Annotated in this window: 51 protein-coding genes, 1 tRNA gene and 1 pseudogene (1 of these 53 cut by a window edge); 17 read left to right on the top strand and 36 right to left on the bottom strand. The window is 71.9% G+C overall.

Annotation, left to right across the window (positions count from 1 at the left end; all coding sequences use genetic code 11):
* The 3 genes from V6U90_RS10975 to V6U90_RS10965 all read right to left on the bottom strand — a co-directional run.
* A protein-coding gene (locus tag V6U90_RS10975; RefSeq protein ID WP_334434134.1) for a DUF1015 family protein crosses the window boundary here: on the bottom strand, positions 1-76 show its start. It extends 1,136 nt beyond the left edge of the window; only the first 76 of its 1,212 coding nucleotides appear in the window; the start codon lies at positions 74-76; its stop codon lies off the left edge, out of view.
* Between the two features lie 103 nt (positions 77-179).
* On the bottom strand, positions 180-563 hold the full coding sequence (locus V6U90_RS10970; protein ID WP_334434132.1) for a hypothetical protein: 384 nt from the start codon (positions 561-563) through the stop codon (positions 180-182).
* 245 nt (positions 564-808) lie between these two features.
* A complete protein-coding gene (locus V6U90_RS10965; protein WP_334434130.1) occupies positions 809-1,435 on the bottom strand; it encodes a mycothiol-dependent nitroreductase Rv2466c family protein in 627 nt (208 codons plus the stop codon).
* A 216-nt stretch (positions 1,436-1,651) separates the two neighbouring features.
* Here V6U90_RS10965 and pepN point away from each other — a divergent pair, with 216 nt between their 5' ends.
* Together pepN and V6U90_RS10955 are read left to right on the top strand one after the other, a co-directional pair.
* Positions 1,652-4,210, top strand: coding sequence for an aminopeptidase N (gene pepN, locus V6U90_RS10960; protein ID WP_334434128.1), 2,559 nt, complete (start codon positions 1,652-1,654; stop codon positions 4,208-4,210).
* 78 nt (positions 4,211-4,288) lie between these two features.
* The gene (locus V6U90_RS10955) at positions 4,289-4,852 is read left to right on the top strand and encodes a Uma2 family endonuclease (protein WP_334434126.1); all 564 of its coding nucleotides are present in this window, start codon (positions 4,289-4,291) and stop codon (positions 4,850-4,852) included.
* A 418-nt stretch (positions 4,853-5,270) separates the two neighbouring features.
* Here the strand turns inward: V6U90_RS10955 and V6U90_RS10950 are convergent, their stop codons facing one another.
* From V6U90_RS10950 to V6U90_RS10885, 14 genes are all read right to left on the bottom strand, one after another.
* The gene (locus V6U90_RS10950) at positions 5,271-5,681 is read right to left on the bottom strand and encodes a DUF5130 family protein (RefSeq protein ID WP_334434124.1); all 411 of its coding nucleotides are present in this window, start codon (positions 5,679-5,681) and stop codon (positions 5,271-5,273) included.
* Positions 5,668-5,976 carry an aa3-type cytochrome oxidase subunit CtaJ gene (ctaJ, locus tag V6U90_RS10945; RefSeq protein WP_442933565.1) on the bottom strand — a complete coding sequence of 103 codons (309 nt, stop codon included), beginning with the start codon at positions 5,974-5,976 and terminating at the stop codon, positions 5,668-5,670. Before ctaJ ends, V6U90_RS10950 begins: the two co-directional genes overlap by 14 nt.
* Positions 5,977-6,045: 69 nt before the next feature.
* Positions 6,046-7,488, bottom strand: a complete 1,443-nt coding sequence (locus V6U90_RS10940) for an amidase (RefSeq protein WP_334434122.1) — start codon at positions 7,486-7,488, stop codon at positions 6,046-6,048.
* On the bottom strand, positions 7,485-8,507 hold the full coding sequence (locus V6U90_RS10935) for an amidohydrolase family protein (protein WP_334434120.1): 1,023 nt from the start codon (positions 8,505-8,507) through the stop codon (positions 7,485-7,487). Before V6U90_RS10935 ends, V6U90_RS10940 begins: the two co-directional genes overlap by 4 nt.
* Positions 8,507-9,031 (bottom strand): 3-hydroxyanthranilate 3,4-dioxygenase, encoded by a 525-nt coding sequence (locus V6U90_RS10930; protein ID WP_334434118.1) that lies wholly within the window; start codon positions 9,029-9,031, stop codon positions 8,507-8,509. The genes V6U90_RS10935 and V6U90_RS10930 overlap by 1 nt, the downstream gene beginning before the upstream one ends.
* Positions 9,028-9,480 (bottom strand): RidA family protein, encoded by a 453-nt coding sequence (locus tag V6U90_RS10925; RefSeq protein WP_334434116.1) that lies wholly within the window; start codon positions 9,478-9,480, stop codon positions 9,028-9,030. Before V6U90_RS10925 ends, V6U90_RS10930 begins: the two co-directional genes overlap by 4 nt.
* Positions 9,477-10,265, bottom strand: a complete 789-nt coding sequence (locus tag V6U90_RS10920) for a 2-keto-4-pentenoate hydratase (RefSeq protein ID WP_334434114.1) — start codon at positions 10,263-10,265, stop codon at positions 9,477-9,479. Before V6U90_RS10920 ends, V6U90_RS10925 begins: the two co-directional genes overlap by 4 nt.
* Entirely contained in the window at positions 10,265-11,326 is a 1,062-nt protein-coding gene (gene dmpG / locus V6U90_RS10915) for a 4-hydroxy-2-oxovalerate aldolase (protein ID WP_334434112.1), read from the bottom strand. Before dmpG ends, V6U90_RS10920 begins: the two co-directional genes overlap by 1 nt.
* On the bottom strand, positions 11,323-12,255 hold the full coding sequence (locus V6U90_RS10910) for an acetaldehyde dehydrogenase (acetylating) (protein WP_334434110.1): 933 nt from the start codon (positions 12,253-12,255) through the stop codon (positions 11,323-11,325). The genes dmpG and V6U90_RS10910 overlap by 4 nt, the downstream gene beginning before the upstream one ends.
* Entirely contained in the window at positions 12,252-13,046 is a 795-nt protein-coding gene (locus tag V6U90_RS10905; protein ID WP_334434108.1) for a 2-keto-4-pentenoate hydratase, read from the bottom strand. The genes V6U90_RS10910 and V6U90_RS10905 overlap by 4 nt, the downstream gene beginning before the upstream one ends.
* The gene (locus V6U90_RS10900) at positions 13,043-14,524 is read right to left on the bottom strand and encodes a 2-hydroxymuconic semialdehyde dehydrogenase (RefSeq protein ID WP_334434234.1); all 1,482 of its coding nucleotides are present in this window, start codon (positions 14,522-14,524) and stop codon (positions 13,043-13,045) included. Before V6U90_RS10900 ends, V6U90_RS10905 begins: the two co-directional genes overlap by 4 nt.
* 17 nt (positions 14,525-14,541) lie before the next feature.
* Positions 14,542-15,879: an FAD-dependent oxidoreductase gene (locus V6U90_RS10895; protein WP_334434106.1), complete on the bottom strand. Its 1,338-nt coding sequence runs from the start codon at positions 15,877-15,879 to the stop codon at positions 14,542-14,544.
* A 182-nt stretch (positions 15,880-16,061) separates the two neighbouring features.
* Entirely contained in the window at positions 16,062-17,339 is a 1,278-nt protein-coding gene (gene kynU / locus V6U90_RS10890) for a kynureninase (protein ID WP_334434104.1), read from the bottom strand.
* A gap of 59 nt (positions 17,340-17,398) precedes the next feature.
* Entirely contained in the window at positions 17,399-18,301 is a 903-nt protein-coding gene (locus V6U90_RS10885) for a tryptophan 2,3-dioxygenase (RefSeq protein WP_334434102.1), read from the bottom strand.
* Between the two features lie 146 nt (positions 18,302-18,447).
* On the opposite strand from V6U90_RS10885, the gene V6U90_RS10880 reads away from it, so the two are divergent.
* From V6U90_RS10880 to V6U90_RS10870, 3 genes are all read left to right on the top strand, one after another.
* Positions 18,448-18,918, top strand: a complete 471-nt coding sequence (locus V6U90_RS10880; protein WP_334434100.1) for an Lrp/AsnC family transcriptional regulator — start codon at positions 18,448-18,450, stop codon at positions 18,916-18,918.
* Positions 18,919-19,042: 124 nt separating this feature from the next.
* Entirely contained in the window at positions 19,043-19,531 is a 489-nt protein-coding gene (locus tag V6U90_RS10875) for a hypothetical protein (RefSeq protein ID WP_334434232.1), read from the top strand.
* A 12-nt stretch (positions 19,532-19,543) separates the two neighbouring features.
* On the top strand, positions 19,544-20,350 hold the full coding sequence (locus V6U90_RS10870) for a class F sortase (protein ID WP_334434098.1): 807 nt from the start codon (positions 19,544-19,546) through the stop codon (positions 20,348-20,350).
* Between the two features lie 111 nt (positions 20,351-20,461).
* Here the strand turns inward: V6U90_RS10870 and V6U90_RS10865 are convergent, their stop codons facing one another.
* Positions 20,462-21,058: an HNH endonuclease gene (locus tag V6U90_RS10865; RefSeq protein WP_334434096.1), complete on the bottom strand. Its 597-nt coding sequence runs from the start codon at positions 21,056-21,058 to the stop codon at positions 20,462-20,464.
* A 195-nt stretch (positions 21,059-21,253) separates the two neighbouring features.
* Between V6U90_RS10865 and V6U90_RS10860 the strand changes: the two genes are divergently transcribed.
* The 3 genes from V6U90_RS10860 (at position 21,254) to V6U90_RS10850 (ending at position 24,605) form a co-directional block, all read left to right on the top strand.
* A complete protein-coding gene (locus V6U90_RS10860; RefSeq protein WP_442933564.1) occupies positions 21,254-22,405 on the top strand; it encodes a mechanosensitive ion channel family protein in 1,152 nt (383 codons plus the stop codon).
* A gap of 325 nt (positions 22,406-22,730) precedes the next feature.
* A complete protein-coding gene (locus V6U90_RS10855; RefSeq protein WP_334434228.1) occupies positions 22,731-24,128 on the top strand; it encodes an MFS transporter in 1,398 nt (465 codons plus the stop codon).
* A gap of 72 nt (positions 24,129-24,200) precedes the next feature.
* Entirely contained in the window at positions 24,201-24,605 is a 405-nt protein-coding gene (locus V6U90_RS10850; protein ID WP_334434226.1) for a globin, read from the top strand.
* A 197-nt stretch (positions 24,606-24,802) separates the two neighbouring features.
* On the opposite strand, the gene V6U90_RS10845 is transcribed toward V6U90_RS10850, so the two are convergent.
* The 4 genes from V6U90_RS10845 to ettA all read right to left on the bottom strand — a co-directional run bounded on the left by V6U90_RS10845 (position 24,803) and on the right by ettA (position 28,428).
* A complete protein-coding gene (locus V6U90_RS10845) occupies positions 24,803-25,396 on the bottom strand; it encodes a YbjN domain-containing protein (protein ID WP_334434094.1) in 594 nt (197 codons plus the stop codon).
* A 131-nt stretch (positions 25,397-25,527) separates the two neighbouring features.
* Positions 25,528-26,208, bottom strand: a complete 681-nt coding sequence (locus tag V6U90_RS10840; RefSeq protein ID WP_334434224.1) for a hypothetical protein — start codon at positions 26,206-26,208, stop codon at positions 25,528-25,530.
* Positions 26,209-26,285: 77 nt separating this feature from the next.
* Positions 26,286-26,738 carry an acyl-CoA thioesterase gene (locus tag V6U90_RS10835; protein WP_334434092.1) on the bottom strand — a complete coding sequence of 151 codons (453 nt, stop codon included), beginning with the start codon at positions 26,736-26,738 and terminating at the stop codon, positions 26,286-26,288.
* Between the two features lie 13 nt (positions 26,739-26,751).
* Positions 26,752-28,428: an energy-dependent translational throttle protein EttA gene (ettA, locus tag V6U90_RS10830; protein WP_334434090.1), complete on the bottom strand. Its 1,677-nt coding sequence runs from the start codon at positions 28,426-28,428 to the stop codon at positions 26,752-26,754.
* A gap of 606 nt (positions 28,429-29,034) precedes the next feature.
* Between ettA and V6U90_RS10825 the strand changes: the two genes are divergently transcribed.
* Positions 29,035-30,453 carry an alpha,alpha-trehalose-phosphate synthase (UDP-forming) gene (locus V6U90_RS10825; protein ID WP_334434088.1) on the top strand — a complete coding sequence of 473 codons (1,419 nt, stop codon included), beginning with the start codon at positions 29,035-29,037 and terminating at the stop codon, positions 30,451-30,453.
* Positions 30,450-33,050, top strand: coding sequence for a trehalose-phosphatase (gene otsB / locus V6U90_RS10820; protein WP_334434086.1), 2,601 nt, complete (start codon positions 30,450-30,452; stop codon positions 33,048-33,050). Before V6U90_RS10825 ends, otsB begins: the two co-directional genes overlap by 4 nt.
* 113 nt (positions 33,051-33,163) lie before the next feature.
* Here otsB and V6U90_RS10815 read toward each other — a convergent pair whose 3' ends face one another.
* The 4 genes and pseudogenes from V6U90_RS10815 to cobC form a co-directional block, all read right to left on the bottom strand.
* Positions 33,164-34,930 (bottom strand): glycoside hydrolase family 10 protein, encoded by a 1,767-nt coding sequence (locus tag V6U90_RS10815; RefSeq protein ID WP_334434085.1) that lies wholly within the window; start codon positions 34,928-34,930, stop codon positions 33,164-33,166.
* A gap of 231 nt (positions 34,931-35,161) precedes the next feature.
* Positions 35,162-36,433, bottom strand: coding sequence for a uroporphyrinogen-III C-methyltransferase (gene cobA / locus V6U90_RS10810; RefSeq protein ID WP_442933563.1), 1,272 nt, complete (start codon positions 36,431-36,433; stop codon positions 35,162-35,164).
* Positions 36,430-36,669, bottom strand: a pseudogene (locus V6U90_RS10805) (nicotinate-nucleotide--dimethylbenzimidazole phosphoribosyltransferase); the annotation flags it as partial. The pseudogene V6U90_RS10805 and the gene cobA, both read right to left, overlap by 4 nt.
* 20 nt (positions 36,670-36,689) lie before the next feature.
* Positions 36,690-37,757 carry an Rv2231c family pyridoxal phosphate-dependent protein CobC gene (gene cobC / locus V6U90_RS10800; protein WP_334434083.1) on the bottom strand — a complete coding sequence of 356 codons (1,068 nt, stop codon included), beginning with the start codon at positions 37,755-37,757 and terminating at the stop codon, positions 36,690-36,692.
* A gap of 121 nt (positions 37,758-37,878) precedes the next feature.
* On the opposite strand from cobC, the gene V6U90_RS10795 reads away from it, so the two are divergent.
* Positions 37,879-40,011: a transglycosylase domain-containing protein gene (locus V6U90_RS10795; RefSeq protein ID WP_334434081.1), complete on the top strand. Its 2,133-nt coding sequence runs from the start codon at positions 37,879-37,881 to the stop codon at positions 40,009-40,011.
* Positions 40,012-40,035: 24 nt separating this feature from the next.
* Here V6U90_RS10795 and V6U90_RS10790 read toward each other — a convergent pair whose 3' ends face one another.
* Positions 40,036-40,605, bottom strand: a complete 570-nt coding sequence (locus tag V6U90_RS10790) for a GNAT family N-acetyltransferase (protein ID WP_334434079.1) — start codon at positions 40,603-40,605, stop codon at positions 40,036-40,038.
* A complete protein-coding gene (locus V6U90_RS10785; protein WP_334434077.1) occupies positions 40,602-41,999 on the bottom strand; it encodes a cobyrinate a,c-diamide synthase in 1,398 nt (465 codons plus the stop codon). The genes V6U90_RS10790 and V6U90_RS10785 overlap by 4 nt, the downstream gene beginning before the upstream one ends.
* A 187-nt stretch (positions 42,000-42,186) precedes the next feature.
* Here V6U90_RS10785 and V6U90_RS10780 point away from each other — a divergent pair, with 187 nt between their 5' ends.
* Positions 42,187-43,011 (top strand): SURF1 family cytochrome oxidase biogenesis protein, encoded by an 825-nt coding sequence (locus V6U90_RS10780; RefSeq protein ID WP_334434075.1) that lies wholly within the window; start codon positions 42,187-42,189, stop codon positions 43,009-43,011.
* Between the two features lie 22 nt (positions 43,012-43,033).
* Here the strand turns inward: V6U90_RS10780 and V6U90_RS10775 are convergent, their stop codons facing one another.
* From V6U90_RS10775 to V6U90_RS10750, 6 genes are all read right to left on the bottom strand, one after another.
* Positions 43,034-44,617 carry an ATP-dependent DNA ligase gene (locus V6U90_RS10775; protein ID WP_334434074.1) on the bottom strand — a complete coding sequence of 528 codons (1,584 nt, stop codon included), beginning with the start codon at positions 44,615-44,617 and terminating at the stop codon, positions 43,034-43,036.
* Between the two features lie 109 nt (positions 44,618-44,726).
* Positions 44,727-44,933 carry a hypothetical protein gene (locus V6U90_RS10770; protein WP_334434072.1) on the bottom strand — a complete coding sequence of 69 codons (207 nt, stop codon included), beginning with the start codon at positions 44,931-44,933 and terminating at the stop codon, positions 44,727-44,729.
* 182 nt (positions 44,934-45,115) lie between these two features.
* Positions 45,116-46,486, bottom strand: coding sequence for a dipeptidase (locus tag V6U90_RS10765; protein ID WP_334434070.1), 1,371 nt, complete (start codon positions 46,484-46,486; stop codon positions 45,116-45,118).
* A 21-nt stretch (positions 46,487-46,507) separates the two neighbouring features.
* Positions 46,508-47,209: a uridine kinase family protein gene (locus V6U90_RS10760; protein WP_442933562.1), complete on the bottom strand. Its 702-nt coding sequence runs from the start codon at positions 47,207-47,209 to the stop codon at positions 46,508-46,510.
* Positions 47,206-48,753 (bottom strand): cobyric acid synthase, encoded by a 1,548-nt coding sequence (locus V6U90_RS10755; RefSeq protein WP_334434068.1) that lies wholly within the window; start codon positions 48,751-48,753, stop codon positions 47,206-47,208. Before V6U90_RS10755 ends, V6U90_RS10760 begins: the two co-directional genes overlap by 4 nt.
* Positions 48,750-49,790 (bottom strand): cobalamin biosynthesis protein, encoded by a 1,041-nt coding sequence (locus V6U90_RS10750; RefSeq protein WP_334434066.1) that lies wholly within the window; start codon positions 49,788-49,790, stop codon positions 48,750-48,752. Before V6U90_RS10750 ends, V6U90_RS10755 begins: the two co-directional genes overlap by 4 nt.
* 343 nt (positions 49,791-50,133) lie before the next feature.
* On the opposite strand from V6U90_RS10750, the gene V6U90_RS10745 reads away from it, so the two are divergent.
* Positions 50,134-50,535 (top strand): HPF/RaiA family ribosome-associated protein, encoded by a 402-nt coding sequence (locus tag V6U90_RS10745; protein ID WP_334434064.1) that lies wholly within the window; start codon positions 50,134-50,136, stop codon positions 50,533-50,535.
* A gap of 102 nt (positions 50,536-50,637) precedes the next feature.
* On the opposite strand, the gene V6U90_RS10740 is transcribed toward V6U90_RS10745, so the two are convergent.
* The gene (locus tag V6U90_RS10740; RefSeq protein WP_334434062.1) at positions 50,638-51,555 is read right to left on the bottom strand and encodes a single-stranded DNA-binding protein; all 918 of its coding nucleotides are present in this window, start codon (positions 51,553-51,555) and stop codon (positions 50,638-50,640) included.
* A 202-nt stretch (positions 51,556-51,757) separates the two neighbouring features.
* Between V6U90_RS10740 and V6U90_RS10735 the strand changes: the two genes are divergently transcribed.
* From V6U90_RS10735 to V6U90_RS10715, 4 genes are all read left to right on the top strand, one after another.
* Positions 51,758-52,864, top strand: a complete 1,107-nt coding sequence (locus tag V6U90_RS10735; protein ID WP_442933561.1) for an alpha/beta hydrolase — start codon at positions 51,758-51,760, stop codon at positions 52,862-52,864.
* Positions 52,865-53,550: 686 nt separating this feature from the next.
* Positions 53,551-53,623 (top strand) — tRNA-Arg (locus tag V6U90_RS10725).
* A 216-nt stretch (positions 53,624-53,839) separates the two neighbouring features.
* Positions 53,840-55,132 carry a tyrosine-type recombinase/integrase gene (locus V6U90_RS10720; protein WP_334434058.1) on the top strand — a complete coding sequence of 431 codons (1,293 nt, stop codon included), beginning with the start codon at positions 53,840-53,842 and terminating at the stop codon, positions 55,130-55,132.
* A gap of 246 nt (positions 55,133-55,378) precedes the next feature.
* A complete protein-coding gene (locus V6U90_RS10715; RefSeq protein ID WP_334434056.1) occupies positions 55,379-56,029 on the top strand; it encodes a hypothetical protein in 651 nt (216 codons plus the stop codon).
* 716 nt (positions 56,030-56,745) lie between these two features.
* On the opposite strand, the gene V6U90_RS10710 is transcribed toward V6U90_RS10715, so the two are convergent.
* On the bottom strand, positions 56,746-57,201 hold the full coding sequence (locus V6U90_RS10710; RefSeq protein ID WP_334434054.1) for a hypothetical protein: 456 nt from the start codon (positions 57,199-57,201) through the stop codon (positions 56,746-56,748).
* Positions 57,202-57,292: the final 91 nt, after the last annotated feature.

Here is a 57,292-nt window from a genome sequence, read left to right as displayed (position 1 = left end):
CGAACTCGTCGTAGTTCTGCGCGCCGGTGCCGCCAGTGGTGATCCAGGCCCGGGCGATCGGATGCACGACCGTCATGCCGCTGACGCTACCGCCGCCCGGTGGCACCGCGACGGACACCCCGGACGTGTCCACTGGTTGGTGTGACCCGCCCGGATCGCCGGTCAGGCCCGGTCGCCGGTCAGGCCGGGTCGCCCGGCTGGCGGTGCCGTCCCGGGCTGGTCGGGGCCGGGACCGGGGGCGCCCCGACCGGGTGCGGCCGGGCGGCCGGTACCGGAGCCGAACGGGATCGGGCGGACACGGGTACCGAAGCCGGGCGGGATCGGGCCGGTACCGGTACGGCCGGACCGGAGAAACTGAGTCGCGACGTGGGCACCACCGGGGCGGTGCCGACCACGATCGGCGGGGCGAGCAGGTCGAACAGGTAGCCGGGCAGGTCCGGCTGAACCGTGGGCCAGGCACAGTCATCGACCGACCAGTACGCCGTACCGAGGTTTTCCGAGACCGCGTCCCGGCTCTGACGGGATGCGGACTCGTCGGCGGCGGTATGACTGTGCTTGCCCATCTGGGTGCCTCCTCCGGTTACCGGTGCGGCCGGTCGCCCACCGCAGAAACCGCGGTCCGGCACCCGGCCGCGACGACATCCAGTGCAACGATGCCGACCACTGCCCGGTCACGCCGTTCGGGGATCGGACACCGGCCCCGGTGCGCGTGGCCCCGGTGCAAGAAAGGGCCCCTTGTTAACACCAAGCTGTTAACAAGGGGCCCTTCCTCTACCGAATGCGTTAAGCGGGGGCCCTTCCTTACACCTCAGTCGAAGATGGGGCCGAGGGTGCGGGTGCGCTTGAGCTCGTAGAAGCCGGGCGTGCCGGCCACCAGCAGGACGCCGTCCCAGAGCCGGCCGGCGGCCTCGCCCCTGGGCGCCGGGGTGATCACCGGACCGAAGAAGGCCACCTTCTCCCCCGGCACGGGACCGGGGGCGTGGATCACCGGCGTACCGACATCCTGGCCGACCGGCCGCATGCCCGCCTCGTGGCTGGCCCGCAGGGCCTCGTCGTACCCGGTTGAGTCGGCCGCACTGGCGAGCGCCGGGTCCAGCCCGACGTCGGCGAGAGCGGCGGCGAACAACTCCGGGCTTAGCTCCTGCTTGCCCAGGTGGATCCGGGTACCGAGGGCGGTGTAGAGATCACGGACCGCCTGGGCACCGTGCTGCTGTCCCACCGCGATGCAGACCCGGACCGGTCCCCAACCGGTGCGCATCAGTTCCTGGTACTGCTCCGGTACGTCGCGCCCCTCGTTGAGCACGGAGAGGCTCATGACGTGGAACCGGATGTCGATCGGCCGTACCTGCTCCACCTCCAGCAGCCAGCGTGAGGTGATCCAGGCCCACGGGCAGATAGGGTCGAACCACATGTCGACAGTGACGCGTTCGGTCACAGGAAGTCCCTCCGGAAGGACCGGACGTCACAACGCCCGGCTGCTCTTTCCACTGATCTTCACCCCCGACCCCCGTCGTCGACATGTGAATGAGACGGTGACCTCGGCCGCCGACGGGCACCGGTCATGGAAGACTCGGTCGGGGGCGGACCGCCACGAGCGGTCCCCGCGCTGGCAACGCCGTTGAGTATGGCGAGAATCGGATGGAGATACAGAGTGCCGGGAGTACGCAACCTGACACAGGTCGAGGCGACGGAGCGGGCCCGCCTGCTCGACGTCGCCGGGTACGACATCGCCGTCGACCTGTCGGATGCCGGGCAGGCGGCCGGCAGCCGCACCTTCCGTTCGGTGACCGAGGTCCGGTTCAGCTGCACCGAGCCGGGTGCGACCACGTTCATCGAGGTGGCCGCCGAGTCGGTCCGGTCGGCGACGCTCAACGGCAGCCCGCTGGACGTCACCGGCTGGTCGGCCGAGAAGGGCCTGGCACTGACCGGGCTGGCTGCGGAGAACACCCTGGTGGTGGAGGCGCACTTCGCGTACTCCAGCACCGGTCAGGGGCTGCACCGGTCGGTCGACCCGGTGGACGGCGAGACCTATCTGTACAGCCAGTTCGAGACCGCCGACGCGCAGCGGGTCTACGCCTGCTTCGACCAGCCGGATCTGAAGAGCGTCTACACCTGGCACGCCACCGTCCCGGCGCACTGGCGGGTGGTGTCCAACATGCCGGTGGAGCGGGAGGAGGCGGCCGGGGAGGAGTCGAAGACCGTCCACTTCGCCACCTCGGCCCGGATGAGCACCTACATCACCGCGCTCTGCGCCGGCCCGTACCACGAGGTGCGTGACCACCACGACGGCATCGACCTGGGCTTCTTCTGCCGCCGGAGCATGGCCCAGTACCTCGACGCGGACGACCTGTCCACCGTCACCAAGCAGGGCTTCGACTTCTTCCACGAGCAGTTCGGGGTGCGCTACCCGCTGCCCAAGTACGACCAGCTCTGGGTGCCGGACTTCAACGCCGGGGCGATGGAGAACTTCGGCTGCGTCACGCACGCCGAGTCGCACTACATCTTCCGCTCCCAGGTCACCGACTACGAGTACGAGCAGCGGGCCAACACGATCCTGCACGAGCTCGCCCACATGTGGTTCGGTGACCTGGTCACCATGCGCTGGTGGAACGACCTCTGGCTGAACGAGTCGTTCGCGGAGTGGGCCAGCCACTGGTGCAACACCCACGCCACCCGGTTCACCGACGCGTGGACGACGTTCCTGGCGGTCCGGAAGAACTGGGGTTACCGGCAGGACCAGCTCTCCTCCACCCACCCGGTCTACTGCGAGATGCCGGACCTGGCGGCGGTCGAGGTCAACTTCGACGGCATCACGTACGCCAAGGGCGCCAGCGTGCTCAAGCAGCTCGTGGCGTACGTGGGCCTGGAGCCGTTCCTCGCCGGTCTGCGGGCCTACTTCGCCAAGCACATCTGGGGCAACGCCACCTTCGACGACCTGCTCTCCGAGTTGGAGACCGCATCCGGTCGGGAGCTGCGCAAGTTCGCCGCGCAGTGGCTGGAGACCGCACAGGTCAACACGCTGCGGCCGGAGGTGGCGATCACCGCCGACGGCACCTACGAGCGGGTCACTGTGCACCAGGAGGCACCCGCCGAGCACCCCACGCTGCGTACCCACCGGATCGGGGTGGGCCTCTACGACCTGGTCGACGGGGCGCTGGTCCGCCGGGAGCGGATCGAGGTCGACATCGCCGGGGACCGTACCGAGCTCACCGATCTGCGCGGGGTCCGGGTACCGGACGTGCTGCTGCTCAACGACGACGACCTGACGTACGCCAAGTTGCGTCTGGACGGGCGGTCGATGGCGTTCGTGGTGCAGCACGTCGGGGCGTTCGACTCGTCGCTGGCCCGAGCGCTCTGCTGGACGGCGGCCTGGGACATGGTCCGGGACGCGGAACTCTCCGCCCGGGACTACGTGGCGCTGGCGCTGGCCGGGCTGCCCGCCGAGACCGACATCAACCTGGTCACCCCGACGTTGCGCCAGGTGGCCAGCACGCTGTCCTTCTACGCCGACCCGACCTGGGCGCCGACCGGGTGGGCCGACCTGGCCAGCAGCGCGTGGCAGGCGCTGCACCGGATGGAGCCGGGCAGTGGCTTCCAGCTCGCCTGGGCGCGGGCGTTCGCCTCCGCGGCCCGGTCGGACACCCACCTGGCGGCGCTGCGTGGCTGGCTGGACGGGGTGGAGGTACCGGCCGGGCTGACCATCGACACCGAGCTGCGCTGGACGCTGTTGGCGGCGCTGGTCGCCAACAGGGTGGCCGGCACCGCGGAGATCGACGCGGAGCTGGCCCGGGACCGGACGGCCAGCGGCGAACGGGAGGCCGCGTTCACCCGGGCGCTGCTGCCGACCCCGGAGAACAAGGCTGCGGTGTGGGCGGAGTTGACCGGCCCGGACACGCTGCCGAACTGGCGGCACCGGGCGCTGCTCCAGGGCTTCTACCACCCGACGCAGGTGGAGCTGACCGAGTCGTACCGGGAGCGGTACTTCGCGGTGGTGGACAAGATCTGGGCCAGCCGGGACAGCGAGCCGGCGCAGGAGTTCGTCCAGTTCGCCTACCCGGCCTACCACGTGGACGCCGACACGGTGGCGGCCACCGACGCCTGGCTCGCCCAGCCGGACCGGCCGGGGCCGCTGCGCCGGCTGGTCGCCGAGGGCCGGGACAGCATCGTCCGGTCGATCAAGGCCCGTGAGCGGGACAGCCGCAGCGGCTGATCGGTACCCGGCCCGGGGCCGGCGCGGTCCGTAACCGCGCCGACCCCGGGCCGTTATCGTGTCCGGAGGTGAGGCCCCATGACCCGAACGGTCTTCGACTGGCGGCTGTCGGCTGACGAGTGGCGGGAGGACGACCTGCTCCGCCGGCCCGAGGACGGGCAGCGCTACGAGCTGGTCGACAGCAGCCTGCACGTGACACCCCCAGCCGGCTTCGGGCACCACGAGCTGGCCGACGAGATCCGGCTGGCGCTGCGCGCCGCCGCGCCGCCCGGCTGGCGGGTGATCCGGGAGATCGGACTCCGGGTTCCCGCCGGCAACCTGATCCCCGACCTGACCGTGCTCCGGCCAGATGCTCCGGCCGATGACCTGTGGGCCGATCCCGCCCAGGTGGCGCTGGTGGTGGAGGTGGAGTCACCGGGCAGCCGGCGGCATGACCGGTTCACCAAACCCGCCCTCTACGCCGAGGCCGGCATCGAGTCGTACTGGCGGATCGAACGGATCGACCTGGGGCCGGCGGCTCACCTCTACCAGCGCGCCAAGATCGGGCACTACGAGCTGGTCGGGTCGGTGGGGCCGGCCGACCGGTTCCGGGTCGAGCTGCCCTTCGCGGTGACGGTCACCCCGGCGGACTGGACGGCCTGACCCTTCTCCTCGATCAACTCGGTTTTCAGGAAATCGGGCTATCGGGCCGGGGCTGACACCCCGACTACCTGGAAAACGAGTGGATCATCGGGCGCTCGAAGACCGGGCGGAGACGGAGGCTGGGGCCGGCCGGGCAGAGCGGTGGTCGAAGGCCGATCGGGGCAGAGACAGGGCAGGTCGGCGGTGGTGAGGGTTTCGACCCGCGGTGGGGGGCCGGCATCATTCTGGTTTGATGGCCGGCCCTCGCGCGCTGGCACAGACGGTGCAGCTCGACAGGCGGCGAACCGGAGGTCTGCTGCGGCTGTCGACCAGCGGGCGATACGGACCCGCCCAGCACGGCCTGCCCGCCGCCGGCCGGCATCCGGGCGGGCCGGAGCGGGCGGGCCGGAACGGGCCGGGCGAAGCGGGGCGGGGTGGGTCAGATCGACTTGCCGGCGTGGCTGGCGAGCTGGTCCAGGCCGCTGATGATGCCGCCGGCCAGGTCACCGCCGCCGAAGGCGGCCACCATGGAGAGCGCGGCGAGCTTGGCGTACGTGTCCGGGATGCGCTTGCGCGCCTCCTTGCCGGTGATGATCTCCAACTGCCGCTGGTTGGGCGAGATGGCGATCAGCACCGAGCGGGACGGCTCGGCAAGCTGGGAGTGCAGCCGCTCGGCGTGCGCCCGGGTCGGCTCGTCCAGACCACCGACGAAGACCGAGAAGACCAGCCCGGTCCCCTGGTCGGCGATGCGGAGCGCCTCGTCGATACGGAGCAACTGACGGGTCGAGAACGGGCCGTCCAGCACCTCGGGCCGGGTACCCACCTCGACCGGCTTCTCACCAACGGTCACTTGCGCCTCCGGTTCCACCGGCCGGCACCGCGGTGCCCGCCTCCTCAAGCTTGCGGCTGGTCAGCGCGGGAGCCTGGGCACCGGCGGTGAGCGCCGCGCCGGCCGAGTCGGCCAGGTGCTCCGGGCGGCTCAGGAACCAGACCGGCGTGAAGTCGAAGGGCCGGCCCGGCCGGTAGCGCTTGGCACCACCACTGCCGCCGCGGTCCCCGGCGAACGCCAGCGCGGCGATCACCAGGACCACGACTGCCGGGATGCCGACGAAGACCACCAACGTCTCGGTAACAGACAATCCCAACGCCCCCAGGCGGTAAGAGAGACCAGAGCACCGGTCGGATGGACGAGCGAGGTCAGCCGGCCGCCCGACTCAGCTGCTGTTCACGTTACTGGAGGGCACGGCCCCCCAGATCGCGGGGTGGCGATCCCAGCCACCGGAAACCTGTTCCAGCTGGGCGGCGGCGGCCAGCAACCGGGCATCCTCCCCGTACCCGGCGGTGAGCAGGACACCGGCCGGCAGACCGTCCCCGGTGGTGCCGACCGGCAGGGAGACCGACGGTTGGCCGGTGAGGTTGAAGACCGCGCAGTACGGCGAGAAGCGCCGTTGCCGGTCGAAATCCTCCGCCGGGTCACCCGGCCCGGTGAACCAGCCGATCGGGGCCTGCGGGGTCGCCAGGGTCGGGCAGAGCAGCAGGTCGACCCCGGCGGTCCGGCGCGCCGCCCGGCGGACCAGCGCCTGCAACTCACCGAGGGCGGACATCAGCGCACCCGCGCTGACCTGCGCACCCTCCTCGCGCAGGTACCGGGTCAGCGGAAGCAGTTGGCTCTCCCGGTCGGCGGGCATCGGGGCGAGCGCCATGACGTACCAGACGGTCCGGAACAGCGGCCACGACTCGGGGCCGAACGGTGCGGGGACCTCGACCACCTCGTGGCCGGCGGCGGTGAGCAGGGCGGTGGCCCGCTCGACGGCGGCCAGGGAGTCCGGGTGCGGCGGCTCGTCGGCGAGCATGCCGGTGGTGAACCGGCCGATCCGCAGCGGCCCCGGTTCGGCGCGCCGGGCGGCGGCCAGGTAGCCCTCCTCGGGTGGCGGCGGGGGCAGGTAGGGCTCGCCCGGCACCGGGACGGACATCACATCGAGCAGGGCTGCGACATCGGTCACGGTCCGGCCGATCGGGCCGTTGGTGGGCAGGCCGAACGCGCCGAAGCCGAGCGGGCCGCCGGAGACCACTCCCCGGCTGGGCTTGTAGCCGACCAGACCGCAGATCGACGCGGGGATGCGCAGCGAGCCGCCACCGTCGGAGCCCTGGGCGACCGGGACCAGGCCGGCTGCGACGGCTGCTGCCGCACCGCCACTGGAACCACCGGCGGTGTACGACAGCTCCCAGGGGTTACGGGCCGGCGGGGCGACCAGGGTCTCCGAGTAGAGCGAGCAGCCCAGTTCCGAGGTGGTGGTCTTACCGAGGCTGACCAGCCCGGCGGCGCGCAGGTGCCGGACCACGTCGGCGTCGATCGGTGAGGTGAAGTCGGCGAAGGCGGCCGAACCGAAGGTGGTGCGGACCCCGGCGGTGAGGGTCAGGTCCTTGATCGCGGTCGGTACGCCGTGCAGCGGTCCCCGTTCGGCCTTCGGCACCGCGTCGGCGTCCCGGGCCTGACCCCGGGCCCGTTTCCCGGTCACCGTGACGAACGCACCCACGGTGTCGCCGAGCGCGTCGATCCGGGTCAGGTAGTGCTCGACCAGCTCGCCGCTGCTCAGCTCACCCCGGTCGATGGCGGCGGCCTGTTCCAGTGCGGTCAGGTCGTGCGGCTCACTCATCCGCCAATGGTAAGGAAGGGCCCCCCGAGGAAACGCAACGCATTGCCGCCCAGCAGCCGCTGCCGCTGCTCCCCGGTGAGGAAGTCCGCGCGGTGCACCACCGCGCCGACCGGCCGTTCGCCGAGCGGGTACGGGTAGTCGCTGCCGACGATCACCCGGTCGTCGCCCATGGTGTCGACCAGCAGTCGCAGGGCGGCCGGGGCGAAGACCACCGAGTCGACGTAGAACCGGTCGAGGTAGCTGCCGGGTGGGGCCACCGAGGCGCCCCGGACCAGGTCACCCCGGCGGTGCCAGGCGTTGTCGGCCCGGCCCAGCCAGAACGGGAAGCTGCCACCGCCGTGCGCGAAGCAGATCCGCAACGACTCCGGCACCCGGTCGAAGACCCCCCCGAGGATCATCGCCAGTACCGACAGGTGGGTCTCGGCGGGCATCCCGGTCAGCCAGCGGGCCATCCAACGGTCCAGTCGCGGCCCGTCGGCCATGTCCCACGGGTGGACGAAGACCGGGGCGCCCACCTCGGCGCAGTGGGTGAGGAAGGTGACGATCCCCGCGTCGTCGAGGTCCCGGTCGCCGACGTGGTTGCCGATCTCCACCCCGGCGTGCCCGGCGGCCAGGCAGCGGTCCAGTTCGGCGCAGGCCGCGTCCGGGTCCTGCAACGGCACCTGGCAGAACGGCACCAGCCGGTCGGGGGCCGCCGAGGTGACCTCCAGGGTCAGGTCGTTGAAGATCCGGGCGACCCGGACGGCCTGGTCGGCCGGACGGTCGTAGGAGAAGAAGACCGGGGTGGGTGAAACCACCTGGAGGTCCACCCCGTCGGCCGACATGTCGGCCAGTCGGGTGTCGGCGTCCCAGCACTCGGCGCCGATCGGGCGGAACTCGGTCTCCCCCACCATGATCATCGCGGCCCGCTCGGAGTCGACCCGCAGCCAGGGCCAGCCGTCGCCACCGCACGCCGCGCCCAGGTCGGGCCACCCCTTCGGTACGACGTGCGTGTGCACGTCGACGACCGGAGAACTCATCAGCCCTTGCCCGGGTGCAGGTGGCCGCAGTTGCCGCAGGTGCGGGCGGCCTCGTCGGCGTAGAAGGCCTGGAAGACCGGGGGCAGATCGGCGGCGATGTCCCGCACCTGCAACTCCACCTCGTGCACCTGGTGCCCGCACTCCGGGCAGTACCACTGGAATGTCTCCAGCGTGCCCTCCTCGCGGACCCGCTCGACCACCATGCCGATCGAGCCCGGCTCGGGGCGCTGCGGGGAGTGCGGCGTGTTGCGCGGCAGCATCCACATCTGACCCTCGCGGACGTGCACGGTACGCGGCCCGTCCGGCAGCATCAGATTGATGTGCATGTTGCCCTTGATCTGGTAGAAGAACTCCTCGTACGGGTCGACGTGGAAGTCGGTGCGCTGGTTCGGGCCGCCGACCACCATCACGATGAAGTCGTCCTGCCCGGGGAAGAGTTCCTTGTTGCCGACCGGCGGCTTGAGCAGGTGCTGGTTGTCGGCGATCCAGCCGGGAAAGCTGAACGGCTCGGCGATCTCGCTCACGGTCTGCCCCCTTCGGGTAGTACGGCCACGGCCTGGATCTCGATCAGCAGGTGCGGGTGCGGAAGCTGGTGCACGGCGACGGTGGTACGGGTCGGACCGGTGGTGTCGAAGTACTCGGCGTAGACCTCGTTGTAGCCCCCGAAGTCGTTCATGTTCACCAGGTACGTGGTGATCTGCACAAGATCCGACAGGTCGGCGCCGACCGCGCGCAGCAGGTCCCGGATGTTCTCGATCACCGCCCGGGTCTGCACCCGGGCGTCCAGGTTGGTGGTGCCGAACTCGTCCACCTCGACCCCGGCGAAGCTGTTGTCCGGCCGCCGGGACGACGTACCGGACACGAAGACGAACCCGTTCGCCACCTTGACGTGCGGAAACGCCCCACGCGGCACGGCCTTGCCGGCAACCACCCGGGCGCCGCCGGGCGGCCCGTGACCGCCGCCCCCGCTCACGCCGCCGCCTTCAGGGTGGCCGTACCGAGCTTCTCCACCACGGCCCGGACGTGGTTGCCGGGTCTGAGCGGTACGGCGGCGGTGGCCGCCCCGGCCAGGAAGACCCATCCTCCGGCGGGCCGGACGCCGTACCGGCCGGCGAGGCGGAGCCCTTCGTCGAGGGCGCGGCGCGGGTCGCCGAGGATCGCTGCGGTCGACCCGACCTGGGCGATCCGCCCGTCGATCTCCAGCAGGACGCCGAGGTTGTCCAGCCCGTCCGGCACCGGCGACCAGGGGCCGATGGCGAACGCGGCGGCGGAGGTGTTGTCCGCGATCACGTCGGGCAGCGAGAACCGGAAGTTGGCGTACCGGGAGTCGATCAGCTCGATGGCCGGGGCCACCGCGCGGACCGCGTCGGTGAAGTCCCCGACCGGCTCACCGGGCTCCGGCAACCGGTCAAGCAGGAAGGCGACCTCCGGCTCCGCCCGGGGATGGATGAACGCGGCCGGGTCGACCGTGCCGCCGTCCGGCACCCGCATCCCGTCGGTCAGCCGGCCCCAGATCACCTCGTCCACCCCGACCTGGGCCATCTTGGCCCGGCTGGTCAGCCCCATCTTGAGCCCGACCAGGCGCTCACCCCGGGCCAGCCGGCGCCCGACCAGCGCGGCCTGCACGGCGTACCCGCCGTCGACGTCGAGGCCCACCTCGTCGGCGAGCTGCCCGATGGCGGTGGCGTCGACGGCTGCCGTGTCGAGGCGGGCGGCCAGCTCCGCGACGTCCACCGGCGACACCTGCTCGACTGTCATCAGCGTTCCTCCCCGTCCCGACGCGCCAGGTCGAGCGCCACGTCCACGATCATGTCCTCCTGACCACCGACCATCCGGCGTCGTCCCAGCTCGATCAGGATCGACCGGACGTCGACCCCGTACCGCTCGGAGGCCCGCTCGGCGTGCCGCAGGAAGCTGGAGTACACCCCGGCGTAGCCCAGCGACAAGGTCTCCCGGTCCACCCGGACCGGCCGGTCCTGCAACGGCCGGACCAGCTCCTCGGCCGCGTCCATCAGCGCGAACACGTCGCAGCCGTGCTTCCAGCCGTGCAGTTCGGCGACCGCGACGAAGACCTCCAGCGGGGCGTTCCCCGCCCCGGCGCCCTGCCCGGCCAGCGACGCGTCCACCCGGACCGTCCGGCCGTCCGGCGACCCGAGCGGCCCCACCCCGACGATCCGGCCGTGCTCCACCGCCACCACGCTGTTGGCCACCCCGAGGGACAGGTTGTGGTGGGCGTGGATGCCGATCTGCGTGGTCGGTTCCAGCACCTGCCGGTACGCGTCGACCCGCTCCGCCACGTCGGACATCAGCAGCCGGCCCCCGGAGTCGGTGACGTAGACGCAGTGCGCCCCGTACGACTCCATCAGCTTCGCCTGCCCGGCCAGCCCGGCCGGGTCGGACATGTGCGACATCATCAGGAACCCGGAGACGTCCATGCCGTTCTCCCGGGCCCAGGAGATGTGCTGCGCGGAGATGTCCGCCTCGGTGCAGTGGGTGGCGATCCGGACGCTGGTCACCCCGAGGTCCCGGGCCGCCCTCAGGTCGGCGATGGTGCCGATGCCGGGCAGCAGCAACGTGGTGAGCTTCGCGGTGGTCAGCACCTCGGCGGCGGCGGCGATCCACTCCGCGTCGCTGGCCGCGCCGTGGCCGTAGTTGACGCTGGAGCCGGCCAGCCCGTCGCCGTGGGCCACCTCGATGGCCGCCACCCCGGCGGCGTCCAGCGCGGCGGCGATCGAGCGCACCTGGTCGACGGTGTACCGGTGCCCGATGGCGTGCATCCCATCGCGCAGGGTCACGTCCTGGATGTACAGCTCGGTCATCGCAGCACCCCCTGCTGGCGGACGGCCACCAGCCGCTCGGCGGTACGCAGCGCCGCCGAGGTCATGATGTCCAGGTTGCCGGCGTACGCGGGCAGGTAGTGCCCGGCGCCGGAGACCTCCAGGAAGACCGAGACCTGCACCCCGGTGAAGTGCCGGCCGAGCGTCGGCACGTAGCTGTCCACCCGGTCGAACTGGATGTCCTGCTTGAGCCGGTACCCGGGGACGTACTCCTGGACGGTGGCGACCATGTCCCGCACCGAGGCGGCGATCGCGGCGGTGTCCGCCCCGCTGTCGGGGCAGAGACAGTAGACGGTGTCCCGCATCAGCAGCGGCGGGTCGGCCGGGTTCAGCACGATGATCGCCTTGCCGCGCTGCGCGCCGCCGACCACCTCGATCGCCCGGGCCGTGGTCTCGGTGAACTCGTCGATGTTGGCCCGGGTACCCGGGCCGGCCGACTTCGAGGCGATCGAGGCGACGATCTCCCCGTACGCCACCGGGGTGACCCGGCCGACCGCGGCCACGATCGGCACGGTGGCCTGCCCGCCGCAGGTGACCATGTTGACGTTGCGCTCACCGAGGTGCTGGTCGAGGTTGACCGGCGGGACCACGTACGGGCCGACCGCCGCCGGGGTCAGGTCGACCACGGTGCGGCCGTACGGGGCCAGTACCGCGTCGTTGTGCCGGTGCGCGCCGGCCGAGGTGGCGTCGAAGACCAGCTCGACGTCGGCGAACTCGGGCATCGCCACCAGCCCGTCCACGCCCTCTGCGGTGGTCGCCACACCGAAGCGTCGGGCCCGGGCCAGCCCGTCGGAGTCCGGGTCGATGCCGGCCATCGCCACCATGCGCAGCGAGTCCGACAGCCGGAGCACCTTGATCATCAGGTCGGTACCGATGTTGCCCGACCCGATCACCGCCACGCCGGTCGTCATGCGGAGGCTCCTTCGCTGAAGCAGGTCCGGACCGAGCCGAGCCCGGAGATCCGGGCCTCGTACGCGGCACCGGGGGTGACCGGCACCATCGGACCGAGCGCCCCGGAGAGCACCACCTCCCCGGCCCGCAGCGGGTCACCGGAGCGGGCCATGGTCTGCGCCAGCCAGGCCACCGCGTGCAGCGGGTTGCCCAGGCAGGCCGCCCCGGCGCCGACCGAGACCGGCTCCCCGGCGTGCTCCAGCACCATCCCGCACAGCCGCAGGTCCACGTCGGCGAGCCGGCGCGGGGCGGTACCGAGCACGAAGAGTGCGCTGGAGGCGTTGTCGGCCACGGTGTCCACGATCGAGATGTCCCAGTCGACCACCCGTGAGTCGACCACCTCGATGGCCGGCAGCAGATGGTCGACCGCCCGGATCACGTCGACCGTGGTCACCCGTTCCTCGGGCAGGTCGGCACCGAGCACGAAGGCGATCTCCGCCTCCACCCGGGGCTGGAGCAGCCGGGTCACGTCGATCTCGTCGCCGTCCGGTACGGCCATGCTGTCCAGCAGCACCCCGAAGTCGGGCTGGTGCACGCCGAGGTTCTCCTGCACCGCCCGGGAGGTCAGGCCGATCTTGGCGCCCACCCGGCGGTGCCCGGCGGCCCGCCACTGCCGTACCTGGTGCTGCTGCACCCGGTAGGCCGCGTCGACGTCGCCGGAGGGCAGCAGCCGGCCGCGTAGCGGCGGGCAGGGTTTGCCGGCTTCCCGGGCCTGGAGCAGCTCGCCGGCTGCCAGTTCGATATCGGTCATGTGAGATCCACGCAGACGTTGGTGAGTTCGGAGTAGAAGTCCAGCGAGTGCACGCCACCCTCCCGGCCGATACCGGAGGCCTTGACACCACCGAACGGGGTGCGCAGGTCGCGCAGGAACCAGGTGTTCACCCAGACGATGCCGGCGTCCAGCCGGGCGCCGGCCCGGTGCGCCCGGCCGACGTCCCGGGTCCAGACCGCCGCCGCCAGACCGTACTCGGTGCCGTTGGCCAGCGCGTACGCCTCCTCCTCGTCGTCGAACGGGGCGAGGTGGACCACCGGGCCGAAGATCTCCTCGGTGTTCGTCCGGGCGTCCGGGCCGAGCCCGACCAGCACCGTCGGCTGGACGTACGCGCCACCGTCCCGGAGGTCGCCGAAGAGCGGCACGCCACCCCCGGCCAGTACCTCGGCGCCCTCGTCCCGGGCCAGGTCGTAGTAGCCGAGCACCTTGCGCCGGTGCTGGTGTGAGATCAGCGGCATGTTCACCGTGGCCTCGTCGGCCGGCCAGCCGAACGGCAGTTCCGCAGCGCGCCGGGCCAGCCGGTCGGTGAACTCCTCGAAGACCGGCCGCTGCACGTAGATCCGTTCGGTGCAGAGGCAGACCTGACCGCCGTTGGTGAAGCTGGACCGGACCGAGCCGGCGACCGCCGCGTCCAGGTCGGCGTCGGCGAAGACCAGGCCGGCGTTCTTGCCGCCCAGTTCGAACGAGACCGCCTTCACCCCGTCGGCGGCGGCCCGCATGATGGTGCTGCCGGTGGCCGACTCGCCGGTGAAGGTGATCGCGTCGACATCGGAGTGCCGGGTGAGGAACTCCCCCGCCGAGTCGGGCCCGAAGCCGTGCACCAGGTTGAACACCCCGTCCGGTACGCCGGCGGCGGCCATCACCTCGGCCAGCAGGGTCGCCGAGGCCGGGGTCTCCTCGCTGGGCTTGACCACCACGGCGTTGCCGCAGGCCAGGGCCGGGGCGACCTTCCAGGTGAGCAGCAGCAGCGGCAGGTTCCAGGGGACCACGATGGCGACCACGCCCACCGGCTTGCGGACCGCGTAGTTGAGCGCCCGGCCGCCGGTCGGGGTGACCGTGGTGAACGACTCGGTCGGCGCGGTGGCGACGATCTCCGCGAAGGCCCGGAAGTTGGCCGCACCGCGCGGGATGTCCAGGGTCCGGGCCTGCGAGATGGCCTTGCCGGTGTCCGCCACCTCGGCGGTCACCAGGTCGTCGAAGCGCCGTTCCAGCTCGTCGGCGACCCGGCGGAGCACCTCGGCCCGCTCCCGGTCACCCATCCGCCCCCACGGGCCGCGCAGCGCGGCACGGGCGGCGTCGACCGCCGCGTCGACCGTGCCGGCGTCCGCCTCGGCCACCTCGAAGACGGTCTCGCCGGTGACCGGGCTGGCCTTGGCGAAGGTCTTCCCGGCCGGCAGGAACTCGCCGCCGACGAAGTTGCGCAGCAGCCCCGGCTCCCCGGACGCCCGCCCGGACATCAGGACCGGATCCCAGTTCATCGGCGCCTCCCGGAGCGTACGGCGGCGGTGAGGGCCCCCAGCAGCAGCGCCGCCGCGCCGGCCGCGACCGCGCCGAGGACCTGGTGCTGCCGGCGGACCCGGCGGCGCACCTCGGCGTACGGGGTGGTGGTGAACGACACCAGCTCGTACCGGGAAACGTACCGGCCGGGCAGCGCCCGTTCCAGGGCGTGCTCGACCCGCCGGCCGAGCTGGAACAGCGGCGAGGCGACCTTGTCCCGCATCTCCACGAAGTTGGCCAGCGCCATCTCGGCGATCGCCCCGGCGTTGTCCTGCCGCCGCTGCTGGAACAGCGGGAGCGCGGCGGCCCAGTCGTCGCCGCACTCGTCGAGGCAGCGGTCCAGCTCCACCACGTCCTCGAAGGCACAGTTCGCGCCCTGCCCGTAGAACGGCACGATGGCGTGCGCCGCGTCCCCGAGCAGCGCGACCCGGCCGGGTACCTGCCACGGCGTGCAGTACACCGTGCCAAGCTGCCCGACCGGGTTCTGCTGGTAGTCGTCGACCAGCTTCGGGGCCAGCGGCGGCACGTCCGGGTAGTGGGTGGCGAAGTGCGCCTCGATGGCGGCCGGGTCGGCCAGCGCGGCGAAGCTGCCCGGCCCCTCGTTGGGCCAGAAGAGCGTGCAGGTGAAGGAACGGTCCGGGTTGGGCAACGCGATCATCATCGAGGTGCCGCGCGGCCAGATGTGCAGCGCGTCCGGGTCGAGGGCGAACTCCCCGTCGACCGCCGGGATGGTGAGTTCCTTGTACCCGTAGTCGAGAAACTCGACGTGCTCGGTCAGCAGGCCGTACCCGAGGAGCTGCTGACGCACCGCGGAGCCGGCGCCATCGGTGCCGAGCACCACGGCGGCGGTGGCGGTGACCTCACCGGCCGGGGTCTCGAAGCGCATCGCCCCGGTGGCCGGGTCGAGGCCGACCAGCCGGTGGTCGAAGGCGGCCCGCACCCCGGGCAGCCGGGTGGCCGCGTCGAGCAACGCGTTGTTCAGCGCGCCCCGGCTGATCGAGTTGATCGCCCGGTCCCCGGAGACGCTGTACTGCTGGAAGTTCGTCTCCCCCTGCACCGGGTGGATCATCCGGCCGCGCATCGGCAGGGCGTCCGCCATCACCTGTTCGGCGAGGCCGATCCGGCGCAGCGCGTCCAGGCCCCGCTCCGACAGGGCCAGGTTGATCGAGCGGCCCCGTTCCACGGTGCCGGTACGCGGGTCGGGCCGCCGCTCGTAGAGCGCCACCCGGTAGCCACGGCGGGCCAGGAAGCAGGCGGTGAGGCAACCGGCCAGCCCGGCCCCCACCACCGCGATCTCGTCGGCCTCCAGGGTCATCGGTGCCTGCCCTTCGTTCGCGACTGCGGGGCTCGCAACCCCGGCTCACTCCTCGCGCTCACCGGTGCCTGCCCTTCGTTCGCGACTGCGGGGCTCGCAACCCCGGCTCACTCCTCGCGCTCACCGGTGCCTGCCCTTCGTTCGCGACTGCGGGGCTCGCAACCCCGGCTCACTCCTCGCGCTCACCGGTGCACCTCCACCAGCGCGGCGAGCGCGTCGGCGACCCGCCAGCAGTCGTGGTACGTCGAATAGAGCGGTACCGGGGCGAACCGGATGATGTCCGGCTCCCGGGCGTCGGCGATCACCCCGTACTCGTGCCGCAGGCGTTTGGTCAGCTCGCCGGCGCTGCCCCGGCCGATCCGGACCGAGAGCTGGCAACCGCGCCGGTCCGGGTCACGCGGGGTGACCACGGTCAGCGGACGCCCGGGGGTGACCTCGTCGAGCAGCCGCTCCAGGAACCCGGTGAGCCGGACGCTGCGCTCCCGCAGCGCGGTCATGCCGACCGCGTCGAACAGTTCCAGCGAGGTACGCACCGGCCCCATCGCGAAGATCGGCGGGTTGGAGACCTGCCAGGCGTCGGCGGTGGGCAGCGGCCGGCAGACCGGGGTCATCTCGAACCGGGTGGCCGGGTCGGTGCTCCACCAGCCCTCGAAGCGGGGCAGGCTGCGGTCGCCGAGGTGCCGGCTGTGGATGAAGACACCACCGAGCGCGCCCGGCCCGGAGTTGAGGTACTTGTAGGAGCACCAGGCGGCGAAGTCGACATCCCAGTCGTGCAACGCGAGCAGCACGTTACCGGCGGCGTGCGCCAGGTCCCAGCCGACCACCGCGCCGGCGGCCCGCCCGGCGGCGGTGATCGCCGGAATGTCCATCAGCTCACCGGTGAGGTAGTTGACCCCGCCGAGCAGCACCAGCGCCACCCGGTCGCCCTCCCGGGCCAGGTAGTCGAGCACGTCGGTGGTGCGCAGGTTCTCCTCGCCGGGGCGGGGACGCAGCCGGACCACCGTGTCGTCCGGGTCGAGGCCGTGGAACCGGGCCTGGCTGCGGACCGCGTAGCTGTCCGACGGGAAGGTGGTGTCCTCGATGACGATCCGGGTCCGGGCACCGGACGGACGGTAGAAGGAGACCATCAGCAGGTGCAGGTTGACCGTGAGTGAGTTCATCACCACGGTCTCCTCCGGCCGGGCGCCGACCAGTCGCGCGGCCGGGCCGGTGAGCAGTTCGTGGTACGGCAGCCAGGGCCGGTCCGCCTCCAGGTGCCCCTCGACGCCCAGCGCACGCCAGGCGTCCAGGTCGGCGAGGAGTTCGTCCCGGGTGGCCCGGGGTTGCAGGCCGAGGGAGTTGCCGGCCAGGTAGGCGGCCCCCGGATAGCGGCCACCATCGGCGGGCGGGATGTGGAACCGGTCCCGGTGCCCGGGGTCGGCGGCGTCCAGGCGGTGCGCCTCGGCTTCGGGGGTGTTCATGGCTGCGATGTTTCTCGCTCTCCGGTCACGTGCGGGTACGGGCGGGGGCGCGCGGCCGGTCACATGCTGGTACGGGCCGACCACAGCTCCGGGAAGACCACCCGGGCCATGCTGCGCTGCAACCAGGCCAGGCCGTTGGAGCCGCCGCTGCCGACCTTGGCGCCCATGGCCCGCTGCACCGCCTTGACGTGGTGGTACCGCCAGTCACCGAACTCCTCGGCGATCAGGGTCAACGCCTCACCGAGCAGCCAGAGGTGGTTCTCCGGCCGGGGGTCGGCGTAGACCTGCACCCAGGCCGCCTCCACCTCGGCGTACGGGGTGTGCTCGGTGGTCAGGTCGGCGCGCGGCAGCTCGGCCGGGAGCGGGTGCCCCTGCCGGCCGAGCAGGGCGAGCACGTCGTCCCAGAGGCTCGGCGCGTTCAGGTCGGCGACCAGTTCGGCGTACACGTCGGCCTGCCGGCGGAACGGCCGGATCAGGGCCTCGTTGCGCAGGCCGAGCAGGATCTCCAGGTGCCGGTACATCGCCGACTGGAGGCCGGACGCCTCGCCGAGCAGGTTGCGGAACCGGTTGAAGTCGGCCGGGGTCATCCAGCGCAGACTCCGCCAGGCGCCGTTGAGCCCCTCGAGGTGCATGCCGGCCCGGCGCAGCGGGGCGAGGGCCTCGGTGACCCGGTCGGCGCGCAGGAGCGGTTGCGCCCCGCGCAGCTCGAAGCAGGTGAGCTTGAAGTACAGCTCCATGATCTGGCTGACCATCAGGAACGACATCTCGCCCGGGTCGTCGCCGAGCGGCTGCTGCAACCGGTGCAGGGTGCTCGCCCGGACGTACGCGTCGTAGGGCACCTGGCCGTCGAACTCCAGGGTCGGTTCACCGGCGTTCGCCGCCGCCCGGGTGGCGCGTTCCTGTGCCGTCACCGGGCGCACCACCGCGGTACCAGCGGGTGCGTGCAGGTCGGTGCTTTTCACCTGTCGTCTCCCTTCTCGTGCCGGGTAGCGTCATGGTGCCGTAGGTGAATCATTGAACGGAATGCCGAAACAACGGCGAAGTCGCCTTGTGACCTCACGGGCCGATGGCGGTTCGGGCCGGAGACTTGGGGAAGGAAAAGTTGAGCGTGGACGAGATGGACTGGGCGCTGCTGCGGGAGCTGCAGGCCGATGCACGGCTCTCCTTCAGCGAGCTCTCCCGCCGGGTGCACCTGTCCCCACCTGCGGTGGCGGAGCGGGTACGCCGGCTGGAGGAGTCCGGCGTGATCACCGGTTACCACGCCCACATCGACCTGGCCCGGGCCGGCCGGTCCGTGGTCGCGCTGATCCGGATGTCCTGCTACGGGCCGCGCTGCATCCTGCGGGACCCGGAGGTACCGGACTGGCCAGAGATCCTGGAGATCCACCGGATCACCGGTGACGCGTGCAGCATGCTCAAGGTGGCCGCCGGCTCGATCGACGCCTTCGAGCGGGTGATCGACCGGCTCGCGCCGTACGGCCAGCCGTCCAGCACGATGGTGCTGTCCACCCCGCTGGACTGGCACCCGGTCACCCCGCTGCCGGTCGAGCCGGACTCCCCCGAGCCCCGCCGCCGCTGACCCCTGTTTGGTCCCCGGTCAGCGGGAAAGCAGGGCGGACGGCGAGACAGGACCGCCTCGACGGTGCCGGGAGGGAGGGGGCATGCGGGCTCTGGCAGCAGGTGACCGCAGCATCCGGACGGTGATGGCCATCCTGGCCGTACTCACCGCAGTCGTCGTAACCGTGCTGACCGGGGCAACCGGGGCACGGGCCGGACAGAACACCTTCATCGAGGTCACCCCGAGCACGGCCCAGGCCGGTACCCGGGTGAACCTGCGGGCCAGTTGCGACGACCGGAACACCGAGCAGGCCGACGTCCACTCGGAGGCGTTCGACCGGGTGATGCTGCGGCCGGACAACGGGTTCCTGACCGGGGCGGTGACCATCCCGGGCGACAAGCAGGCCGGCGACTACCCGGTGGAGCTGCGCTGTGACAACGGGAACAGGGCCAGTGCCACGCTGACCGTGCTCAACATGACCCAGCCCAGCAAGGGCCCGGCCACCGGTGGTGGCGGTACGGCCGGCCGGGGCAGCGGTTCGCTGGTCCTCGTCGGCGGCCTCACCGCCGCCGCGGTCGCCGCCGGATTCGGCGTACTGGGCTTCCGTCGACGTCGGGCCGGGACCGGCGCCTGACCCGCCACCGCGATGACCCGCTCCTCGACCCGGGGTGACGCCCGGTCCGCGGGTACCGCCCGGCGGGCGGTGCGACGGGCCGGGGCGTCCCTCGCCCGGCTGGCCGGGCAGGTCGGTACCGCCGGAGTGACCAGCGCCGAGCCGGGTGCCCGCCCGGCGACGGGCGGCTGGGGCCGGTCCACCCGGCGGATGATGGTCGGCGGCTCCGGCCCCGGGCTGCCGGTCATCCTGGTCATGGCGCTGATGGTGGCGATCCTGGGCATGTTCGGCTTCGAACGGGCCACCGGCATCCCGGTGCTGCCCAGCGCGCTGACCGCCGGGTTCCGCCTGCCGCCGAAGAAGTTCCCGGTCCTGGATCCGAGCCCGCCGGTCTCGATCAGTATCCGCAAGATCCGCCTGGACGCCCCGGTGCACGGGGTGGGGATCGCGGCGGACGGCAGCATCGGGGTGCCGGACGCCAGCCGGGTCCACGAGGCGGCCTGGTACGACCAGAGCCCCACGCCGGGTCAGTACGGCCCGTCGGTGATCGTTGGTCACGTCGACGACCAAAGCGGCCCGGCGGTCTTCCACGACCTGCGGAACCTGCGCGCGGGTGACCGGATCGAGGTGACCCGGACGGACCGGTCGGTGGCGATCTTCGAGGTCGACCGGGTGGGTCAGTACGACAAGGGACAGTTGCCGGGACAGGAGGTGTTCGGCGACTTCAGCCGCCCGAACCTGCGCCTGATCACCTGTGGTGGGCGCTGGGTCGGCGGGGACACCGGGTACGCCGACAACGTGGTGGTCTTCGCGTCCCTGGTCCGCGCCCGGCATCCCTGACCGACCGGCCCGCATCCCCCCGCCCGGTCAACGGTACGGGAGACGGGCAGACGGCCCCTGCCGCCGGGGGCGGCACCGCGCCCGCTCCGGACACCCACCGGGCGGCCCCGGTCAGGCCGCCTCGGCCTCCCGGAGGTCCCGGCTCTCCCGCAGCTCCCGTGGGTCCGGGCCCTCACGCAGCTCCAGCACCTCGCGCAGGTCGAGCCAGTCGGCCCATCTCGGGTCCGGCGTGCGGTGCCCCAGCACCCGCCACGCGGCCCCCCGGGGTGCCGCCGGCGGGGCGTGCAACCGCCAGCCCAGCTCCGCCGGTGTCTTGTCGCCCTTGGTGTGGTTGCACCGGGCGCACGCGGCCACCACGTTCTCCCAGGCGTGCCGGCCACCCCGGCTACGCGGGAAGACGTGGTCGATGGTCTCGGCCGGGCCCCGGCAGTAGGCGCACCGGCCGCCGTCCCGGGCGAAGATCGCCCGCCGGGACAGGCCCACGTGGGTGCGGTAGGGCACCCGGACGAACCGGGTCAGCCGGACGACCGACGGGACAGGCAGGGCATCCCGGGCGCTGTGCAGGACCCCTTCACCGTCGGCGACGCAGACTGCCTTGGCGGAGAGGACCAGGATCGCGGCCCGACGCACCGACACGACACACAGCGGCTCGTAGGTCGCGTTGAGGACCAACGCAGCGGAGCCCGTTGTGGGTCGTATGTCAGGCATCGCGCTCACCTTCCCGTGGTCTTGCCGCTGCTCCCGCCCCGTGCGCACCGTCGACCGCGGCCCGGGCGGCGCCCGACCGCGGTCGACGCCGACTCGGGATCACCGGCGTCCGTGCGCCAATCGTCCCCGATCGGTGCCCGGATTGCACGTACTAATCGGGGGTCCCTCCCCACACACCCCGACGGGTGTGCCATGATGACCGGTTTCGGTCACGTTGATCTTGCCAATCGGGAGGGACGTACCTCCGGTTGGCGGTCCCATCGGACCGTGCGGTACGAAATACCCGTGACCGTCGTCGACCTCGCCGTGACCGCCGCCCCGCCGCCCGAGGCAACGCCGGCCCCGGGCGCCACCTGCCTGGGCGACACCTGGTGCAAGTACGTCTTCGAGGTGACCGGCTCGTCATGGTTCGCCGAGGGCAGCTACTGGATCCTGCTCAAGCCGCTGCGGATCATCCTGATCCTGCTCCTGGCGGTGGTGCTCCGGTACGTGCTGCACCGGGCGATCAGCCGGATGGTCCGGGGCACCGCCGAGGGGGCGGTCCCGACCATTCTCAAGCCACTGCGCGAGCGGATCCCCACCGCCGCCGCCCCGGATCCGAACGCCTTCGTACCGGAGCGACGTCGGCAGCGCGCCGAGGCGATCGGTTCGGTGCTGCGCAGCCTGGTGACCGCCTTCGTCTTCGGCATCGCCCTGCTGATGGTGCTCAAGGAGTTCAGCTTCGACCTGGCCCCGCTGCTGGCCAGCGCGGGTATCGCCGGCCTGGCCCTCGGGTTCGGTGCGCAGAGCCTGGTCAAGGACCTGCTCGCCGGGCTGTTCATGCTCCTGGAGGACCAGTACGGCGTCGGCGACACGGTGGACCTCGGCGAGGCGACCGGGGTGGTCGAGGCGGTCGGCCTCCGGGTCACCACGATCCGGGACGCCCGGGGCGTGCTGTGGTACATCCGCAACGGCGAGATCATCCGGGTCGGCAACAAGAGCCAGGGCTGGGCGATGGTCGTGGTCGACCTGCCGATCGGTTTCGTCAGTACCGAGGAGGTGAGCGCCGTCCTGCGGACCGCGGCAGCATCGGTCGCCCTCGATCCCGAACTGTCCGAACACATCGTGGAGCCGCCGGAGGTGCTGGGCGTGGAGCAGATGACGGTGGACGGGGCGGTGATCCGGACGGTGGTCAAGACGTCGGCGGACGGGCAGTTCGCGGTCGGTCGGGAGCTGCGCCGCCGGCTCGCCGAGGCGCTGGAGAACACCGGGATCGCGGCCCGGATCGCCGCTTCCCGGATGATGTTCCCCCGCCCGGCCGCCCCGGCGGCCGGGCCCGGTGAGACCGGGCCGGGCGGCCCCACCTGAGCCTCCGGCGGACCGACCCGGTACGACATCCGGGGACAGCCACCGAACGGTCGGACCGGGCACCATACGGATCCGGCCTGAACTGCGATAATCCGATACCGACAGGGCTATCGACCCAGAGGGCGTGCACCGCGTGGCGGGGTAGGCATCGTCCGTTCGTTCAGTCGAAGATGCGACGATCTACCCATCCGCCCTAGCCACTCGTCAGACGATCAGGCAGAATCCCGGACAAGCTCCTCCCAGAGCGTGACCATGTCTTCGCTGATCCGTAGATCTGACGATGATCCCCGCCCGCACCATCACGAGTGGCGCCGCACCGGGGATGATGGAGGCCCCGGTGTCCGACGAGCGACACGCCCAGGAAGGCCCGGCAACCTTCCGTGAGGTGTTCGCCCAGACCGAGTTCCGGGCGGTCTACGCGGCGAACACCCTCTCCTGGACCGGCGACTACATCGCCCGGGCCGCGGTCACGGTCCTGATCTATCAGGAGACCGCCTCCGTGGCCCTCTCCGCTGCGGCCTTCGCGGTCAGCTACCTGCCGTGGATCGCCGGCGGGCCACTGCTCGCGACCGTCGCGGAGCGCTACCCGTACCGCCGGGTGATGGTGGCCTGTGACCTGATCCGGATGGCCCTGATCGCCCTGGTGGCGATCCCGGACATGCCGGTGGCCGCCATTCTCGCCCTGCTCTTCACCATCACGCTGGCCAACCCGCCGAGCCAGGCCGCCAAGTCGGCACTGATGCCGGTGATCCTCAGCGGCGACCGGCTGGTGGTGGGCCTGTCGGTGAACACCAGCACGGGTCAGGCCGCCCAGGTGGTGGGCTACCTGCTGGGCGCGGTGATCGCCGCACACGACCCGACGCTCGCCCTGCTGATCAACACGGCCACCTTCGGGCTCTCCGCGCTGATCGTCCGGCTCGGTGTGCAGAACCGGCCCTCGGCGATGCGCCGTGAGTACCGCAGCCACCTGCTGCGGGAGACCGGGGACGGCTTCCGGATCGTCTTCGGCACGCCGGTGCTACGCGCCACCGCCATCCTGGTCTTCGCCTCGATGCTCTTCGCGATCGTGCCGGAGGGCCTCGCCGCCGCCTGGGCGGGCGAGCGGAGCGACGGTGGCGTGGACCAGAGCATCGCCCAGGCGGTGATCATGGCGGCGAACCCGGTCGGCTTCATCCTCGGCGGGCTCGTGATGGCGCGGGCCGTGCGCCCGGACGTGCGCATCGCGTTGATCCGGCCGTTCGCGGTCCTCGCCCCGCTGGCCCTGACACCCGCCCTGCTCGACCCGCCGCCCATGGTGGTGGCCCTCCTCGCCGCGGTCTGCGGGTTCGCCGTCGCCGGCATGATGCCGGTGACCAACGGGCTCTTCGTCCGGGCCCTGCCGGACGGCTTCCGGGCCCGGGCCTTCGGCGTGATGGCCACCGGCGTGCAGGTCATCCAGGGTCTCGCCGTACTGGTGACCGGGCTGCTCGCCGAACGGTTCCCGATCCCGCTGGTGGTCGGCGGCTGGAGCATCGCGGGCGTGCTGCTCATGATGGTCACCGCGGCGCAGTGGCCGAGCCGGGAACGGTTCGACGAGGCGATCGCCGCCGCTGCGGCGACCCGGGGTGAGCCGGTCGGCAGCCGGACGCCGGCCCCGGAACCGACTGGTCCGGCGGGCCGGGGCACCCCGACGGCCGCCGAGGCCCCGGGGAACGGGGCACGACGGCCCCACACGGTGGGCTGAACCACGCGGCACCCGGCCTGGCAGGATGGAACGGTGGATCCCTCAGCTGAGCACGGCACGGCACGGCCGGAGATGACCTTCTACGAGGCGATCGGCGGCGAGCCGACCTTCCGTAAGCTGGTCGACGAGTTCTACGTTGGCGTCGCCACCGACCCGCTGCTGCGCCCGATGTATCCGGAGGCCGACCTGGGGCCGGCCGCCGACCGGCTGGCGCTGTTCCTGATGCAGTACTGGGGCGGCCCGGGCACCTACTCCGCCCAGCGGGGCCACCCCCGGCTCCGGATGCGGCACGCGACGTTCCGGGTGGATGCCGTCGCCCGCGACGCGTGGCTGCTGCACATGCGCCGGGCGGTCGACAGCCTCGCCCTACCACCGCAGTACGCGACGGCGCTCTGGGAGTATCTGGAACGCGCCGCCTACTTCATGGTCAACACGGTGGACGAGGAGCCGGGCGCGGGCCAGGGCACCGCCAACTGACCACGCCGTCGACCCTGCCTCCTGGGCCCAGCGCCGTCATGTCCGGCGCTGATGGTTGATCCGGGTACCGCACCGGACGCCCCGACGGCGACGCGGTCGGGGCGGCCCGTGGGCCGTGGTGGTGGCAGTAGACAGGCCGGCCGGACGGGCCCGGGGGACGGCGGTCCTGTGCTCCGGTCAGCCGGGTACGGCAGCGCTCAGAGGAGCGCGCCCTCGTCGTGCAGCCAGTCGACGAACGTCGTCGCGACGGCGGCACCACAGTCGAGCATCTCGACCAGCAGGGCGTCGTGCGCCCCGGCGCCCAGGGGCACCTGCAACTCGGCGTAGATGGGCAGTTGACCCCGCTCGGTGGGATCGCCGACGTACGCCTTGCAGAACCGCCTGGTGTGGTTCCACTCGTTGACCACCCGGTAGGCCCGGTCGGCCCAGTCCGGCGGCACGGTCGCGTGTGGACGGGCCCGGATCACCAGGATCTCGTCCTCCGGACCCTCCAGAGTGAACAGCACGGCGTGCCGCTCCCACATGGCCAGCAGGCTGCCGTCACCGTCGGCGAGGTAACGCACGTCGAGCAGGTCGAGTGCGTCGCCGACCCGGCGCAGGGTCACCGGCGCGACAGTCGCGGGCATCTCCTGCATGTCCTTCATGGCACACCGGTCCATCGGTGCGCAGTCGTCCTCGGGCTCCCGAGGCGCGGGCGCTCCGACCCGGACGGTGCCCTCCTCAGAGATTCTGCTTCGCGTATCCGGCTCGCTGCCACCGACGTGACCAGGGCGCCATGACCACCACGGCATCTCTCGCGCACCTCACTCCCCAGCGGATCCGGCCGCCTACAGTGCGTTGGATCCGAGGGACGACGGTACCCGGACAGTCCACTTGAAGCATCCCCCCAACGGCAGCACCGAGCCAGACGGGCCATGAGGGATCATCCGTTCGGTGGATCTCCAATCGGACGAACCGCCAACTGCTTCACATTGAGCCACCAGGCAGCTCCATAGGGTGCAGATAGCCCGGTCCAGCGACCGCTGCGGCACACCCGTACCGCGCCCGTTCCGTCCACCATCGACGGACCGAGGAAGCCCATCCGGGCGACCGCCTGCACCAGTCGCTGCGGGATCTCCACCCGTTCCGGGTCCGGCCCGTCGGCGGTCACCACGACCGCGACGTGGTCCAGCAGAGCGTCCCGCAGCATCCGCTGGCCCACCGCCCGGCCACCGACACCGTGCGCGGCGGCGGCGCGGAGCGTACCGGCCGCCGCAGCGGCCAGCCGGTGCACCTCGGGGACGGGGATGGTCTCCACCAACCGGATGGCGGACGGCGGTAGCGGCGACCGCCACTGCATGTCCCGCCGCTCCGGCAGCGTCCCGCCGGCCCGTTCCAGCTCGGCGAGCAGGCCGGCGGCGGAGACAGTGACGTCACCGGGCCCGGGGCCGGCCACCGTCCGGACGACCAGCGTCTCCCAGGGCAGGCGGGCCCAGAGCGCGGTCCGTCCGCCGGACGACCGGAGCCGGACCACCGCCGTCGGGTCGAGCCGGGTCAACCGGGCCAGGAAGGCACCGGCGTCGGCCACCCCGGTGATGCCGTGGCCGTCCGCGCCGGCCGGCACCGGGTCGCTCCCTGCGGACCCGGCCGGCGTGGACCGGGCCGACGCCGACTCGGCCCCCGGCCCGGCGCCGACCACGGTCACACCCCGGTCCCGGCGGTGTCCCGCGCGTACGGCAGCAGGAAGGCCCGCTCCGCCTCGGTCAACCGCCGGGGCCGCTGGCGTTCCAGGTCGAACGGGACCAGCACCGACCGGGCGGTACTGGCCAGCACGTCGCCGTCGTACAGCTCGTAGGCGACGGTGAAGTTCGAGACCCGGATCTCCTCGATCCACATCTCGATCCGGACCGTCGGCGCCGCCTCCGCGCTGGCCCGGCCGAGCGCGTAGTCGACCGGGCGCAGGTAGTCGATCTCGTGCCGGCGGATGACCACCCCGTCGGCGAACGAGCCGACCCCCCAGGCCCGGCCACCGGAGAACATCAGCGCGACCCGGGCCTCCTCGTAGAGGGTGAGGAAGCGGGCGTTGTTGATGTGCCCGTACGCGTCCAGGTCGGACCAGCGCAGCGTGCAGTGGTAGACAAACCGGTCAGACAACGGTCAGCACCGGTCAGTCACGGGTGAGCTTGCGGTAGGTCACCCGGTGCGGTCGGGCCGCCTCCGCGCCGAGCCGGTCGATCTTGTTCTTCTCGTACGCCTCGAAGTTGCCCTCGAACCAGAACCACTTCGCCGGGTCCTGGTCGTCGCCCTCCCAGGCCAGGATGTGCGTGGCGACCCGGTCCAGGAACATCCGGTCGTGCGAGATGACCACGGCGCAGCCGGGGAACTCCAGCAGGGCGTTCTCCAGGCTGGAGAGGGTCTCCACGTCCAGGTCGTTGGTCGGCTCGTCGAGCAGGATGACGTTGCCGCCGATCTTCAGGGTGAGCGCCAGGTTGAGCCGGTTCCGCTCGCCGCCGGAGAGCACCTTGGTCGGCTTCTGCTGGTCCGGCCCCTTGAACCCGAAGGCCGCGATGTAGGCCCGGGAGGGCATCTCGACCTTGCCGACCATCAGGTGGTCGAGCCCGTCGGAGACCACCTCCCAGACGGTCTTGTCGCCGGCCAGACCCTGCCGGTTCTGGTCGACGTACGACAGCGAGACGGTGTCGCCGACCTTCACCGCACCGCCCGTCGGCTGCTCCAGCCCGACGATGGTCTTGAACAGCGTGGTCTTGCCGACGCCGTTCGGGCCGATGATGCCGACGATGCCGTTGCGGGGCAGCGAGAAGCTCAGGTTGTCGATCAGGATCCGGTCGCCGAAGCCCTTGGTGAGGGCCTGCGCCTCGATCACCGTGCTGCCCAGGCGCGGGCCCGGCGGGATCTGGATCTCCTCGAAGTCGAGCTTGCGGGTCTTCTCCGCCTCGGTGGCCATCTCCTCGTACCGGTCGAGCCGGGCCTTGGACTTGGTCTGCCGGGCCTTGGCGTTGGAGCGGACCCACTCCAACTCGTCGGAGAGGCGCTTCTTCATCTTGGCGTCACGGCGGCCCTCGACCGAGAGTCGGGCGGCCTTCTTCTCCAGGTAGGTGGAGTAGTTGCCCTCGTACCCGATGGCCCGGCCCCGGTCCAGCTCCAGGATCCAGCCGGCGACGTTGTCCAGGAAGTACCGGTCGTGGGTGATCGCCAGGACGGTGCCCGCGTACTTGGCCAGGTGCTGCTCCAGCCACTGCACGCTCTCCGCGTCCAGGTGGTTGGTGGGCTCGTCGAGCAGCAGCAGGTCGGGGCCCTCCAGCAGCAGCTTGCACAGGGCCACCCGGCGACGCTCGCCACCGGAGAGCTGGGTGACGTCGGCGTCCGGCGGCGGGCAGCGCAGCGCGTCCATGGCCAGTTCGAGCTTGGAGTCGATGTCCCAGGCGTCGGCGTGGTCCAGCTCCTCCTGGAGCCGGCCCATCTCCTCCATCAGCTCGTCGGAGTAGTCGGTGGCCATCTGCTCGGCGATCGAGTTGAACCGCTCCAGCTTGGCCTTGGTCTCGGCCACCGCCTCCTCGATGTTGCCGAGCACGGTCTTGCTGTCGTTGAGCGGCGGCTCCTGGGCCAGCAGGCCGACGGTGTGGCCGGGCATCAGCCGGGCCTCGCCGTTGCTGGGCCGGTCCAGCCCTGCCATGATCTTGAGCAGGCTGGACTTACCGGCGCCGTTCGGACCGACCACACCGATCTTGGCGCCCGGCAGGAAGTTCAGCGTCACGTTGTCCAGCACGACCTTGTCGCCGTGCGCCTTGCGCGCCTTTTCCAGGACGTAGATGAACTGGGCCACGGTGCGGCCTACCTCCGTAAGTCTGCGTGGGTCGCCGGGACCTCCGGGGGCGGGGTCCGTCCCCGGTCGGCGGCGAGAGTCGTGCCACGAATGCCATCGTCAATCCTGACAGGTGGCGCCCGGTGCGCCCACATCACCCCGGGTGTGGCGACCAGCCGGCGGGACGGGCCGGACCAGGGGACGGGACAACCGGGACCAGCCGGCGGACGACCCGGACCAGCGGGCGGGACGGCGTCGACCCGTCGGCGACCGCGCTACCAGGGGGCGGATCGGGCAACGACCACCGGGCGGGACGCCCGGCGACCCACTGTCGGCAGGATCACGACGGGTTTTATCGTCCTGTCGGACAGGGCAGATAAGAGCGACCGGCAATAGGGTGGTGACGGCGAGGCGGGTTCTGGCCGAGGGTGGCAAGGCGGAGGAGGAGGCCATGCCGCGGTGTCGCATGGCGGACGACCACAACGCCGCCAGCCGACGCGCCAGGGCGCGCCGCAGCCCCGCCAGTCCCATTGCCGGACGCTCTGAACAGGGCACGGGGGCGCAGACACCGCAGCTACGCTCAGTACGCTCGTGCGGTGAACCCGTAATCACCGGAGGTGTGCGATCGTGACGGTCCGAAGCTCGTTTGTCGTCGTAGCGAATCGCCTGCCGGTGGATGAGGTGAACACCCCCGAGGGGCGGCAGTGGCGACGCAGCCCCGGCGGGCTGGTGACCGCCCTGCATCCGGTGCTCGCCGAGCACCGGGGGACCTGGGTGGGGTGGGCCGGCGGCACGGGCGCGGCGCCCGACCCGTTCGATCTGGAGGGCATCCGGCTGCATCCGGTGCCGTTGAGTGCCGACGAGTTGGAGCGCTACTACGAGGGACAGTCGAACGCCACGATCTGGCCGCTCTACCACGACGCGGTGGAGACACCGGTCTACAAGCGCCGCTGGCGCGAGGCGTACCGGCTGGTGAACGCCCGCTTCGCGGAGGCCGCGGCGGATGTCGCCGCCGAGGGGGCGACGGTCTGGGTGCAGGACTACCAGCTCCAACTCGTCCCGGCGATGCTCCGGGAGCTGCGGCCGGACCTGCGGATCGGTTTCTTCCTGCACATCCCGTTCCCGCCGATCGAGCTGTTCATGCAGATGCCGCTGCGCGCCGAGGTGCTGCGCGGCCTGCTCGGCGCCGACCTGGTCGGCTTCCAGCAGCGACTGGCCGCGCAGAACTTCGTCCGGTTGGCCCGGCACCTGCTCGGCCTGCGGTACGAGGGACAGATGATCCAGGTCGACGGGCGCAAGGTGAAGGCCGGCGCGTTCCCGATCTCGATCGACGTGCGGGAGATGGAGCGGATGGCCGCCGACCCGGCGGTGCAGGCCCGGGCCAAGCAGATCCGGGCGGAGCTGGGCGACCCGAAGACGATCATCCTGGGCGTGGACCGGCTCGACTACACCAAGGGCATCGAGTTGCGGCTCAAGGCGTTCCGCGAGTTGCTCTCTGACGGAAAGTTGGCGGTTCCCGAGGCGGTCATGGTGCAGGTGGCCACGCCGAGCCGGGAACGGGTCGAGCACTACCAGGCACTTCGGGTCAAGGTTGAGCGTGAAGTTGGCCGGATTAATGGGGAATTCGGCAAGGTCGGCGTGCCGGCCGTCCACTATCTCCATCAGTCGTACAGTCGCAGTGAGCTGGCGGCACTATACTGTGCCGCCGACGTGATGATGGTGACCCCGCTGCGAGATGGAATGAATTTGGTAGCCAAGGAGTATGTTGCATCGCGCGCTGACAGTGGCGGCGCGCTCGTGCTCAGTGAGTTTGCCGGTGCTGCAACGGAGCTGCGCCAAGCGTTTCTATGCAACCCGCACGACCCTGACGGGGTCAAGGACGCACTGTTGCGTGCCGTGCATGTGGAATACCCGGAGGCACGCCGTCGCATGCGGTTGATGCAACGTCACCTGCGGAGCCACGACGTCGGCCATTGGGCCAAGTCCTTCCTCACCGAACTGGGCGTGCCAGACAACGACACCGAGCCCGAACCGGAGGCTTCGTGAACACCCCGGCCACCGACATTCTGACCGCCGCCGGCACCCTCGACCCGGAACTGAAGGCCGCGCTCGGCCGGATCGCCCGGGTGCCGCAACTTCTGATCGCCTGCGACTACGACGGCACGCTCGCCCCGCTCGTCGAGGACCCGAGCAAGGCCGTGCCACTGCCCGAGTCGGTCGCCGCCGTACGCGCCCTGGCCGCCCTGCCGCAGACCACCGTCGCGGTCGTCTCCGGCCGCGCGCTGCGCGACCTGGCCGCGCTCTCCCGGCTGCCCAGCGAGGTGCACCTGGTCGGCAGCCACGGCTCCGAGTTCGACATCGGCTTCGTCGAGCGGCTCTCCCCCGAACTGGTCGCGGTCCGCACCCGGCTGCGCGACGCGCTGCGTCAGATCGCCGCCGACCACCCCGGGGTACGCCTGGAGCGCAAGCCGGCCAGCGTCGCGGTACACACCCGGGGGCTGCCCCCGGAGGTGGCCGCCTCCGCGGTGGCGGCGGTCCGGTCCGGGCCGGCCCGCTGGGAGGACGTCACCGTCACCCAGGGCAAGGAGGTCATCGAGCTGTCGGTGATCGCCACCCACAAGGGGACCGCGGTCGACCAGCTCCGTACCCAGCTCTCCGCGAGCGCGGTGCTCTTCATCGGCGACGACGTCACCGACGAGAACGCCTTCGGCAACCTGCACGGGCCGGACATGGGCATCAAGATCGGCCCTGGCGAGACCAAGGCGCACTACCGGGTCGCCGAGCCGATCGAGGCGGCCCGCGCCCTCGCTCTGCTGCTGGAGACCCGGCGGCACTGGCTCTTCGGCGAGCGGGCCGTCCCGATCGAGCGGCACTCGATGCTGGCCAACGGCCGGACGATCGCCCTGCTCACCCCCGAGGCCAAGGTCACCTGGCTCTGCCACCCCAAGCCGGACTCGGCGGCGATCTTCGCCGACCTGGTCGGCGGCAGCCCGGCCGGGCACTTCAGCGTGCTGCCGGAGCGCGGCGGCATCCCGCTCGGCCAGCGCTACCGGCCGGGCACCATGACGGTGGAGACCCGCTGGTCCGGGCTCACCGTCACCGACTGGCTCGACCGCCCGTCCAGCGACAACGTACCCACCGGGTCGAGCATCATCTCCGGCGACTCCACGCTCATCCGGGTACTCAGCGGCAGCGGCCGGGTCCGCCTGGAGTTCGCCCCCCGGCCCGAGTTCGGCCAGGTCGCCGTCCAGCTCCAGCCGCTCGGCGACGGGCTGCTGGTGCTCGGCTCCAACGAGCCGGTCGCGCTCTACTCCCCGGGCGTGGAGTGGCAGGTCACCAACGACGGCGGGTACGAGACCGCCAAGGCGGTCGTGGACCTCACCGCCGCCGGTGGCTCGATCACCTGTGAGCTGCGCTTCGGTACGCACAGCCTGGAACACCACCAGGTGACGGCGCACGAGCGGCAGGCCGTCGCCGAGCAGCCCTGGAAGGAGTGGGTGGCCAGTCTGCGGCTGCCCAACACCGAGCGGGACCTGGTCGCCCGGAGCGCCCTGACCCTGCGCGGGCTCTGCCACGAGGCCACCGGTTCGATCCTGGCCGCCGCCACCACCTCGCTTCCCGAGGAGTTGGGTGGGGTCCGCAACTGGGACTACCGGTACTGCTGGCTGCGGGACGCGGCGATGACCGCCCGGGTGCTGGTCGACCTCGGCTCGATTACCGAGGCCGAGGGGCTGCTGCGCTGGGTGGACGGCTGCATCGAACGCACCGGCGGGCACCCCGAGCGGCTGCACCCGCTCTACACCGTCGACGGGTACGAACTGGGTGCCGAGGCGGTCATCGACACCCTGCCCGGGTACGCCGGCTCCCGGCCGGTCCGGGTCGGCAACCTGGCCAACCACCAGCTCCAGCTCGACGTGTTCGGCCCGATCGCCGACCTGCTCGCCGCCGTGGCCGACCTGCGCGGCTCGGTACGCGAGACCGAGTGGCGGGTGCTGGAGTCGATGGTCGAGGCGGTCCGTCGCCGCTGGCACGAGCCGGACCACGGGCTCTGGGAGGCCCGCCTGCCTCCCCGGCACCACGTCTTCTCCAAGGTGATGTGCTGGATGACCGTGGACCGGGCGCTGCACGTGGTACGCCGGCACGGCAACGAGGACCGCCCGGAGTGGGTGGAACTGCGCGACCGGATCGGCGCCAACGTGCTGGAGCACGGCTGGCACGAGGGTGCCCGGGCGTACAGCGTGGCCTACGGGGACGAGGAGATGGACGCCTCGTCGCTGTGGATCGGGCTGTCCGGGCTGCTGCCCAACGACGACCCGCGCTTCCTCTCCACGGTCCTCAAGATCGAGGCGGATCTGCGCAGCGGTCCGGTCGTCTACCGGTACCACTGGGACGACGGCCTGCCCGGCCGCGAGGGTGGCTTCCACATCTGCACCGCGTGGCTGATCGAGGCGTACCTGCGCACCGGTCGGCGGGCCGACGCCGAGGAGCTGTTCCGCCAGATGATCGACACCGCCGGCCCGACCGGTCTGCTGCCCGAGCAGTACGACCCGCTGGCCGAGCGCGGGCTGGGCAACCACCCGCAGGCGTACAGCCACCTGGGTCTGATCCGCTGCGCGCTGCTTCTGGACGAAATGGTCAAGTAGCCGTACGACGACCGGAAACGGCCGGGTGACCCGATCGGGTCACCCGGCCGTTCCGTCTCCCCCCGGGCACAACCGCCGTTCCGTGTTTTCCCCCCGGGTCCAGCGGTGCGCGCTCAGTTCGGTGCGGTGACGCTGACCGGGGTGCTCTCGTGGTGCAGCCGGGACACCGCCGTGACCAGGTAGGTCACCTCGCCGACCGGCGGCGGGGCCGGGTCGGTGAACCGCTGGGTGCCGGTACCGGCCGCCCGGGGTACCGCGATCAGGTTCCGCCCGGCCTCGATGCCGCAGCCGGCGCCGTCGGCCCGGTAGACGGCGAAGTAGGTGGCGGCGGTGCCACCCGGGGCGGCCGTCCAGCTCAGCTCGACCCCGGTCGCGGTCCGCCGGGCGGTCAGCCCGGTCGGGGCGTACGGGGCGGTGCCGCCGAGCCGGGCGTTGACCGGGACCAGCGCCGGGTTCCGGTAGAAGTCGGTACGCAGCCGGTCGGCGAAGCCCAGCGGGTTGGCCAGCAGTTCCTTGATCGAGTAATGGATGTCCCCGGAGACCCGGTGGTCCCGGTTGAGCACCAGGTGCCCGGGCATCTCCTCCGGGTCGCCCCAGGTGGTGATCCGGTACGTGGCCTGGCCGACGTAGAGCTGCACGTCGGTGCCGGCAACCACATCCGACCACCAGGGCACCAGCACCTCGTACGGGGCGGCGGTGAAGCCGATGGTCCAGTAGAGCTGCGGGGCGAGGTAGTCCACCCAGCCCTGTTTCACCCAGCTTCGGCTGTCCGCGTAGATGGCGTCGTAGGACTGGAGTCCGGAGGTCGCCGAGCCGAGCGGGTCGGTCGAGGCGTTGCGCCAGATGCCGAACGGCGAGATACCGAACCGGACGTGCGGCTTGACCTGCCGGATCCGGGCGGCCACCTCCTGCACGAGGGTGTCGACGTTGGCCCGGCGCCAGTCGGCCAGCGAGCGTCCAGCGCCGTATGCGGCGTACTCGGCAGCGTCGTCGAAGACCTGTCCGCTGACCGGGTACGGGTAGAAGTAGTCGTCGAAGTGCACGCCGTCCAGGTCGTACCGGCCGACCGCGTCCATGATCGCGTTGACGGTGTGCTGCCGGGCCGCCGGTACCCCGGGGTTGTAGAACAGCTTGCCGTCGTACCGCTCGATCCAGGTCGGGTTGGTCCGGGCCGGATGCCCGGCGGACAGCTTCGTCACGTCCGGCTGGGTGCTCACCCGGTACGGGTTGAACCAGCCGTGCAGTTCCAGGTTACGGGCGTGCGCCTCGGCGACGGCGAAGGCGAGCGGGTCGTAACCCGGACTGCCGCCCTGGGTACCGGTCAGGTACTGCGACCACGGCTCGTACGGCGAGGGCCAGAAGGCGTCGGCGGCCGGGCGGATCTGGAGGAAGACCGCGTTGAGCCGTAGCGCCTTCGCCTGGTCCAGCAGGCTGCGCAGCTCGGCCTGTTGGGCGGCGACGGTCAGCCCGGTGCGGGACGGCCAGTTGATGTTGCTGACCGAGGCGATCCAGGTACCCCGGAGCTGCCGTTTGGGCAGGTCACCGACCGGGCATCCGGCGGCGGCGACCCCGGCCGTGTGCCCGCCGGCAGGCTGCGCCGCACTGCCGTCGCCCTGCGGACCAGCGCCCTGCGGACCAGCGGCCCGTGCGGCACTGCCGTCGCCCTGCGGACCAGCGGCTTGTGCGGCACTGCCGTCGCCCTGCGCACCAGCGGCTTGTGCGGCACTGCCGTCGCCCTGCAGAGCAGCGGCCCGTGCGGCACTGCCGGCAGCCGGGGACCGTGCCGCGCTACCGGCCGTCGGGGGTGTCAGCCCCAGGCCGACGAGCAGGACCAGCGCCGAACCCGCCAGGACCCGCCCGAGTCGCACCCCATCGCGCATCGCCGCACCTCCGCGTCCCCGCCGCCCGGCGACGGGCGTCCCACGCCGGTCGGCGACAGGTGTCACCACCGAGTGGCGACAAGCTTCGCGCAGCTTCATCGCTATGTAAAGATGTTTCGATATCTACCCGTGTCCCCGGCATCCGTGTCGGCTGGTTCAGCCAGCACCGCAACGTCGGGAGATGCTGCGGCCCGGCCGGTGGGCAGGCGACGACATCCCCCGAGGTTGCCGTCAGTCGACGAGGGCGTTCACCACGTCGCCGACCACCACCACGGCCGGTGGACGCAGACCGGCCGCCACGGTCTCCTCGGCCACCCGGCCGAGCGTGGCACGCAGGATCCGCTGGCTGCCGGTCGTACCCTCCTGCACGACGGCGGCGGGGGTGTCCGCCGGGCGGCCGTGCGCGATCAGCGTGCCCACGATGGCGGCCAGGTTCTTCAGGCCCATCAGCACCACCAGCGTGCCGCGCAGGCCGGCCAGGGCCGGCCAGTTGACCAGCGACGCCGGGTGGTCCGGGGCGACATGGCCGGAGACCACGGTGAACTCGTGCGCCACCCCCCGGTGGGTGACCGGGATACCGGCCACCGCCGGAGCCGCGATCGAACTGGTCACCCCGGGCACCACGGTCACCGGGATGCCGGCCTCCGCGCAGGCCAGCAGCTCCTCACCGCCCCGACCGAAGACGTACGGGTCACCGCCCTTGAGCCGGACCACGAAGGATCCGGCCCGGGCCCGGTCGACCAGGATCCGGTTGATCTCCTCCTGCGCCCGGGACGGGCCGTAGGGGATCTTGGAGGCGTCGACCAGCTCGACGTCGGGCCGCAGCTCGTCCAGGAGCAGCCCCGGCACGAGCCGGTCGGCGACCACCACGTCCGCCTCGGTGAGCAGCCGCCACCCCTTCACGGTGATCAGCTCGGGGTCGCCCGGGCCGGCACCGACCAACGCCACCCGCCCAGCCGGGGTGTTAAGCGGGGGCCCTTCCTCTACCGAATGCGTTAACAGGGGGCCCTTCCTTGCATCAAGGAGGGTGCGGATGGCGTCGCGGACGGCGACTGCGCGGCGGGGGTCGCCGCCGCCGAGCACGGCGACGGTGACCGGGCCGTGCCGGGTCACCGCCGGGGTCCAGGCGGTGGCCGCCCGTCGGTCGTCGGCCCGGACGCAGAAGATCCGGCGTTCCTGGGCGGCGGCGCTGACCGCCGCTGCGGCGAGCGGGTCGTTGACCGCCACCTGGACCAGCCACGCCCCGTCGAGGTCGTCCGGCTGGAACCGGCGCGGCACCCAGTGCAGCCGGCCGGCGTCGACGTGCGCCTGGAGGGCGGGGGTGAGTTCGGGGGAGACCAGCAGGACGTTCGCGCCCGCGTCGAGCAGGGCGGGTACCCGCCGACTGGCCACCGCTCCCCCGCCGACCACCAGGACCCGCCGGCCGGCGAGCCGCAGGCCGAGCGGGTAGAGGTTCACCGTGGGTGCCCCGGGCCGCTCCGGGGATTCCGGCTGTCCGGTCACTTCTCCGCCACCCCCGTTGAGTCGAAGGTCGCCACCTCGTGCCGCACCCGGACGGCGCCACTGACCACGGGGAGGGCGAGCAGGGCGCCGGTACCCTCGCCGAGCCGCAGGCCGAGGTCGATCAGCGCGTCCAGGCCGAGGTGGCGCAGCGCGAGGGAGCCGGCCGGTTTGGTCAACCGGGCGTGCCGCTCACGGGCCGCGACCAGCGCCGGGGTGTCCAGCGGTCCGATCGCCGCGATCGTGTTCTCGAGCAGCATCACGCCTCCATGGTCTCGGCCAGCACGCTGACGAAATTGTCCGTGGTGGCCGGGTCGCGTACCGCCACCCGGACCCAGTCCGGTCCGAGTCCTGGGAAGGTGTCGCCGCGCCGGACCGCCCAGCCGCGCTCCCGCAGGGCGATTCGCACCCGGTCCGCGCCGGGTGTCTCCAGCAGCACGAACGCGCTGGCCGGTGGGGCGCCGATGCGGACCCGGGGCAGGTCGGCCAGCCGGTCGACAAGGTGGGCACGGTCTGCGGCGAGCCGGGCGGCGATCCCGCGCTCGGCCGCGACCGCCGTCGGGGTCGCGCAGGCGGTGGCGGCGACGAGCGCCGGGGTGGAGACGGCCCAGAGCGGCTGTACGGCGGCCAGCCGGGCGAGCAGCCCGGCCGGACCGAGCAGGTAGCCGATCCGCAGCCCGGCGAGACCCCAGGTCTTGGTGAGGCTGCGGACCACCACGAGTCCGGGCAGGTCCCGCCGGTGGGCGAGGGTTTCCGGTTCGGCGACCCCGGCGGAGCTGATCGTGGTGTCGGCGAAGGCCTCGTCGACGACGAGTACCCGGCCGGGGCGGGCCAGCGCGGCGACGGTCTCCGCTGGGTGCAGGACCGAGGTGGGGTTGGTGGGGTTGCCGACGACGACCAGGTCGGCGTCGGCGGGTACCCGGTCCGGGTGCAGCCGGAAGCCGTCCGCCGGGTCGAGCAGCACCCGCTCCACCCGGTGTCCGGCGGCGTGCAGGGCGGCCTCCGGCTCGGTGAACTGCGGGTGCACCACGACCGGCCGGCGGGCCCCGTGCAGTGCCCGGGCGAGCAGCACGAACCCTTCGGCCGCCCCGGCGGTGAGCAGCACCTCGGCCGGTGGGCGGTGATGCCGGGCGGCGACTGCGGCGCGGGCCGGGCGGGGGTCGGGATAGTCGGCGAGCCGGGTCAGCGAGTCCCGCAGCGGCTCGGCGAGCCAGGGTGGCATCGGTTCGCGGCGGACGTTCACCGCGAGGTCGACCAGGCCGTCGCCGACCTCGGCGTCACCGTGGTGACCGAGATCGATCGTCGGTTGCGCGGGCGGCCGGTGCATGAGGGCGATCCTGCCGGGAACGGGACCGGCAGGACAGGCGCGGGGGGCGTTAGCCGCATCACCACCCGAGCAATCATGAGAAACACTCACGTACGGCCGGCGGGTTTCATAGCTTGAGGTCGTGAGACAACCCCTCGCCGCCACGGGTCGGCTCGTACCCCTGTTCCGTGCCGGGCTCATCGCCGGCATCGTCCTGGCCGCCGCCGCCTACCCCCTCGCCGCCGCCTTCGGCATCGGTGCGAAGACCACCGCCGACGCGGTCCGGGAGAAGGCGTCGATGCTGCGCGACGTCCGTCCCGCGCAGACCTCGTACGTCTACGCCAGTGACGGGCGCACCCCGCTGACCATGTTCTACGAGGAGTACCGGACCTACGTACCGCTGTCGGCCATCTCGCCGCACATGCAGCAGGCGATCGTTGCGGCCGAGGACACCCGCTTCTACACCCACCACGGGGTGGACGCCAAGGGTGTGGCCCGTGCCTTCGTGGTCAACTCCCAGTCCGGCGGGGTGTCCCAGGGCGCCTCGACGCTGACCATGCAGTACGTCCGGATGGCCCTGCGGGACAGCGCCACCACCCCGAAGGAGGTGCAGGAGGCCACCGCGCAGACCAGCATGCGCAAGATCCGCGAGATGCGGACGGCCATCGACCTGGAGAAGAAGCTCAGCAAGCCGGAGATCCTGGAGCGCTACCTGAACTCCGCGTACTTCGGCCACCGGGCGTACGGCATCTACGCCGCGTCGGAGATCTTCTTCTCCAAGAAGCCCAAGGACCTCACCCAGGTCGAGGCGGCCACCCTCGCCGGACTGGTCAAGTCCCCCTCCGAGTACGACCCGGCCAGTTCCGACCAGAAGGCCGCCACCGACCGGCGCAACTACGTACTCGACCGGATGCAGGTCATGGGGTACATCTCCCCCGACATGGTGCAGAAGCTGAAGCGCGAGCCGATCCGGCTGGACCTGACCGACCCGCCCCGGGACTGCACCGCCCTGCCGGAAAAGTACAACAGCTGGGGTTTCTTCTGCGACTACCTGAAAAACTGGTGGAGCGCCCAACCGGCGTTCGGGGAGAACCCGCTGGAACGCATCGACGCGCTACGCCGGGGCGGTTACAAGATCGTGCTCAGCCTCGACCCGAAGGTGCAGGAGGCCGCCGAGAAGAACATCGGCGCCAAGGAGAGCACCGGCAGCCCGTTCGCGCACGGCCTGGTCGCCGTCGAGCCCGGAACCGGCCGGGTCAAGGCGATGGCGGTCAACCGGACCTACTCGCTGGACCTCAGCAACAACGGCGAGCACACCAACCCGAACGCGACCAGCAAGATGAAGAGCAACTACCCGAACACGGTCGCCCCGCTGCTCGGCGGCGGCACACTCCCCGGGTACCAGGCCGGGTCGACGTTCAAGATGTTCGTCATGCTGGCCGCCCTCGACCAGGGCATGCCGCTCTCCACCGCGTTCGACTCGCCGCACCGGTACCAGTCGGAGATCTACAACGGTTGGGCACCCTCCAACGCCAGCGGCGCGATGACCGGGCGGCAGACCATGTGGTCCGGCTTCGGCAAGTCGGTGAACACGTACTTCGTGTGGCTGGAGGAGCAGGTCGGCGCCGAGAAGGCGGTCCGGCTGGCCGAACGGCTCGGGCTGCGCTGGCGTACCGACGTGGACCGGGACATGGCCTCGGCGGAGAAGGCGAACACCTGGGGCGCCTTCACCCTGGGTGTCTCCGACGCCACCCCGTTGGAGATGGCGAACGCGTATGCGGCGATCGCGGCGGACGGCCGGTTCTGCGAGGCCCTGCCGGTCCTGGAGGTCAGCCAACCGGACGGCACACCGGCCCGGTACATCACCGCCTCCGGGATGGTGCAGGAGGTCGCCAAGCCGCGCTGCCGGCAGGCGGTGACCGCGGACGCCGCCCGGGCGGCCACCGACGCGGCCCGCTGCCCGACCGGTGACACCCCGGCCAAGGGCTCGTGCGGCGGCTGGTCGACGGCGGACAGCGTCCGGGGCACGGTGGGCCGCCCGGTCGCCGGCAAGACCGGTACCACGGACAGCACCCGGTCCGCCTGGTTCGTCGGGTACACCCCGGAACTCGCGGCGGCCAGCTTCATCGCCGACCCGGACAACCCGTTCAACGCCGTCGGTGACGGCCAGTCCCAGAGACCGATCGCCGCGGTCGCGGGGACCCTGCACGACGCGCTGGAGGGGCAACCGGTACGCCAGTTCCCCGAACCGTCCGACGCGATCGTGGGCGGGTGAGCCCGGGCGTCCAGGGCCGTCCGGTCAGCGCAGGTCGGCGGCGACGAAGGACCAGACCTCCAGGTCGACCCGGCCGCCCCGGACCACCCCGGCGTTGCGGAGCAGTCCCTCGTAGCTGAACCCGGCCTTCTCCGCCACCCGCCGGGACGCCACGTTGCCGGGGGCCACCCGCAGCTCCACCCGGTGGAAGCCGTGCTCCAGGATCAGCGCGATGGCCAACGCGTCGACCGCCTCGGCGGCCAGCCCGAAGCCCCGGGCCTCCGCCGCGACCGCGTACGACACCTCGGTCACCTGGGCACCCCAGTCGGTACGCCGGGTCCAGAGGCAGCCGACCAGCCGGTCGTCCTCCCGGCGGAGCACCGCGTAGTGGTCACCGTCGCCGCTGTCCCGCCGCTGCCAGGCCAGGTCGGTGCACCACGCGGACCCGTCGATCTGGCCGGATTCCTCCCGCACCGGCAGCCAGCGCTGGGTCTGCCGGTCGGCGAAGATCCCGTCCACCGCCTTCGCGTCCTCCGGGAGCAGCGGGCGCACCTCGGTACGGGGTGTGGAGACGGTCAGCATCGGGAACCGGCGTACCGCCACCTGACCGATCACGTTCCCACCTCGTTCCGTTCCGGCCGGGCCGCCGCGTCGACCACCCGGCGGGCGATCTCCGGCAGCCCGGCCCAGTGCAGGCTCAACTGGGAGGCGTGCACGCCCCGCCAGACGAACCCCTCCGGGGCTCCGCCGGGCCAGTTCCAGGCCGGCCCGGCGCCGGCCCGGGGAGTGAGCACGACGCGGTGGCACTTGTAACCGACCACCCGGGTCCCGGCCGGGGCCACCAGGCTGTCCGTGCCGGCCACCGCCGTCCGGTAGCCGACGACGACGCCGTCCCGGGTGGTCGCGGTGGTGTCGAGCACCCCGCACATCGGCCGGCCGTCGGCCTCCCGGGCCAGCCAGAGCAGCCCGGCGCCCTCGGCAAGCACCGGACGGCCGGCCCGGGCCAGCCCGGCGACCCCGGCACCGAGCCGCCGGTTGGCGGACAGTTCCCCGGCGTACGACTCGGGCAGCCCGCCGCCGACCACCAGGGCGGCGGTACCGGGCGGCAGCGACTCGTCGCGCAGCGGGTCGACGGTCACCACCTCGGCCCCGGCGGCGGTGAGCAGCTCGGCGGTCTCCGGATGGCTGTACGAGCCCTGCGGCCCACCGGCGAGGGCGACCACCGGTCGTGGTCCGGCGGTCGGCTCCGCCGACGGCGGCCCGGCCGGCGACCACGATTCGACCGGCGACCACGGTTCGACCGGCATCGGTGGCGCCGAGCCGGCCAACGCGGCCAACCGGTCCACGTCGACCCGGGCGGCGACCGCCGCGCCGAGCCGCTGCACGGCGCGGACCGCCTCGGCGTCGGCCCGCAGCGCCGGCACCACGCCACGCTCCCGGGCCGGCAGTACGGGCGGCAGGTCGCCCCGCCCCAGCGCGCCGAGGACCGGCACCGCGATGTCGTCCAGCGCCTCCCGCAGCAGCTCACCGTGCCGCTCCGAGGCGACCCGGTTGAGGATCACCCCACCGAGCCAGAGCAGTTCGTCGTACGCCCGGAAGCCGTGCACCAGCGCGGCGACCGACTGGCCCATGGTGGCCACGTCGACGACCAGCACCACCGGGCTGCGCAATGCGGTGGCCACGGCGGCGGTCGACTCGGTCTCCGGCCGGCCGGCGACGCTGTCGTAGAGCCCCATGGTCCCCTCGACCACGGCGATCCGGGCGCCGGCCGCCCCGTGCGCGAAGAGCGGCGCGATCCGGGCCGCACCGACCAGCCGGGGGTCGAGGTTGCGTCCCGCCCGGCCGGCGGCCAACCCCAGGTACGCGGCATCGACCTGGTCGGGGCCGACCTTGAAGGCGGCCGGGGCCAGCCCACGGGCGGCGAAGGCGGCGAGCAGGCCCACGGCCACGGCCGTCTTGCCGTGTCCGGAGGAGGGCGCGCTGAGCACCACGCGCGGCACGACGGTCATCGTCGACTCCTCGATCGGACGCAGATCATGGCACGGGCCAGCGGCGGTCACGGCGGGGCCGGATCCGCCCGCGTGACGATACCCAACCGATCTTCCCGCCGGACCCGACGAACCGCCCGGATCGGACGACGACCGCCGCGCCGTACCGCCGGTGCCGGCGGGTGGCCCCGGGCACCCGGGTAACCTCGTGGGCGTGTACCGGTTCCTGTCCACCCCACGCTGGCTGGGCATCCTCGCCCTGACGCTGGCCGCCTCGGCGGTGATGGTGCTGCTCGGCATGTGGCAGTTCAACCGGTACGAGGAACGCACCGCGATCAACGACCGGATCGACAACGCCGGGCGGGTCGCGCCCGCACCGCTGCGCGACCGGCTGCCCGCACCGACCGGCCCGGCGGGCACCGCCGGGCCCGCGCCGTCGGCCGACACCGCCTGGACCCGGGTCACCGCCACCGGCCGGTACGACAACGCGAACGTGATCCTGGTCCGGGGTCGTACCGTCGAGAGCCGGGTCGGCTTCGAGGTGCTCACCCCGCTGGTGCTCGCCGACGGGTCGGCGGTCCTGGTGGACCGGGGTTGGGTGCCGCCGGCGCCCGGCGGGGCCACCGCCCAGCCGCAGATCCCCGACGCGCCGACCGGCGAGGTGACGGTCGTCGGCCGGGTGCACCTGACCGAGAGCAATCCCGGGAGGGTGGACCGCCGCAACGGCCGGATCGAGACCCGGCGGGTCGGGGTGGAACGGCTCGCCCGCGAGCTGCCCTACCCGGTCCATGGTGCCTACCTGCTGCTGGAGGAGCAGGCCGCATCGGGCGAGCCTGCGGTCTTCGAGCCGATCCCGATCAAACACGAGAACAACTGGCTCAACGGCGGGTACGCGGCCCAGTGGTGGATCTTCGCGGTGATGGCGCTCTTCGCGTACGGCTGGTTGGCCCGTCGGGAGGCCCGGGGCGGGTCGGGCGGCGCCCCCGCGCCGCTGGACCGGGCCGCCGAGCCGGCCCCGACCGCCCCGGTCTGATCCGGCTGCGACCCCTGGCCGGTCAGCCGGTGGGTCGGCCGGCGTGGATGGCCCGGACGGTGTCGATGGTGTCGGCTTCTGCGGCGCTCTTGTCCGCGCGGTAGCGGACCACCCGGGCGAACCGGAGCGCGACCCCGCCCGGGTAGCGGGGACTGGTCTGCACCCCGTCGAAGGCGACCTCCACCACCTGCTCCGGCCGTACCCGGACCACCCACTCCCCCCGTTCGACCGCCAGCTCCAGGAACCGTTCGGTCTGCCAGCGCAGCAGCTCGTCGGTGAGCCCCTTGAACGTCTTGCCGAGCATCACGAACCCGCCGGTGGCCGGGTCCCGGGCGCCGAGGTGCAGGTTGGAGAGCCATCCGCGCCGCCGTCCGCTGCCCCACTCCACGGCCAACACCACCAGGTCGAGGGTGTGCCGGGGCTTGACCTTGACCCAGGCCGCGCCCCGCCGGCCCGCGTCGTACGGCGCATCGGGCGCCTTGACCACGACGCCCTCCTGGCCGGCGTCGACGGCGGCGGCGAACGCCTCGGCCGCCTGCTCGACCCGGTCCACCTCGACCCGACCGACCAGCAGCGGCGGATCGACGACGGCCGCGAGCGCCGCCCACCGGTCCCGGCCAGGTTGATCGAGCAGGTCGGTGCCGTCGAGGTGGAGCAGGTCGAAGAAGTACGGGGTGAGCACCGTCGCGCCGGTGGTGGCCGCCGCCGCGAGCACGGCCGGTGCGACCGGCGACGTGCCGGTGGTGCTGGGGGTGGTCCGCCGGGCGGCCCGGCTCGACGTCTGCTGGAACGGCAGTGGGCGGCCGGTCTCGTCGAGCCCGATCGCCTCACCGTCGAGCACCAGCTCGCGGGCCGGCAGGGCCCGCACGGCGGCCACCACCTCCGGTACCCGGGCGGTGATCTCGTCGAGGCTGCGGGTGAAGACGGCGATGTCCGAGCCGGACCGGTGCACCTGGATGCGGATCCCGTCGAGTTTGACGTCCACCACGGCGGGGGTACCGGTCGCGCCGAGCGCCTCGTCGACCGTGGGCGCGCTCTGCGCCAGCATCGGCGCCAACGGCCGCCCGACCCGAAGGGTGAACCCCTGGAGCGCGGCGGCACCGCCGGTCAACGCGGCGACCGCCACCGCACGCAGGTCACCGGCGACCAGCAGGGCCCGCCGGACCAGGGCCAGCGGCACGTCGGCCGCCCTGGCGACCGCGTCCGCCAGCAGACCCGCCTGGGCGCCCTGGCGCAGTTCACCACTGAACAACCCGACCAGCATGCGTTGCTCGTCAGCGGTGGCGGCGGCGAACAGCGCGTGGAGCAGCTCCCGACGCCGGGCCTGCGAGCCCGGCCCGCGCACCTCGGCCAACTCGGCGATGGCCGCGTCCACCGAGGCGACGGTCAGGGTCGGCACCGCTGCCGGCGGGGGCAACTCCCGCAGGCTGGCGTGGCCGACGCCGGTCTGCCGTTGCCGCAGCTCACCGGCGAGATAGCCGGAACCGGCCGGCAGCTCGCCGGGATCCAGGGCCCGCAGGGCGGCGGCCAGTAGCTCGACCTTCGCCCGCCGGCCGGAGGTCGCACCGACCGCGGCGGAGGTGGCTGCCAGATCGAGGAACCGCACGGGCCCATCCTGCCAGCCACCACCGACGACGGTGCCGGATCGACCGCTGCTGCCCACCTGCCCGTCCCAGCCGGGCGGGCGGGCAGCAGCGGTCGGGCACGCCCGCCGCTCAGGCGGAAACGGGCTCCTCGATCCGCAGCCCCCGGGCCCGCACCTCGTCGGCGATCCGGGAAAGCAGCGCATCGAGCGTGCAGAGGGCGGTGGAGAGCTCACCGAGCTGCTCCCGGAGCGTGTCCTCTGGCCACGCGGAGACGTGGACGTCCCCCAGGGCACTGATCGCGGCGTCGAGCCGCGCGATCGCTTCATTCGAACGCATGTTCGACAGGGTAGCCCAGTCGACCGTCCTGCGCCCCGTTTTCGCCCGTGTTTCTCCAGGCCAGTCCACTTGTCCGGGTCCGGCCCGACCCGTCTGGCCAGCAGCCGACCGGGCGGCGCGGGCCAGGACCGGACAGATCAGCCAGCAGCCGACCGGGGCGGCGCGGGCCAGGACCGGACGGATCAGCCGGCAGCCGACCGGGCGGCGCGGGCCACGTTCGCCAGCAACAGGGCCTCGGCCAGGCAGGTCCGGGCGAACTCGCCCAGGTGCAGGCTCTCGTTCGGCCCGTGCGCCCGCGCGTGCGGGTCCTCCACGCCGGTCACCAGGATCGCGGCCTGCGGGAACATCTCCTGGAAGGTGGCGATGAACGGAATCGAGCCACCGATGCCGACGTCGACCGGCGCGGTGCCGTCCCAGGCGGACCGGAACGCGGCACGCGCGGCGTCGAACATCGGCCCCGAGGCGTCGATGACGCACGGGTCGCCGTCGTGCTCGAAGGTCACCATCACCTGCGCGCCCCAGGGCACGTTCTTCTCCAGGTGCGCGGCGAGCGCCGCGTACGCCTGCTTCCGGTCGTCACCCGGGGCGAGCCGCAGGCTCAGCTTGGCCTTCGCCACCGGCACCAGGGCGTTCGGCGCCTCGCCGGTCGCCGGAGCGTCGATACCAAGTACCGCCAGCGCCGGCTTCGACCAGATCCGGTCGGTGAGCCGGCCGGAACCGATGAAGGAGACCCCGTCGACCATGCCCGCCTCGGCCCGTAGCCGGTCCTCCGGATAGTCGACGGTCGCGGCCTCCCGGGCGACCAGCCCGGCGACCGCCACGTTCCCGGCGTCGTCGTGCAGTGTGGCGAGCAGGCGGGCCAGCGTGGTCAGCGCATCCGGGACCGGCCCGCCGAACATCCCGCTGTGCACGGCCTGGCCGAGGGTACAAACCTCGACGAAGCAGTTGACGATGCCGCGCAGCGAGGTGGTCAGGGCCGGTACGCCGATGTCCCAGTTGGTCGAGTCGGCGATCACGATGACATCCGAGGCGATCTCGTCCCGGTGCTCGGCCAGCAGCCGCTCCAACGAGTCGGAGCCGTACTCCTCCTCGCCCTCGATGAACAGGACCACGCCGACCGGCAGCGCGTCACCGAACGCCCGCAGCGCCGCGACATGCGCCATGATACCGGCTTTGTCGTCGGCGGCGCCGCGTCCGTACAGCCGTCCGTTCCGCTCGACCGGCTCGAACGGCTCGCTCTCCCAGAGCGACCGGTCGCCCACCGGTTGGACGTCGTGGTGGGCGTAGAGCAGCACGGTCGGCGCGCCGGGCGGTGCCGGGCGCTTGCCGATCACCGCGGGCTGACCGCCCGAGCGGACGATCTGTACGTCGAGGTTGCAGCCGCGCAGCAGCTCGGCCACGGCCTCGGCGGAGCGCTCGACGTGGGAGTGGTCGAAGCCGTCGAAAGCGACGCCCGGGACACGGACGAGTCGTTCCAGGTCGGCCCGGACGCCAGGGAGTTCCCGCTCGACGGCGGCCCGCAGCTCGGCTTCGGTCATGGTCGGTATGGTCATGACCGAGATGGTATTCCGGCCTTACCTCGCCACCGGGGACCGGACCGGACGGGCGCCGCGTCGACGCAGCCCGCCGCGCCGGTCGGCGGTGCCGCCGATCCGGACATAGCACCGCCCGGGATCGTGCGGCAGCTCCGGGGCACCGTCGACGACAAGGTCCGCATGCCGCCGGGTGGCCTCGGTGGTGAAGTGGGCCCGCTCGTTCCGGCGCCAGCGGACCAACGCGGCGGCCACCTCCGCCCCGTCCCGGGCCAGCGCGCGGGCCACCCGCAGCCGGGTGGGCGCGGTGACGAAGACCGCGAGGGCCAGCTCCGCGCGGATCGCGGACCGGGCCACCCCCACCCCCTCCAGGATCACCACCGGGGACGGCGGCACCGGCACCAGGCGGGGGGTGAAACACCGCCGGACCCAGCTGTACCGGTGGTAGCCACCGGGCCGCCCGGCCCGCAGCGGAGCCAGCACCGTCTCCTCCAGCCGGGGCCAGAAGGTGAACTGGTCGGCCCAGCCGTCCAGCAGGTCGTCGGCGTGCACCACCGGGGGCGGTCCCGCCCCGGGCAGGGCGGCGAAGGCAGCGGCCAGCCGGGCCGCGAACACCGTCTTGCCCGCCCCGCTCGGCCCGTCGACGGCGACCAGTCGGGTACGCCCCAACCGCGCCGGTGCCCGCAGCACCCGGTCGGCGAGTCCGGCGTACGACTCGACCACCCGGGCCGACGATCCGCTCATGCCGGCGGGGCCGGTGCGCCGGGCGGTACGAACGGCAGGCCGGCGGGGCAGCCCTCGTCGATCAACCGCCACAGTGCGGCGGTGTCCAGGTGTTCCTCGACCAGGTCCCCGAGCAGGTCGAGGGCACGGTCCCGGACCGCCTGGAACGAGGTGTCCGGGGCGACCCGGAAGCCGGTACGCCCGGCCTGTCGGGCCGCCGTGGTGAGGAAACGCCGGCGGAACCCGTCGCACTCGAAAGCGCCGTGCCAGTGGGTGCCGGCGACGTTGCCGAGGATCGCCCCTTCGTCCCGGCCGTCGGCGTATCTGAGCACTGGTGACAGTCCCGGGTCGGTACGGGAGACGTACCCGTGGTGGATCTCGTAACCGGAGACCGGGACGTCCCCGTCAGCCGTGCCGGACGACCGCGTGACGGTCTTCCGCCCGGCGAAGGTGATCTCGACCGGCAGCAGGCCCAGCCCGGGTACGCTGCCCCGCCGGCTCTCCACCTCGTCGTGGATCACCCGGCCCAGCATCTGGAAGCCACCGCAGATGCCGAGCAGCGGCCGCCCGGCGGCGACGTGCGCGCGTACCGCGTCGGCGAGGCCGGTCTCCCGTAGCCAGGCCAGGTCGTCGACGGTGGACTTGCTGCCGGGCAGGACGACCAGGTCGGCGGCGGCAAGCTCGGCCGGCTCGACGGTCAGGCGCACCCGGACGCCCGGTTCGGTGGCCAGCGCCTCCACGTCGGTGGCGTTGGAGATGCGGGGCAGCCGGACGACGGCGACGTCCAGCCACTCGGCGCCGACCGGTGCTGCCGGCCGGCCGAGCACCCGGCCGTAGGCGAGGGAGTCCTCGGCGTCCAGCCAGAGATCGAGGTGCCAGGGCAGCACCCCGTACGTCGGTCGCCCGGTGACCGAGGCCAGCATGTCCAGCCCCGGGGCGAGCAGTCCCCGGTCCCCCCGGAACTTGTTGATCACAAAGCCGGCGACGAGGGCCTGATCGGCCGGCTCCAGCAGGGCGACGGTACCGAAGAGGGCGGCGAACACCCCGCCCCGGTCGATGTCCCCGACCACGATGGTGGGCAGGTTGGCGTACCGGGCCAGCCCGAGGTTGACGTAGTCGCTGCTGCGCAGGTTGATCTCCGCCGGGCTGCCCGCCCCCTCGCAGACGACCACGTCGTACGCCCCGCGCAACTCGTCGAGCGCGGCGAACGCGGTCTGCGCCAGCCGGGGTCGCAGGCTTCGGAAGTTGCCGGCGGTGACCGTGTCGACCGCCTCGCCGAGCAGCACCACCTGGCTGGACAGGTCGCTGCCCGGCTTGAGCAGGACCGGGTTGAACCGGAGGTCCGGGGCGACGCCGCAGGCGGCGGCCTGCATGGCCTGGGCCCGGCCGATCTCCCCGCCCCGCCCGTCCGGTCCGACGACCACCGCCGAGTTGTTGGACATGTTCTGCGCCTTGAACGGCGCCACCCTGACGCCCTGCCGGTGCAGCCAGCGGCAGATCCCGGCGGTGAGCACGCTCTTGCCGGCGTCGGAGGTGGTACCGGCGACCAGCAGTCCCCCGCTCACCGGCTGCCACTTCCTGGGGTGCCGGGCAACCGGTGCCCTGGCCCGCCCGGGACGGCTGCGGCCCGGCGGAGGGTGGGCACAATGGCCCGGACGAGCCCGGGGAGAGCCACGGCGAGTCCGACCGATCCGACCAGTGCCGCCAGCCCCACCGCACCCGACAGTCGGGTCGCCCGCCTGATGTGCCGGGCCTCGGGCCGGGGCCCGTCACCGAGGAACGGCCGCACCTCGGACCGCCCGAAGTAGACGTTGCGACCGCCGAGCCGGACACCGAGCGCGCCGGCCATGGCCGCCTCACACTGCCCGGCGTTCGGGCTCGGGTGGTCGTCCCGGTCCCGGAGCCAGACCCGCCAGGCCCGGCTGCGGTCCCCGTCCACGAGGGGAGCCAGCGCGATCGTGAGCAGCCCGGTCATCCGGGACGGCACCAGGTTGAGCACATCGTCCAGCCGGGCGGCCGGGGTGCCGAACCGGGCGTACCGTGACGACCGGTGACCGACCATGGCATCCAGGGTGTTCGCCGCCCGGTAGCCGAGCAGTCCGGGCAGCCCGGCCACCGCACCCCAGAACAGTGGCGCCACCACCGCGTCCGAGGTGTTCTCCGCCACCGACTCGACGGTGGCGCGGGCCAGCTCGGGCTCGTCCAGCGTCGACGGGTCCCGGCCGCAGAGGTGCCCGAGCCGGCGGCGGGCGGCCGGCAGGTCACCGCGCCGCAGGGCACGACGCATCAGGTCGGCTTCGCGGTTGAGGGTCCGGCCGCCGAGTACGGTCCAGGTGCCGGCGGCGACCAGGGCCGCGCGCGCCACCGGATGCCGCCGGGTGGCAGCAGCGGCGACCGTACCGATCAGCACGGGTACACCGACCGTCGTAGCGGTGAAGGCCGCCCCGGCCCGCCGGTCCGGCCGGTACAGCCGCTGTTCCAGCGCCCCGGCGAACCGCCCGAATCCGGCCACCGGATGTCCACGCCGTGGGTCCCCGAGCCACGCGTCCAGCGCGTACCCGGCCAGCAGCCCGGCAGCGTTCGCCACTCCGGCTGTGCTCATCCGCACCCCTACCACCCCCGCCCGGAGCCTAGTGGCCGTCACCGTCCGTCCCCGTCGGCCGGTGGCCGGTGCCCACCCGACGGCCACGTCATCCCGGCAGGCGTCCGGTGCCCACCCGACCGCCACCGTCATCCCGGCAGGCGCCCGGTACCCACCCGACCGCCACCGTCATCCCGGGCAGCGCCCGCATTCCCCGGCAGGTGCCCGCCGGAGCACCGGTTGGTTCCAGATCACCACCGGCTGGGTACGGAACAGGGACCGAGCCGAAAGGTCAGAAAATGGTGAATAGTTACATCGCTGCCAGTAGCCAGGATCAGCTCCCGATCGCCAGTGAGGTGGCGGCATGAGTGCGCACGCCAACCCGGCCACCGTCGCCGACTGCCTGCGCCTCGGTGCCGGCTTCTCGCAGAACGACCGGAACTGGATCGTCGAGCAGTTCGCTCCGCTAAACACCCGGCTGGCTGCCTTCCCGGCGAACGGCACGGACCTTGAGCTGACGGTGAAGGAGCGGGCCGCCCGGGGCCAGAAGGTGACCCTGGAGTGCCACATCCCCGGTCAACCCCGGATCGTCGCCACCTCCGCCGAGGAGGCGCTGCACGACGCGCTGAACGACGTCCGCAACGACCTGCGCCGGCAACTGAACGACGCCAAGACCCGCACCGAGCCGGGTAGCAACAAGCACCTGCGGAACACCGGGCCGGCAGGTCCGGCCGCTCCGCTCGATCCGGAGCAGCTCAGGAACTGACCACGGGGGTGGTGCCGTGTGATCTCCCGCACGGCACCACCCGTCCGTCTGTTGGCCGGTCAGGTCGACCTGTTGACCGGGGTCAGGCCGACGGACCCACCGTCAGACCGGCACCGGAACCCGGCCCCGCCCACGCCTGGCCCGGCCGGTGGGACGCGCCGACTGCTCCCCGTCCCCGGTCACCGGGCCGTCCGTCAACCCCTGACCCGTCAGCTCGGGGTCACCGGGCTCTTCCGGGCCGCGCAGACCGTCAGCCACCCCATCCGGATCGGTCGGCTCGGCCCGGTACCCGGCATCCGGCTCGTTCGCAGGGTCGGCCGGGTCGAGGAACTCGGCCAACTCGTCATCCGTCAGGACAGCACCCGGCGGCACCGGGGCGCCCGGCGATGCCACAGCACCCACCCGGTCCGGACCGGCACCCAGCGGGTACCCGAAGGTCGGCGCGGGACCGTACCCCGGGGCGTACCCGGTGGGGCCGCCCGTGGACGCGGGCCCGATCGGCGGGGTGAACCGCAGCTCCGGCGGCTCGAACCCGTCGTCGATCGGGCCGGCCTGCGGGACGACCGGCACTTGGTCGTCCGGAACCGGTTCGGTGGGCTCACCGTGCACCCGGCTGTCCGCGGCGGCGTCCTCCACCGTGCTCGTCGCCAGGGTCGGCCGGTTACGCAGGAAGCGCCCCCGCCCACGGGACAGGTCGTGACCGACCGCCACCGCCTCCAGCTCGTAGAGCGTCCGGTGGGTGCCGGCGTCGTCGATCCAGTCCCGGGTGTAGAGGCGGCCGACCACGACCACCGGGTCGCCGACCATGACCGAGGAGGACACCCCCTCGGCCAGCTTCCGCCAGCAGTTCACCCGTACCCGCAGACTGTTCCCGTCGACCCAGCGACCACTCTCCCGGTCCAGCCGGCGGGCCGTCGAGGCGACCTTGAAGTTGGCCACCAGGGTGTTGCTCTGGGTGGTACGCCGCCACTCCGGCGCGGTTAGGACATTACCGATGACCGTTACGTAGGTATCGAACACGATCCCTCCACAGGGCTGCTGGGTTGCACCGTCCGAGTCGACTCAGCGCAGAGCGTGGACCCTCGGCGGTACCCGGGGCGACCCACCGACGCGAAGCTGTGGACAACGGAACCGCCTGTGGAAAAGAACCTGATCACGTCACAATGTGCTACGCGCCGCCCCACCTACCGTCCGGTAGCTTTCCGGCGTACCGTCGGCGAACATGGAACCGGACGTGCTGGGAGCGCCGTACGAGCGGCAGACGATCGACCTGGGCACCGACGACGAGGGGCCGGTGGTGGCGACCCTGGTCCGGCGCCGCGCCGAACGCCCGACCGGACGGGCCGTGCTGCACGTGCACGGCTTCGTCGACTACTTCTTCCAGACCCATGTGGCGGACTTCCTCACCGCACGGGGCTGGGACTTCTACGCCCTCGACCTGCGCAAGTACGGCCGCAGTCTGCTGCCCCACCAGACCCCGAACTTCTGCCGCGACCTCGGCGACTACTTCCCCGAGCTGGACGCGGCAGCGGAGATCATCCGGGGCGGGGACGGCAACCGCACCCTGCTGGTCACCGGCCACTCGACCGGCGGTCTGATCACCTCGCTCTGGGCGCACGCCCGACGCGACGCTGGCATCATCGACGGCCTCTTCCTGAACAGCCCGTTCTTCGACTTCAACGCACCGTGGTTCGTCCGCCGGCCGCTCGCCGCCGCCGTCTCCCGGTTGGGCGGCCGGTCCCCCTACCGGATCGTGCCGCTCGGCCTCTCCCCGGTGTACGGCCAGAGCCTGCACGCCGAGCACCACGGCGAATGGAGCTACGACCTGGCCTGGAAGCCGCTCGGCGGGTTCCCGGTACGCGCCGGCTGGCTGGCCGCGATCCGTCGGGCCCAACAGCAGCTCCGTGCCGGTCTGGCCATCCCGGTACCGGTGCTGCTCGCCTGCTCCACCCGCAGCTTCCGCAGCACAAAATGGCACGACTCGGCGGCCCTGGCCGACGCGGTACTCGACGTGGAGCACATGGTCCGCTGGGCTCCCCGCCTCGGGCACCACGTCACGCTGGCCCGTTTCGACGGGGGCATGCACGACCTGACCCTCTCCGGTCCTGCCGTACGCGAGAAGGTGCTCAACGAGTTGGGCCGCTGGGCCGATGCGTTCCTGGCGCCGGACCGGGTGGAGGACCATCGGGTGGAGGACCATGCGGCGGATCCGGCCGGGACCGGGACCGGAACTGCCGCCCCTCCCCCGGCCAGGGTGCCCGGCGCTCGGGGTACGACTCCCGGTCCGCAGGGCCCGACGGAGCACCCTGCGGCGGTACCGGCCGGTTAGCGGGACCGGACGGCCCGGACTCGGCAGGCCTCGGGGCCGGTACGGGTGGCGGCCCGGACGGCGCCGGCCCGCCCGGGGTGAACGGCTGCCACACCCCGTCCCGCCAGATCAGCAGGTCCCGGCTGAGCAGGTGGGCACCACCGGCGAAGAACACCCGGTCGACCCCCCGACGCACCTTTTCCAGCCCAGGTACGGAGAGGCTGCTGGTCACGATCACGACGTCCCGGGCTGGTACCCCCACCACCAGTTGACCCGGCACCGAGTGCCGCAGGTCCGCCCAGAACTCGTCGACCAGCAGCACACTGCACTCCAGGCCGGCGAAGGAGAGCATCAGCGCCGGTGGTTGACCGTGCACGCGCAGCCCGTCCAGCGCCGCGTCGAGGTTGTCCAGGGCGGCCCGCCGCAACGCCCGCCGGTTCACCCGAAGCGCGTCGAGGTCGGCCCAGGTGACCAGCCGCTCGCCATAGGGCGGCCCGAAGGAGTACGCCACCCGGAGCGAGTCGGCGAAGTCGTCGAGCAGATGGTCGGGGCCGACCTGCTCGTCCTCCACGGACACCAGGAGCGGAAGAAAGCGGGTGCTCGTCACCTGCACCCATGAAAACCTAGTATGTGCTGGCCAGCCTGGCATCCCCCCGTGCGGCCCACACCGCCACGGGCGGCGGTACCCTGCTGACGCGTAACACCGCGCGCCCGTAGCTCAGCGGATAGAGCAGGGGACTTCTAATCCCAAGGCCGCAGGTTCGAATCCTGCCGGGCGCACAGGCACTTCTCCCGCTCGCGCGGCCCGCGTGGAGCCGTTCGTGGCGCCAACGAGCAACGGTGGCCACGCGGCGAGATCGAAACTTTCCCAGCGGGTCACCCGCGTGAGGACTCGATCCCCTCACCGGCAAGCGGCACTACCTCACCAAGACCATCCCGACCGGGCGGAACGCCCAGCGGGAAGCCAAGAAGGCACGTACCCGGCTACTGGCCCAGGTGGACGAGAAGCGCAGCCCGCGTACCCGGGCCACTCTGGATCAACTGCTCGACCGTTGGCTTGAGGTCACGGACATCGAGGCGACCACCCGGATGGGCTACACGAACAAGCTGAACAAGCACGTACGGCCGGTGCTCGGCAAGCTGCCGGTAGCACGCCTCGACGCTGAGACGTTGGAGTCGTTCTATGCCAGCCTGCGCCGCTGCCGCGACTGGTGCGGCGGCAAGGCGTACGTCAAGCACCGGGTCAACGGCGAGCACACCTGTACCGCAACGTGCCGGCCGCACGTCTGCAAGCCGCTCAGCGCCTCATCGGTGCGCCAGATCCACTGGATCCTCAGTGGCGCCCTCAGCCGCGCGGTCCGGTGGCGCTGGATCGCCGTCAACCCGGCAGGGCAGGCAGAACCGCCGGCCCCACCGCACCCCGACCCGCAACCGCCGAACCCGGTCGATGCGGCCCGCATCATCAACGAGGCGTGGCAGGACCCGGACTGGGGTTCCCTGGTCTGGCTCGCCATGACCACCGGCGCCCGGCGGGGCGAACTGTGCGCCCTGCGCTGGCACCATCTCGACCTGGACGCCGGAGTCCTGACGCTGCGCCGCAGCGCCTACCTGGACGAGAACGGCCAGTTGCAGGAGAAGGACACCAAGACCCACCAGCAGCGACGGGTGGCGCTCGACCCGGAAACGATCGAAGTGCTGCGGGAACTGCACGGCCGGTACATCGACCGCTTGGCGCAGCTCGATGCGAAGGCAGATCCCGCCGACTACGTCTTCTCCCCCGAGGCGGACAACAGCCGGGGCTACCGACCCGACACCATTACCCAGCGGTGCGGTCGACTCGCCGCCCGACTCGGCATCACCAGCCACATTCACGCCCTGCGCCACTACTCGGCAACTGAGCTGATCAACGCAGGTGTCGACGTGCGGACCGTCGCCGGCCGACTCGGTCACGGTGGCGGCGGCACCACGACGCTCCGGGTCTACGCCGCCTGGCTCTCCGAGTCGGACCAGCGCGCCGCCGGCACCCTCGCCGCCCGAATGCCACCCCGCCCGGTCAACCCGACGCCGCGCAGCTCCGCGAGCAGCCCGTACCGGCTGATCGCCGACGACCTGCGCGAGCAGATCCGTACCGGCCGGCTGAAGCCTGGCGACCAACTCCCCGCAGTTGCCGAGTTGGCGACGACACACAGCGTCTCGGTCGGTACTGCCCATCGAGCTATAGCCCTGCTTACCACAGAAGGGCTGGTAGACGTTGTTCGAGGTCGCCGAGCGACTGTCGCGGGCGTATGAGCTGACGATCTCTGACGATGAACGCATATGAGATCCGCTTCCCCACCAGGTTTTATCTGTTCAAACCTCCAGTGCATACGGAAGTCGCCATCGCCTCTCTACGGGTCGGGGGTCGCTCTCTTGAGGACTGGAGCAAGGCATAGAGTAGACTGGACTGTCGCCCAAAATTTGCCGAGCTCTGCGATCGTGACCGATTACAGAACGCCGGGGGTAGGCTCCGATGGTGTTCTCTGGTATTAATTCAGCATGACCGACGGCATTCCCCTCAAACTCCGCCTCAAGCCAGACGACTACCGCTGCGTGTGGCTTGTACCGGGAGACACCGGCCAGCTCCGCCGATTGGATGGTGACGTCGATCTGATCGCCGATCGCCCTCCAAAGGGAAATGCATACGGCGAGGTCCCGATGGAAATTAGCATTTTCCCCAACGGTACGACGTTTGCCCACTTTCCTCAAACTTCATCCCACTCGATACTGCGGGGCGAAATGCGGAACGGGCTCGATCTACTGCTTCTAGATGCCGATATAGTCGCCTGGCATCCAGATGCCGCCGCAGTGCGTGCTCGCGCCGCGCTGACTGGGCGGTGGCCTCAAAACGAGCCACTCCTCTTCGACGATCTCAAAATTCAAGTGACAGGACTCGACACGCTTGCCGGGGTCGGCCCTCTAAAGTCCTTCAGCTTTCCCACCAGTGGCCTGCATGGTCAGCCATGGACAGTCGAAGCCAACCCCGACAGCCAGCAGGGATGGTCCGACGACGGTGCCACCCTGAGCCTCAACTACGACGGATCGTTCAGCGTAGGTGACGCATACTTCTACAGAATGGCCTTCAGTCCAGTTATTTACATAAAACTGTGGCAGACTCGCCGGCAGGCAGCAGGGTCGTCCGCACGGTAATGGGCGGGACCCGGGGTGCGATCTGGGCCGTCAGCCCTGCTGCCCTCATAACTCTCGTGACTGCTTCGTCCCGCAGGATAAGCTGCCGGAACAGTCCACCGTCGTCCGTGGGTGTCCGGCGTCGGCCGCCCCGATCGTCACCCAGATGGTCACCCACCTACTCGGCAGCCGAACCATCCCGATCTCCGACTAGGCGCCCGAGGAAGAAACGCGCTCCACTATCTCCGGACCGTGCTCGCTGTCGCAGATCCGCCAAACGGCCTTCCTCGTAGAGCAGCCGGTTCAGCCGTCTGCGTGCATGCGCATCGCATTGACCGAGAGCTGCCAGTTCGACATGACGTCCGGCGCGAGCAAGTAGATCCATGTGCCACAGGTGTGCATCATGGCGCTCGTAGTCGGAGCTGTAGCATTCCGCAACAGCGCCGACCATCGCGATCGCTCGTTCCCAGTCGCCCTGCTCCTCGGCAACGCGGGCAGTGTCGGACCAGTGAGGCACGGACATCATCGTAGGTGGCGCTTACCCTCAGCTTGGGAATCGCGTTGATCTATACCGTGGGTAGCCGTGCTGTCTGGCAAGCGAGCACGGAGCGTCCAGCTTGCTGCTGCCGGGGTGCCGTTGCTCGCCGGTATTGACCGCTGTATCGGGCACGCATCGGGCACGGCTGCTGGCAGCTCGGCCGTTGGCGTCCGCTCCAGGCGTCAGGTCCTCCAAGAAGTCATCGAGCTAGGTTTCGTAGCCGGTCTGCGATCACGAAGGCTGCGTCGTCCGAGCCCTTACGCACCCTTGTGCCGGTTATGGCGTCGGCCAACGCGATCAACTCCTCCGGCGGCAGGCTGTTCGCTCCTCTACATATGGGCAATCTCACCTGGAGTTCCGAGTCCGGAGAACGAGCGATCAGCAGTGACATGCCGTCTCGCCGTGGATCATCCTCCGTGTCGATATTCGCCGTGGACAGGTCCACCCACCGCGTCCGGAGCCACCGGCGCTCACCGAGCAACGTCCCGTCCAGCCACGCTCCGTACAAGATCACCCCGATTCCTGCCAAGCTGACCGCGCCAACGATGTAGACACCCAGGAAGAACCCGGCAGAGACAAAAAGGTGAGGCAGCAGTGAGCCCCACAAGTTGATCGGGTTCTCCGTAACCGACTCAAGAATCAAGTCAAGGGGCACCCAGAGCAGGACCCCTGCTGTAACGATGGTGACTGGTCAGGTGGTCGCTGCGCCGGTGGGTAGCCAGGGACAGCCGGCGACGAGTTCGGTG

The sequence above is a fragment of the Micromonospora sp. CPCC 206060 genome (assembly GCF_036906895.1).
GTDB lineage: Bacteria > Actinomycetota > Actinomycetes > Mycobacteriales > Micromonosporaceae > Micromonospora.
The sequence above is the reverse complement of the archived record's forward strand: the minus strand, read 5'-3'. Positions and strand labels throughout refer to the sequence as shown.

What these genes read in the sequence shown, in the direction of transcription:
- V6U90_RS10765 (WP_334434070.1), bottom strand. Translation starts at nt 46,486, where the DNA reads ATGACCATACCGACCATGACCGAAGCCGAGCTGCGGGCCGCCGTCGAG.
- V6U90_RS10875 (WP_334434232.1), top strand. Translation starts at nt 19,043, where the DNA reads ATGGCCATCCTGGCCGTACTCACCGCAGTCGTCGTAACCGTGCTGACC.
- V6U90_RS10865 (WP_334434096.1), bottom strand. Translation starts at nt 21,058, where the DNA reads ATGCCTGACATACGACCCACAACGGGCTCCGCTGCGTTGGTCCTCAAC.
- V6U90_RS10910 (WP_334434110.1), bottom strand. Translation starts at nt 12,255, where the DNA reads ATGACGACCGGCGTGGCGGTGATCGGGTCGGGCAACATCGGTACCGAC.
- kynU (WP_334434104.1), bottom strand. Translation starts at nt 17,339, where the DNA reads ATGAACACCCCCGAAGCCGAGGCGCACCGCCTGGACGCCGCCGACCCC.
- V6U90_RS10935 (WP_334434120.1), bottom strand. Translation starts at nt 8,507, where the DNA reads ATGAGTTCTCCGGTCGTCGACGTGCACACGCACGTCGTACCGAAGGGG.
- V6U90_RS10855 (WP_334434228.1), top strand. Translation starts at nt 22,731, where the DNA reads ATGGAGGCCCCGGTGTCCGACGAGCGACACGCCCAGGAAGGCCCGGCA.
- V6U90_RS10745 (WP_334434064.1), top strand. Translation starts at nt 50,134, where the DNA reads ATGAGTGCGCACGCCAACCCGGCCACCGTCGCCGACTGCCTGCGCCTC.
- V6U90_RS10760 (WP_442933562.1), bottom strand. Translation starts at nt 47,209, where the DNA reads ATGAGCGGATCGTCGGCCCGGGTGGTCGAGTCGTACGCCGGACTCGCC.
- V6U90_RS10860 (WP_442933564.1), top strand. Translation starts at nt 21,254, where the DNA reads ATGACCGGTTTCGGTCACGTTGATCTTGCCAATCGGGAGGGACGTACC.
- V6U90_RS10845 (WP_334434094.1), bottom strand. Translation starts at nt 25,396, where the DNA reads ATGCCGTGGTGGTCATGGCGCCCTGGTCACGTCGGTGGCAGCGAGCCG.
- V6U90_RS10920 (WP_334434114.1), bottom strand. Translation starts at nt 10,265, where the DNA reads ATGACAGTCGAGCAGGTGTCGCCGGTGGACGTCGCGGAGCTGGCCGCC.
- V6U90_RS10770 (WP_334434072.1), bottom strand. Translation starts at nt 44,933, where the DNA reads ATGCGTTCGAATGAAGCGATCGCGCGGCTCGACGCCGCGATCAGTGCC.
- V6U90_RS10955 (WP_334434126.1), top strand. Translation starts at nt 4,289, where the DNA reads ATGACCCGAACGGTCTTCGACTGGCGGCTGTCGGCTGACGAGTGGCGG.
- cobC (WP_334434083.1), bottom strand. Translation starts at nt 37,757, where the DNA reads ATGCACCGGCCGCCCGCGCAACCGACGATCGATCTCGGTCACCACGGT.
- V6U90_RS10715 (WP_334434056.1), top strand. Translation starts at nt 55,379, where the DNA reads ATGACCGACGGCATTCCCCTCAAACTCCGCCTCAAGCCAGACGACTAC.
- V6U90_RS10735 (WP_442933561.1), top strand. Translation starts at nt 51,758, where the DNA reads ATGGAACCGGACGTGCTGGGAGCGCCGTACGAGCGGCAGACGATCGAC.
- V6U90_RS10970 (WP_334434132.1), bottom strand. Translation starts at nt 563, where the DNA reads ATGGGCAAGCACAGTCATACCGCCGCCGACGAGTCCGCATCCCGTCAG.
- V6U90_RS10850 (WP_334434226.1), top strand. Translation starts at nt 24,201, where the DNA reads ATGACCTTCTACGAGGCGATCGGCGGCGAGCCGACCTTCCGTAAGCTG.
- V6U90_RS10870 (WP_334434098.1), top strand. Translation starts at nt 19,544, where the DNA reads ATGACCCGCTCCTCGACCCGGGGTGACGCCCGGTCCGCGGGTACCGCC.
- V6U90_RS10905 (WP_334434108.1), bottom strand. Translation starts at nt 13,046, where the DNA reads ATGACCGATATCGAACTGGCAGCCGGCGAGCTGCTCCAGGCCCGGGAA.
- V6U90_RS10750 (WP_334434066.1), bottom strand. Translation starts at nt 49,790, where the DNA reads ATGAGCACAGCCGGAGTGGCGAACGCTGCCGGGCTGCTGGCCGGGTAC.
- V6U90_RS10785 (WP_334434077.1), bottom strand. Translation starts at nt 41,999, where the DNA reads ATGACCGTCGTGCCGCGCGTGGTGCTCAGCGCGCCCTCCTCCGGACAC.
- V6U90_RS10900 (WP_334434234.1), bottom strand. Translation starts at nt 14,524, where the DNA reads ATGTCCGGGCGGGCGTCCGGGGAGCCGGGGCTGCTGCGCAACTTCGTC.
- V6U90_RS10895 (WP_334434106.1), bottom strand. Translation starts at nt 15,879, where the DNA reads ATGACCCTGGAGGCCGACGAGATCGCGGTGGTGGGGGCCGGGCTGGCC.
- V6U90_RS10940 (WP_334434122.1), bottom strand. Translation starts at nt 7,488, where the DNA reads ATGAGTGAGCCGCACGACCTGACCGCACTGGAACAGGCCGCCGCCATC.
- V6U90_RS10815 (WP_334434085.1), bottom strand. Translation starts at nt 34,930, where the DNA reads ATGCGCGATGGGGTGCGACTCGGGCGGGTCCTGGCGGGTTCGGCGCTG.
- dmpG (WP_334434112.1), bottom strand. Translation starts at nt 11,326, where the DNA reads ATGACCGAGCTGTACATCCAGGACGTGACCCTGCGCGATGGGATGCAC.